Below are 56,188 nucleotides of genomic sequence, written 5' to 3'. Positions count from 1 at the left end.
CATGAGCTTGTCGGAATCACCCCACTTGACGGTCGGCAGGGGTTTGTCCGACTTGACCTTGAGTACGGCGAGATCGTTCTTGGCATCGCGGCCGATGAGCTTGGCCGGAAGTTCGGTGCCGTCGTCGAGCGTCACCTTGATCGAAGAGGCACCATCGATGACGTGATTGTTGGTGACGACGGTGCCATCCGCGCCGACGATGAAGCCGGAACCCAGCGCCTCGGCGCGCTGCGGTTGCTGTTGTGGCGGCGTCCTGGGCGTCGGCATGCCCTGGTCACCGAAGAACTGGCGGAAATAGTCATCGAAAGGCGAGCCGCCGTCGAAAGGAGAGGCATCGCTCATCGTTTCAGGCTGTGCCTTCATAACGGTGGTGACCGTCACCACCGCCGGCTTGTCGGCGGCAACGATGGGTGCGAACGAGCCATTGGGCGCGGTGATGCCGGCGACAGGTGTCTGGGTCGTCGGAACGGTGTTGCCCTCGCCTTGGGCGAAAGACATGACGAAGGGGGATATGATCAGCGCAGCGCCCAGCAAGGCCGCGACGCGATGCCTACGAAGGATATCTGACATGGTCGTTTGTCCGGGCGAGAGTTGATCCAGCGCCGTGGCCTCTCCCGTGCGGGGAAAATCGGTCATCGGCGTGTCGAGGTCGCAATTGCCCGTCTCGCCTACATGGCAGCCAACCGGATCGACGGCCTTGCATCTAGGGCGCGGATTCGCCCGATTTAGGGTTTTAGGGCGACCTTACGAAGATTTAATATCCGCACGGCGGCAGCGTCGCAAAGTCGTCGGGCCCCGCCTTGCTGCCTCGCTGGAGCCTCAGCCACCGGCGGTTCGTCCGAGATAGGCCGTGGCAATCTCGCGCATGCGCTTGCCGTCGAAGCTCGGTCCGTGTCCACCATGACCGATGCGGATCGGCAGGTCGAGCAGACGCCGCATCGTGCTGATATAGGCGGCTCGGTCGGAATCCGGCAGGTCGTCGATCAGCATGGCGTCGTAGATGGCATCGCCGCTGAAGAGCAGTCCGTCGGCCTCGTCGAACAGCGCGATCGAATCCGGTGAATGGCCCGGCAGATGCAGCACCCGGAACTGCCGGTCGCCGAGATCGATGACATCGCCCTCGTCCAGGGTTCGCGTCAACGGCGCAGGCGGGATCCTGTAGTCAGCCGACTTCCATCCGGGCGCCGGCAGTTTCGAGACGGCACCCTCGAGGTCATGAAACATGTAGGCGTAGGTCGCGGCCTCATCCATGGTCTCGAACTGCGCCGCGCTCATCCTTGGTCCTGCGCGCAACGGGAATTCATGTAGCGAGCCTACATGGTCGAGATGGATGTGGGTGGCAACGACCAACAGCGGCTTGCCCTCCGTCGTCTCGACCTGCGGCGCCAGCGGACAGATGCCCATACCGGTGTCGACCAGCAGGTCGGCATCGCGACCGCGCAGATGCCAGATATTGGCCCGAACATAGGCATGGACGAAGGGCTCGGTCAGCATCGTCGTCTTGTCGTCGACGACGCTCCTGCTGAACCAGCCTGGCATCAAGTGTGAGTCCGGCATGAGAAGCGAGCCGGGCATCAAGTGTGAGCCCGGCATCAGACGAAGGGCTTCCCGACCTTGTATTTTTCCGGCACCAGCCGCTTGAGATAGGCCATGCCGGCATCCGACAGCTGATTGACATCGGGCTTCATGAAACCGCCCGGCATGTGGCGTGTCTTGCCGGCGACGTTCTTCAGCGGCACCTTCTTCAGAACCGTTTTGGTGCCGTCATATTGCAGCGCCACCGAGCCGCCGCCCTGTTCGGCGACGGAGACGGCGAAGGCGCCGGCATCGAAGGCCTCCTGCGCATCGACCGCGCTGATGGCGCCGATATAGCCGCGCGGCATGTAGCCGAGCGCATCGACGCGGGCCCGCTTGCCCGGCAGGCCTTCCGCCAACGCGCGCTCGAGTGCGGCCGGCAGGTCGCTGCCCGACAATTTGACGTTGCCGTGCGCGTCGCGCTCGAGCTTGTCCGGCGGCACCAGGCTTTCGACCAGGGCCTTGCCGTCGGCGGTGCTGACGCCTTCCGAAACGGCGACGATGCAGCGCTTGTGGCGATCGAGCGTGGCACGGACGTCGTCGATGAAGCCGGCGGCTGAGAATGGGCGCTCGGGCACGTAGACGAGGTGCGGGCCGCTGTCGGCGTCGAGCTGCCAGGCGGCCGCGGCCGCGGTCAGGAAGCCCGCATGCCGGCCCATGACGATGCCGACATAGATGCCGGGCAGCGCACGAAAATCGAGATCGACGGACAGGAAGGCGCCGGCGACGAACTCGGCCGCCGAAATGAAGCCCGGCGTGTGGTCGTTTTCCTCGAGATCGTTGTCGATGGTTTTTGGCGCATGGACGAAGGCAATTGAGCCGCCGGCGGCATCGGTCAGGATCTGCTGCGTACCCGACGTGTCGTTGCCGCCGATATAGATGAAGGCGTCGGCGCCGGCCTTCTTCAGGCCGTTGAGGATGACATCGCAATAGGCGGCGTCGGGCTTGTCGCGGGTCGAGCCGAGGGCGGCGCTCGGCGTGCCGGCAATCAGCCGCAGCCGGTCCTCGGGGATGGCGGAAAGGTCGACATAATTGCCGTCACGGATGCCGCGCACGCCATGGATGGAGCCCAGCACCTTGGCACCGGGATGCCGCTTGCGGATCTCCAGCGTCGCTCCGACAACCGTCTGGTTGATGACGGCGGTTGGGCCGCCGCCCTGCGCGATAACAAACGTTCCAGCCATGCTTGATTTCTCCCGGCGCGATGGTTTTCAAGGCACCTTGGCCTGTCTTGCCGTATCGCGCAACGGGAGTTTCGAGCGGCGCCAACACGCCGCATAAGCGTCAGACGACGACGACCGGATTTTTCTTGGAGACGCGGCTGTAGAGGTCGATGATGTCCTGGTTGATCAGGCGCACGCAGCCCGACGACATCGCCTGGCCGATGCTCCACCATTCGGGCGAGCCATGGATGCGATAGCCGGTGTCCTTGCCGTCCTGGTAGATGTAGAGGGCACGCGCGCCGAGCGGATTGGTGAGGCCGCCGGGCTGTCCGGCTTGCCATTTCACCAGTTCAGGCTTGCGGGCAATCATCTCCGGCGGCGGCGTCCAGGTCGGCCATTCCCTGCCGTACTGGATGTTGGCGCGACCCGACCAGCGGAAACCATCCTTGCCGATGCCGACGCCGTAGCGAATGGCGTCGCCACCCGGCTGGACGAGATAGAGCATGCGCTCCTTGAGATGGACGACGATGGTGCCGGGTGCCTCGCCTGTCGTGTCGACGACGATCTGGCGGCGGAATTCCGGCTTGACCTTCAGATATGGCACTTCCGGCACGTTGAAGCCGCCGTCGGTCAGCCCGGCATACATGACGCCGGGGCTGGTGATGTTCTTGTCGACGCTGATGCTTGGCCGGATCGGCCGCACGGAACCCGTGGTGACGTCGTCGAGCTCGAGCGCCGGCAGACCCAAGCCCGAGGTCGAGCAACCGGCGGCGCTCAGCAGCGCGAGCGCCCCTGCCCCGGACAGGATGGCACGGCGGGAAAGATGATGATCGGTTTCGATTGCGTCGCCATTTCGCGGCGGCGTCAGACCTTCCGGCAACTCACGCATATACCCAGACCCTACGCTGTCGGCGGGAAGCACGGTCCGGCCGGATAGCGGGCATTTTCATCATTCATGGTTGATAAAGCGTGAAGACCTTCCACAGCCTGCATTTGCGCATGGCCTTGACGATGTCCGACCTTCTTGCCCGGGCTTGAACGAAGGCTGCTGCACAAAAAGACCTCGGTCGGGTCATATTCCCGGCGCTGGCGTTTCCTACTCCTCGAACCATCAGCGAGGGGCCTCCATGTGCAAGACCTTAAAAACCGACATCAAGCTTTTTGCCGCTGCCATTGTCGCGGCGGCAACCGTTCTCGGTGCCAATGTCAGCCTGGCCGATATCGTGAGCACGCTGAGCGGCGCGAACTGACACCGATCCGCCGCTGGCGCCGTCAGGTCAATCGCCTCTTTACATTCTCCCGGGCCTAAGGATTTATCCTCTTCTTTAAGCTCAAAGGAGACGAGCATGTCCTTCGAAAACTGGGCCGCCTTTGCTGCCGCGTCGACGATCCTTCTCATCATTCCGGGTCCGACCATCCTTCTCGTCGTGTCCTACGCGCTGGGCCAGGGCTGGCGTACCGCCTTGCCGATGGCCGTCGGCGTGGCGCTGGGCGACTTCACCGCGATGACCTTGTCGATGCTGGGCATCGGCGCGCTGCTGGCGGCTTCGGCGACCGTCTTCACCATCCTGAAGCTGATCGGCGCCGGCTATCTGATCTATCTCGGCGTGAAACTGTTTCGCGCAGGCGGCGCGCTGAAAGCCGAACCGCGCACCGACGCGGTCTCCTCGGCCAAGATGATGGCACACGCCTGGCTGGTTACCGCGCTCAATCCGAAAAGCATCACCTTCTTCGTCGCCTTCCTGCCGCAGTTCCTCGACCGGCACGCCGATTTCTGGACGCAGATGCTGATCTTCGAGACGACCTTCCTGGCGCTCGCCTTCGCCAATGCTTTCGGCTATGCGCTGATCGCCTCACGCGCACGCAACGTGGTGCGCAATCCCAAGGCGATCCGCATCTTCAACCGCACCGGCGGCACGCTGCTGGTTGGCGCCGGCATCGCCACGGTGGCGATGCGTTCCAGCAATTAGGCTCTCTGTCTGACCGTGACCCCGAAACTGTTTTTCGGGGTCATGACCGGCCTTACCATTTGACGCTGAACCCCAGATTGCCTTCGAGGATCCGACGCTCGTCGCCGCCGAGATTGGTGGTGTAGTCGCCGGTGGCGAAGATGCTGACCTTGTCCGTCACCTTGGCGATCACACCGCCACCGAATTCGAACGAGGTCGATCTGCCCTCGGTGGAGATATCGGTGGTGTCGAAATTGACATGGCTCGTGCCGCCGAAATCGTGCCAGATGTTGGCCTTGAGGTACGGCTGCAGCGCCATGCCATTGATCGTTGTTTCGCCTTGCAGCCGTGCGCCGAGCCGGCCGGTCACGCTGCCGTCCGTATCAAAGGAAACCGAAGCAAAGCGGTCAGACGCATCGTCGAGCGACAGTTGCTGCCAGACCAGTTGCGCCTGCGGTTCAAGCGTCCAGCCTTGCCCCAGCGCGATGGGATAGCCGCCTTCCAGCGAAGCGGTGATGCCGGTCCCGCCGACATCGATGCCGATGTCGCGCGACGATGTTGCGTTTCCGCCGAACAAGGTGGCCATGAGGACGCCGTCCAGGTACCAGCCACCCTGACCGATCCGGGTCCAGTAGCCGCCGACGCTGGTGCCGTTGATATCCATGCTGCCGACGGACAGATTGGCCCAGCCCAGCGCCTGGCCGCGCACGTCGCCATTCATGCTGGCATAGGCGACGAACAGGCCGGCGCGATCGGTCTGGCCCGACGCGGTTTCGCGGCCGAACAGATCGAAGCCCGCCTGAAGGCCGAACAGGGTGCCGTCGAAGGACGGCGATACCGTTCCTGAATACGCCATCTTGCTGTCCTGACCGAAGATGCGGCCCCAGACCGGCGACAGCTCGGTGTTCGACAACAGGCTCTGCTCGCCGCGCCGTTCGTGGAAGGTGCCGAGCGTCGTCATCGCCAGATGTTCGGCGACCGGCGGCAAGGCCGAATAGACCGGAACCTCGATGCGATAGAGCAGGATCTCCTCGCCCGCCGCTGGTGTCGGTAGGTCGGGCACCTCCGTTGGCACCACCGGCGGCGGCGGGGGCGGATCTGCCACTGGTGCCGGCGGTGGTGCCGGTGGTGTCGCGGGCGGCGGATCGGTCGGCACGACCGGCGGCGCCGGATCAACCGGATCGGGGTCGCCGGGGGTGGATTCCGGCGGCGGCGGCGGCGCAGGGTCGATGGGCGGCGGCGGCGGCGGTTCGGCCGCCGGCGGCTCAGGTTCCGGCGGCGGAGCAGGTTCCAGCACCGGCGGGGCTGCGGCCGGCGGGGCCGGCGTGTTCAGCGTCGAGCGCAGGTACCAGTTCTCCTCGCTGCCGGCGCTGACGCCGCCCTTGAACAGGTAATATTCGAAGGCACCGGCGGCGACCGGGGCGTCGAGCGCAAATGTCGTGGCGCCCGAGGTGGCGCCGTTGATTGCCTGGACGACCATGATGCCGTCCTGCGTGGTCGCAGCCCCCGCGCCGCCGAGATTGACCACGGAGATGCCGGTCGAACCGGAAGCCGTTCCGCTCGACAGGACCAACTTGTCGGATGCGGAGGAATCGTCACCGAGCTCGGTCTGGATAAGCAGCAGGCCACCCAGGCCGACATAATTGCCCGAAATCGTCAGGCTGTCGGTGGCACCGGTGCTGCCATTGGTCAGGTCGATGCGTCCGGCATTGGTGACCTGCGCCAACTGACCCGCCGTAAACGCCTGGATCGCCGCGTTGAAACCGCCGCCATAGAGCGTGCTTGCGGCATCGACACTGAGCGAACCTGTGCCGGTGCCGCTGTCGCCGAGCACCAGATTGCCGTCGAGCGTCAGCTCGGTGTCATTGGTGGCGTCGATGCTTTCCCAGTTCTGGAGCCGGCTGATCCCATCTAGTTTGACGTTGTCCAGGGTGAGCGCGTCGGTGCCGAGACCACCCGATATGGTATTCGTGGCACCGAGATTGGCGTTGGTGAGGTTGCTGAGTTCGGCGGTGTCGTTGTCGCCGCCGAGATCGACGGAACCATAGATGATGCCGCCACCGTTCCAGACGAAACTGTCGGCGCCAAAGCTCATCAGTATATCGCCACCGACCGTACCGCCGGTGACCGTGACGCTGTCGTTGCCGCCGCTGACGCTGATGTTGCCGCCGATGGTGCCGCCCGACAGGATGATCGTGTCCTTGTCGAAGCCGGTGACGAGGTTGCGGTCGATGGTGCCGCCGGACATGTTGAAGTAATTCTGATCGAGCTTCATGTTGACGCGGCCGATACGGCCACCGGTCATCACGGCACGGTCGCCGTCGTCGAAGAAATCGACGATGCGCCCGCCGGTCATGGTGAAGGTGTCCAGGCCGTCGCCCTGGTTGAGCGAACCGATCTGGCCGCCGCTCATGTTGAAGTCGTCGATGCCGGCGCCCTGCTGGACATTGCCGGCGACGGTACCCGCGCCGATGGTGAAAAAATCGGTGCCGCCGCCCTGATCGACGGTGCCGGTGATGGCGCCTGACTGCATATCGATGCGGTCCGTGCCGACACCAAAGGTGACATTGCCTGATATCTGCCCGGTGCCCCCGGCGGGAAAATTGAGCGTGTTGTCGCCATCGGGATCGGCGAGGCTGCCGCCTGAATCGCCGCTGTCGCAGGTGTAAACGGTGTTTCCGGCGGATGGACCCAGCACGCATGCGGCAAACGCGGCGGAGTTGGGCAGCAACGCAAAAGCCGTAGTTGAGAGGATGCTAATAAGCCACGGGTGTAGCGGATGCGGCTTTCGCCGTAGCGAAGCAACTGCCACCTGCACATCCTCAGAATGACTGTTCGGAAGTGAGTTCTTCATATGCCGCATCGCGTCCCCTCTCGATTCGCGATTTCCAGCCCCCGCCAGTCGCCGTAATGAAGACACAATTCATTCGATTTTACAAAGCCTAATCTGCCCCGCATGGTTGCTAAACTGCAAAGACTACTCAAATGACCTGGCGTAGCGCGCGGTTGGCGTTGCCGTGGCCCATGCTTTAGGATCGGTTTGGGCCGAAGGATCGAGGCCTGTCACGGGTCGATAAAAGGACATCGCATGGCAACCAGGGACGCATTCGGCCTGGCACTTTCGGGCGCCACGGAGGCGGGATTCACCCCCTACAGCCAGGCAGTGCATGAACTGCAGTGCTTCATCGGCGATCCCGTAGCCTCCGTCGACCGCGCCATCGCGGAAGATCCCGGCTTCGTCATGGCGCATGTCTTCAAGGGCTATCTGTTCGGCCTCGCCACCGAGCGGGAGGCGACGGCCGTGGCCAAGGCCTGCCATGAGGCCGCACTGCCGCTTGCCGCGACCACGCGCGAGCGGGCGCATGTCTCGGCCCTCGGGCATCTCGCCAGCGGACGATGGCATCAAGCCAGCCGCATTCTCGAGGACATCACCATCGAGACCCCGCGTGACGGGCTGGCGCTGCAGGTCGGCCACCAGATCGATTTCTTCACCGGCAATGCACGCATGCTGCGCGACCGCATCGCACGCGCCCTGCCGTCCTGGCAAAGCGGCATGCCCGGCTACCACGCCATGCTCGGCATGCAGGCCTTCGGGCTGGAGGAAATGGGTGATTATGTCAGGGCCGAGCAGCTTGGCCGCGCGGCGGTCGACATCGAGCCGCGCGACGGCTGGGCACAGCACGCCGTCGCCCATGTCATGGAAATGCAGAGCCGGCAAAGGGATGGCATCGCCTGGATGCAGGCCAACCCGGAAGCGTGGACAAGGGAGAGCTTCCTGCAGGTCCACAATTGGTGGCACCTGGCGCTGTTCCACTATGATCTCGGCGAGACCGACGCGGTGCTGGCCCTCTATGACGGCCCAATCTATAGCGTGCAATCGACGATGGCGCTCAACATGGTCGATGCCTCGGCAGTCTTGTGGCGGCTCGCCCTCGGCGGCGTCAATGTCGGCGACCGCTGGGCGGCGCTCGCCGCCAATTGGCATAAGGCCGGCGCCGGCAATTATGCCTTCAACGATGCCCACGCGATGATGGCCTTTGTCGGTGCGGGGTTGGATGCGCCGGCCCTCGCCTTGCTTGAGGCTCAGCGCGAGGCCATGCGTGGCAGCGACGACAATGCGGCTTTCACGCGGGATGTCGGCCATCCGCTGACGCTCGCCATCAAGGCATTCGGGGAGGGCAGCTACGCCGAGGCCATGCGCCTGATCCGGCCGATCCGATCGATCTCCCATCGCTTCGGCGGCAGCCACGCCCAGCGCGATGTTATCGACCTGACGCTGATCGAGGCAGCGTTGCGCGCCGGTGACGGTGCGCTGGCCAGGGCGCTCACGGCGGAGCGTTCGATGGCGCGGCCCGACAGTCCGCTGTCAGCGCTGTTTGTGCGACGCGCCGCCGATTTGTCGGAGAATTGACCCGAAGCGGATCTTGTTTTAAAAACTGGCCAAGCCAGATTTTTTCGAGACCCGAAAAAATTAACTGGCGTGGGAGGAAGACATGTATCTGGGCCTCGATCTCGGGACGTCGGGCGTCAAGGCGCTGCTGATCGATGCCGGGCAAACCGTCATCGGTTCCGGCCACGGTTCGCTTGATGTTTCACGGCCGCATCCCGGCTGGTCGGAACAAAATCCCGAGCACTGGATCCGGGCCTGCGAAGACGCAATCGCCGAACTCAGATCCTCCCATCCGGATGAACTCGCGGCAGTCAAGGGCATTGGCCTGTCCGGGCAGATGCATGGCGCCACGCTGCTCGACGCCGCCGACAAGGTGCTGCGTCCCTGCATCCTGTGGAACGACACGCGCAGCCATGCCGAGGCGGCCGTGCTCGACGCCGATCCGCGCTTCCGCGCCCTGACCGGCAACATCGTCTTTCCCGGTTTCACCGCGCCGAAACTTGCCTGGGTGAAAAACAACGAACCCGCTCTCTTCGCCAAGGTCGCAAAAGTGCTGCTGCCCAAGGACTTCCTGCGGCTCTGGCTTTCGGGCGAACACATTTCGGAAATGTCGGATTCTGCCGGTACCTCCTGGCTCGATGTCGGCAAGCGGCGCTGGAGTACGGACCTGCTCGCAGCGACGTCGCTCGACGAGAGGCAGATGCCGTCGCTGGTTGAGGGTACGCACAAGGCAGGCGCACTGCGCAGCGAATTGGCATCGAAATGGGGCGTCCAGGCCGGCATTCCGATCGCCGGCGGCGCCGGCGACAATGCGGCCTCGGCCTGCGGCATGGGCACGGTCGGCGCCGGCCACGCTTTCGTCTCGCTCGGCACATCGGGCGTGCTGTTTGCCGCCAACGCTTCCTACCTGCCCAACCCGGCTAGCGCGGTTCACACCTTCTGCCACGCCCTGCCGAACACCTGGCATCAGATGGGGGTCATCCTGTCGGCGACGGATTCGCTCAACTGGCTGTCCGAAATCACCGGGAAGAGCGCCGGTGAATTGACCCTGGAGCTCGGCGACACATTGAAGGCGCCCAGCGGCGTGTCCTTCCTGCCTTATCTCTCGGGCGAGCGCACACCCTACAATGATGCCGCCATTCGCGGCGCGTTCACCGGGCTGGCGCATGAATCGAGCCGTGCCGTGCTGACCCAGGCCGTGCTGGAGAGTGTGGCCTTTGCCTTCCGCGACAGCCTCGAAGCCCTGGCCACGGCCGGCACGATCTTGACGCGGGTGACGGCGATCGGCGGCGGCTCGCGCTCGCACTACTGGTTGAAGGCGATTGCCACCGCGCTTCAACTGCCTGTCGACATTCCCGCCGACGGCGATTTCGGCGCCGCCTTTGGTGCCGCACGGCTCGGTCTGATTGCTGCGACGGGTGCCGATCCGCTGGCTGTGTGCACGGCGCCCAGGACGGATGCTACCGTTGAACCGGACGCTGCGCTCGCTGGGGCGTATGCGGATGCATATCAGCGCTACCGGTCGCTGTACCCGGCAATTAAGAGCGTGACCGCGTGAGTGAGCGCGAGGCACCCCCCTCTGCCCTGCCGGGCATCTCCCCCGCAGGGGGGGAGATTAGCAGCGTTGGCGGGTATGCCAGTCCTGCAAGGTGGGTGATTGGCGAAGGCGCGGATGCCAACCAATCTCCCCCCTTGCGGGGGAGAAGGCCGGTAGGCCAGAGGGGGGCGCTTCACGCCCGCCTCCCCCAGAAGTCCTCACTGCGCCGGCACCTTGTCGAGAAAGCCGGTGACGCTCTTCAGGCGGCCGTTCTCGATGATTCCGATGTCGGTACCTTCGATCACCGAAGGCGTCCCCTCAGGTCCGAGATTCCACGAGAAGCGGATCTTGTCGGCAAAACCGTCCGGCGTGCCCTTCAGCGAGAACCGGAAGCCGGCAAAGCGCTGCTGCACGCCGTCGATCAGAGCCGCGACGCCTTCATGGCCGTCGCCCTGCATGAGCGGATCACGATAGCTGACGTCTTCCGTGAAGGTCGCCTTGAGCAATTCGGCCCGGCGGCCGGCATCGCTTTCGTTCCAGGCGGTGATGTAGTTTTCAGCGATCTTGGTGAGGTCGGTCATGGTCCGTCTCCTTCGTTTGGTGGCTTTGACCTGACCCTTTTCGACCAGCGCTGGCCTGAAACCAATTACGCCTGAGGTAATGGCGGCAGAACTTTGTGAGAGGACAGAAATCATGAGCAGCGGATTCTTCGGCGACATCAAGAAAATCAAATATGAAGGGCCGGATTCGACCAATCCGCTGGCCTATAGATTCTACAATCCCGACGAGGTCGTCGCCGGCAAACGGCTGGAAGACCATCTGCGCTTCGCCGTCGCCTACTGGCACTCCTTTGCCTGGCCGGGCGGCGATCCGTTCGGCGGCCAGACCTTCGACCGGCCGTGGTTCCCCAAGGCCGGCGGCACCGACACGATGGAGTTGGCAAAACTGAAAGCGGACGTCGCCTTCGAGATGTTCTCGCTGCTTGGCGCGCCCTATTTCTGCTTCCATGACGCCGATGTGCGGCCGGAGGGCAAGGACTTTTCCGAAAGTGCCGCGCGCCTCGACGAGATCGCCGATTACTTTGCGGGCAAGATGAAGCAGACCGGCGTCAAGCTGCTTTGGGGCACCGCCAATCTGTTCTCCAACCGCCGCTTCATGTCGGGTGCGGCCACCAATCCCGATCCGGACGTCTTTGCCTACGCGGCGGCGACGGTAAAAAGCTGCATCGACGTCACCAAGCGGCTGAAGGGCGAAAACTACGTGCTGTGGGGCGGGCGCGAAGGCTATGAGACCCTGCTCAACACCGACCTTGCGCGCGAGCAGGAACAGGCCGGCCGGTTCCTCAGCATGGTCGTCGACTACAAGCACAAGATCGGTTTCAAGGGCACGATCCTGATCGAGCCGAAGCCGCAGGAGCCGACTAAGCATCAGTACGATTACGATGTCGCCACGGTCTACGGCTTCCTCAAGCGCTTCGGGCTGGAGAAGGAGGTCAAGGTCAATATCGAGCAGGGCCACGCCATCCTGGCCGGCCATTCCTTTGAGCACGAACTGGCTCTGGCCAATGCGCTCGGCATTTTCGGTTCGATCGATATGAACCGCAACGACTACCAGTCGGGCTGGGACACCGACCAGTTCCCCAACAACGTGCCGGAAATGGCGCTGGCCTACTATCAGGTCCTGCAGGCCGGCGGCTTCAAGACCGGCGGCACCAATTTCGACGCCAAGCTGCGCCGCCAGTCGCTCGATCCGCAGGACCTGCTGATCGGCCACATCGGCGGCATGGATTCTTGCGCACGCGGCCTGAAAGCCGCGGCCGGCATGGTCGAGGACAAGGCGCTATCGGCGCCGCTGGCCGAACGTTATGCCGGCTGGAACACGGCCGAGGGCAAGGCGATGCTCGCCGGCAAGCGCACGCTGGAGGATATCGCCGAGCGCGTCGTCAAGAAGAAGATCGAGCCGCAGCCGAGGTCCGGTCGCCAGGAACTGCTGGAAAATATCGTCAACCGCTACGTGTAAGGCGCGCGCCGCTCCATCTCTGGACCGACATCCGACACCACTGGCTGAAAGCCGCCGCCATCGCCATCTGCTAGTCAGCCCACTTCGCACGAGGCTGCCGAGGATCGCACAGATCTTCGGCAGCCAGCGTGTGATCAAGATGCCACGCGTGCCGCCGAAGAGGGCCCGTGCGGCAGCCTTTATTTTATGCATGTCGCCATCCCAAAATCGCTGTGCGCTTTTGGGCGACATGCATTGGCGGGAGACTGAAAATGGCAGAGGATCGAATCATCGTGCGCCCGGCGCAGGCGAGCGATATTCCGGCGTTGAAGCAGGTGCTGCATGAAACCTTCGAAGGCACATGGCTGCCGAACATCACCGAAGCAGCGGCGCGGCGCTATGTCGAGACGGATATTGGCGGGCGCTATGTCGACCAGAGCTGGCCTGAATTCGCCGTTGCCGAGATCGATGGCGAGGTCGCCGGCCTGATCCATTGGCGCGCGGATTTTATCGAGGCCCTGCACGTCATGGCGTCCCGTCAAGGCCAAGGTGTCGGCCGCAAGCTGCTTTCCCATGCCGAACAGGCGATCGGCGCCGCCGGATTGGCGCAGGCGCGGCTGGAAACCGACACGTTCAACCTGCCCGCACAAGCACTCTACAAGGCGGTCGGCTATATCGAAAAAAACCGCTATCCAGACGACGAATGGGACAGTGGCTTCACCACGGTGCTGTTCGAAAAGCGGCTGTAGATTTCTCCTTGACCTGACCTGCCAAGGCGCAGGAACAGCTTTGCGCATGGCCCGGTCCCGCGACATGGTTTTGCCCTTCGACGCCCTTCAATGACCTCGCTCTTGCCTTCAAACTGCCGTCACGAATCTCGTATAAGACTGGCTCGTGGCGGGAGAGGAAGAAGGAGGCGAACCGATATGCAGAACGAACGTGAAATCGACGCCCTGCTCTCACCTGGCGAGGCCGGATCGATCATCGATAGACTGATGGCAATGCCGCATCCGAAGGATGGCACGCGCCGCTCGAACGAGTGGGACCGCGCCGTCGCCAGCCGTTTTGAGACCCACCTTGCTAAACAGATGCGCTCGCAGATCGATGGCGGCAGCGGCCGTCAGGACGCGGCCTGATCTTTCCGATTTTGTGCATATCGTCGTCCTTTCGGTCGACCTGCACTCAGCCCCGGCGCAGCCTGACCGGCGCTTCACCGAAAGCCCTTGAAAACGCCCTAGAAAATGCCGCGGCGGACGAAAATCCGGTCCGCCCGGCAATGTCGGCCATCGCCACTCTGGTGTCGACCACCAGCCGGCGGGCAGCACCCAGGCGCAGCCTGAGATAATAGGCGCCTGGCGTCTCGCCGATCGACTTGCGAAAGATGCTTTCCAGCGTCCGTGCCGTCACCCCGGCACGTTTTGCCACCGCTTCTATGGTGAGCGGCTGGTCGACATGCGATTCCATAAGCCGGATGGCTTGCGCCAGCCGCGGATCGTAGCCGTCGAGCCGGCCAAGCGAGACCAGTGGCTGGGCGTCGGTCGCGGCACGCGCCTGGTCATAGATGAAGACGCTGGCGACATCGAGCGCGACGGCCATGCCCAGCCGCGTGCGAATGAGATGCAGCATCAGGTCGAAGGTCGGCGACGCGCCGCCCGACGTGAACACCGGCCCGTCTATGACGTAGCGGTCCGGACGCACGTCGACGCCGGGGAAAGCCGACGAGAAATCCTCCATGTCCTCCCAGTGGGTGGTGGCGCTGCGCCCTTCCAGCAGGCCGGCGCGCGCCACCAGCCAGGTGCCGGCCTCGACACCGCCGCACGCGCGGGCCGTACGCGCAGCCCGGCGCAGTCCGGACAACAGAGCCGAGGTTGCATAATTCTGGGTGCCGAAGCCGGCGACGACGACAAGGACGTCGGTCGGCTCGCCCGCGTCGAAACGGCCACTGACCGCCACCGGCAGGCCGCATGTGGTGACCGGAGCCTCGCCAGTGACGGAGACCAGCTTGAAATCGAACAAGGTCTCGCCGGCGATACGGTTGGCGGCGCGTAGCGGATCGACGGCCGAGGCCACGCACATGATCGACGAGCCCGAAAACACCAGCAGCGTCACCTTGAGCGGCAGACGCTCGGCGCGAAAGATCGTCGGTTTTTCGCTTTTCGTCATGGAAACTTCGTAAAACGCAAAACAGTTTCCGGCAAGTCGGGCATTGTTATGGTCTGTTTCGATGGGAGGAGAGTTCCATGCCGCTAGCGATGAACCGCGAGGTTTTCATTACCTGTGCCGTGACCGGGTCCGGCGGCTCGCAGGACCGCAGCCCGCATGTGCCACGCTCGCCCAGGCAGATCGCCGATTCGGCTATCGATGCGGCCAAGGCGGGTGCGGCGATCGTGCACTGCCATGTGCGCGATCCCGAAACCGGCAAGCCGAGGCGCGATGTGCATCTCTACCGCGAAGTGACCGAGCGCATCCGCGCGGCGGAAGTCGACGTCATCCTGAACCTGACCGCCGGCATGGGCGGCGACATGGTGTTCGGATCGCCGGAAGCGCCGCTGCCGCTCAACGAAAAAGGCACCGACATGGGCGGCGCCACCAACCGCATGGAACATGTGCGCCAGTGCCTGCCGGAAATCTGCACGCTCGACTGCGGCACCATGAATTTCGCCGAAGCCGATTATGTCATGACCAACACGCCCGGCATGCTGCGCGCCATGGGCGGCATGATGACGGCGCTCGGCGTCAAGCCGGAGATCGAGGCCTTCGACACCGGCCATCTGTGGTTCGCCAAGCAGCTGGTCGAGGAAAAGGTGCTCAATCCGGATGCGCTGGTGCAGTTGTGCATGGGCGTGCCGTGGGGCGCGCCTGACGATCTCAACACCTTCATGGCCATGGTCAACAACGTGCCGTCGACCTGGAACTGGTCGGCCTTTGCCATCGGCCGCAACCAGATGGCCTATGCCGCGGCGGCGGTGCTGGCCGGTGGCAATGTCCGGGTAGGTCTCGAAGACAATCTGTGGCTCGACAAGGGCGTGCTGGCGACCAATGCTCAGCTGGTCGAGCGTGCCGCCAGCATCGTCACCAATCTGGGCGCCAGGATTCTTGGGCCGGAAGAGGTGCGGCAAAAGCTCAACCTCACCAAGCGGGCGCCGATCGCGGCATAACTTATTCATCGGAAGGGTCGACATGACTACCGTCAAATTCACCGCGATGAAGGATGGCGATCGGGACGATTACGAGTTCCTGACCGCGCATGAAATCGACTATGCGGCCAGGACCGGGGAGCGGCTGCTCGACGCGCTGGTCCAGCTCGACGCGGGCCTGTCGGGCTACAAGATCACAAGGCTCGGCCATTCGCTGCAGGCGGCGACGCGTGCCTGGTATGATGGTGCCGATACCGACTGGATCGCCTGCGCACTGCTGCACGACATCGGCGACATCTATGCGCCTTACAATCACGATGAATATGCCGCTTCGATCCTGAAACCCTTCGTGCGCGAACAATGCACCTGGGTGGTGGAGAAACATGGCGATTTCCAGCGGCTCTATTATGCCCATCATCTGGGCGGTAACCGCCATGCGCGCGATCGCTTTGCCGGCCACGCCTATTTCGACGATTGCGACCAGTTTTGCGAGCGCTGGGACCAGTCGAGCTTCGACCCCGACTATGACACGCTGCCCATCGAATTCTTCCGGCCCTTCGTGATCGAGGTCTTTGCCCGCAAGGCCTACGATCCCTCGGTGATCCGCGCCGGTGAGCGCGTGCCCCTCATCGATCCCGCAACAGCCACGACAAGAACCGGAGCTTCCGCATGAGCATCATCAACAAGGCAGCCGCCATCGGCGGCGGCGTCATCGGCGCCGGCTGGGTGGCGCGGCTCTTGCTCAACGGCATCGACGTGTCGATCTTCGACCCCGATCCCGAGGCATCGCGCAAGGTTAGTGAAGTGATGAAGGGCGCGCGCCGCGCCTACAGGCAGATGGTTCCCGGCGGTCTGCCCAAGGAGGGCAAGTTGACCTTCGCCAAGACCATTGCCGAGGCAGTGGCCGATGCCGATTTCATCCAGGAAAGCGTGCCGGAGCGGCTTGACCTCAAGCACCGCGTGCTGGCCGAGATCGACACTCATGCGCCGGCCAATGCGATTGTCGGCTCCTCGACCTCCGGCATCAAGCCGACCGACATGCAGGTGGCGATGAAGAAGCACCCGGAGCGGCTGGTCGTCGGGCATCCGTTCAACCCCGTTTACCTCTTGCCGCTGGTCGAGATCGTCGGCGGCGAACAGACCTTCCCAGAGGCGATCGAGGTCGCCAAGGAGATGTATGCCTCGATCGGCATGAAGCCGGTCGTCATCCGCAAGGAGATCGAGGCCTTCGTCGGCGACCGCCTGCTCGAAGCGGCATGGCGCGAGGCGCTATGGCTGATCAAGGACGGCATCTGCACGGTCGAGGAACTCGACGACATCATGCGCTACGGCTTCGGCCTGCGCTGGGCGCAGATGGGCATGTTCCAGGTCTATCGCGTCGCCGGCGGCGAGGCCGGCATGCGCCACTTCATGGCGCAGTTCGGGCCCTGCCTGAAATGGCCATGGACCAAGCTGATGGATGTGCCGGAGTTCAACGACGAACTGGTCGACCTGATCGCCACGCAGTCGGACGACCAGGCGCATGGCCTGTCGATCCGCGAACTGGAAAAGATCCGCGACGATAATCTGGTCGCCATCATGGACGCGCTGTCGAAGCAGAACAAAGGCAAGGGCTGGGGCGCCGGCGCCCTGCACAAGGACTATACTAGGCAGTTGGCCAAACTGGCGGCGAAGAAGCCCACGGCCTCCAAGGCGGCCGAGAAGGCCAAAGCCTTGAAACCGGTCAAGAGAGCCGAAAAGCCGAAGAAAAAGACCGGCAAGAAGAAAGGCTGAGAGCATGGATTTCGGGCTGTCGGAGGAACAGAGGCTCATCGTCGAGACGACGCGTGCGTTCGTCGAAAATGAGCTTTACCCGCATGAGCGCGAGGTCGAGCGCACCGGTGTGCTGCGCCGCGACCTGATCGAGGAGATCAAGGTCAAGGCAATCGAGGCCGGGCTCTATGCCGCCAACATGCCGGCCGATGTCGGCGGTGCAGGCCTCGATACCGTGACCTGGCTGCTCTACGAAAAGGAACTCGGCCGCGCCAACTATGCGCTGCACTGGACCTGCGTGGCGCGTCCCTCCAACATCCTTCTGGCCGGCACGCCGGAGCAGCGCGAGAAATATCTGTTCCCCTGCATCCGTGGCGAGAAATGGGACTGTCTGGCGATGACCGAGCCGGGCGCAGGCTCCGATTTGCGCGGCATGAAGGCGACCGCCGTGCAGGACGGCGACGACTGGGTGCTGAACGGCACCAAGCATTTTATCTCCCACGCCGATCTCGCCGACTTTGCCATCGTTTTCATGGCCTCAGGCGAAGAGGATTCGCCGCGCGGCAAACGCAAGAAGATCACCGCATTCTTCGTCGACAAAGGGACGAAGGGCTTCACCGTCCGCGATGGCTACCGCAACGTCTCGCATCGCGGCTACACCAACGCCATCCTCGAATTCGACGATTGCCGACTGCCCGCCGCCCAAGTGTTGGGAGAAGTCCACAAGGGGTTCGACGTCGCCAATTCCTGGCTCGGCGCCACCCGGCTGCAGGTCGGCGCCACTTGCCTCGGCCGCGCCGAGCGGGCGCTTGGCCATGCCGTCGAATATGCCGCGCAGCGCCAGCAGTTCGGCCAGCAGATCGGCAAGTTCCAGGGCGTGTCGTTCAAACTCGCCGATATGGCGACCGAATTGAAGGCCGCCGACCTGATGGTGTTCGAAGCCGGCTGGAAGTACGATCAGGGCACGGTCACCGACCAGGACATGGCCATGGCCAAGCTGAAGGCCACCGAAATGCTCGCTTTCGTCGCCGATGAGGCGATCCAGATCCATGGCGGCATGGGACTGATGGACGATCTGCCGCTGGAGCGCATCTGGCGCGACGCGCGCGTCGAACGCATCTGGGAAGGCACGTCCGAGATCCAGCGCCACATTATTTCAAGGGCGCTGCTGCGCCCGTTCGGGGCATAACATATGCATAAACTTGAGCGTCTCCTGCGGCCGAAATCGATCGCCGTGTTCGGCGGTGCGCAGGCTGCGGCCGTCGTCGCGCAATCGATCAAGATGGGCTTTGCCGGCGAGATCTGGCCGGTGCATCCGACCAAGGACGAGGTCGCCGGCCGCAAGGCCTATCGTTCGGTGGCTGACCTGCCTGGCGCGCCCGATGCTGCCTTTGTCGGCGTCAACCGGCATTTGACCATCGAGGTGGTCAAGGCGCTGGCCGAGCGCGGCGCCGGCGGCGCCGTCTGCTTTGCCGCCGGCTTCCTCGAAACCGAAGCCTATGACGATGATGGCGAGCGGCTGCAGGCCGAGCTGGTCGCGGCAGCCGGCTCGATGCCGATCATCGGGCCGAATTGCTATGGCCTGATCAATTATGCCGACGGCGCGCTTCTGTGGCCCGACCAGCATGGCGGGATAAGACTGGCCGAGGGCGGCAAGGGCGCCGCCATCATCACCCAGTCCTCCAACATCGCCATCAACATGACGATGCAGAGGCGCGGCCTGCCGATCGCCTTCCTGATGACCGCCGGCAACCAGGCGCAGACCGGTCTGTCCGAAATGGCGCTCGGCCTGATCGAGGACGAGCGGGTCACGTCGCTCGGCCTGCACATCGAGGCTTTCGATTCGGTAGCCGGCTTCGAGAGGCTGGCGGCACGGGCGCGCGAGCTGAAAAAGCCGATCATCGCCATGAAGGTCGGCCGTTCCGAACAGGCCAGGCAGGCGACCGTCTCGCATACCGCCTCGCTCGCCGGCTCGGACGCGGCCTCGGGTGCGTTCCTGAAGCGGCTCGGCATTGCGCGCGTCGATTCGATCCCCGCCTTCATCGAGGCGCTGAAGCTGCTGCACATCACCGGACCTTTGCCCGGATATAGGCTGTCGTCGATGAGCTGCTCCGGCGGCGAGGCCTCTGTCATGGCCGACAGCGCCGAAGGGCGCTGGGTCAATTTCCCTGTGCTGACCGACAGCCACCGTGCCCATGTCAAATCGACGCTTGGGCCGCTGGTCGCGGTCGCCAACCCGCTCGACTATCACACCTTCATCTGGAACAACGAGCCGGCGATGACCGCCACCTTCACCGCCATGGTGTCGGGCGGCTTCGACCTCAACATGCTGGTGCTCGATTTCCCGCGCCCCGACCGCTGCTCGGTCACCGATTGGTGGGCGACGCTGCGCGCCTTCGAATCGGCACTGAAGACCAATAAAGCGCACGGCGCGATCGTCTCCTCGCTGCCGGAGAACCTGCCGGAGGAATACACCGCCGAGTTGATGGCACGCGGCATGGTGCCGTTGTTCGGCATTTCCGAAGCCATGGACGCCGCCCAGGCGGCAGCCTTCATCGGCTGGGCGTGGCACGAGCCGCAGGCGCAGCCGATCGACACGTCCGCATCCGGTGCGCCTGGCGGCGACCACGTCACGCCCGATGAGGCCGAGGCGAAGTCACGGCTGATCAAGGCCGGCCTGCCGGTGCCGAAGGGCGAACGCGCCGCCAATGCGGTCGAGGCGGTGATCTCTTCCATGGCGCTTGGCTTCCCGGTGGCGCTGAAGGCGCTCGGCGTCAGCCACAAATCCGAAGTTGGCGCCGTCAGGCTCAATCTCAGGGATGCCGAATCCGTCAGCACCGCAGCGCATGACCTCTTGCCACTCGGCACCGGGCTCTATGTCGAGCGCATGGTGCGCGACGGCGTCGCCGAACTCATCGTCGGCTTCACCCGCGACCCTATGTTCGGCGCGGTGATGACGCTCGGCACCGGCGGCGTGCTGGTCGAGCTATTGCGCGACAGCGTTACGCTCATGCTGCCGGCGACCCGCGACGATATCGAGGCGGCGCTGCGCGGCCTGAAACTGTTCCCGCTGCTCGAAGGCTATCGCGGCCGGCCGAAAGCCGATGTCGCGGCTGCCATCGATGCCATTTCGGGCATTGCCGCCTTCGTGCAGCAGAATGCCGGTGAGATCGAGGAACTCGACATCAACCCGCTGATCGTCTGTGCAGAGGGCAAGGGCGCCTGGATCGCCGACGCGCTGCTGGTGCTGGGAGAGAACAAGAATGTCTGACGTCATTTCGACCCGCCGCGAGGGCACCATCCTCGAAGTCACCCTCGACCGGCCCAAGGCCAACGCCATCGACCTGAAGACCTCTCGGCTGATGGGCGAGACCTTCAAGGCATTCCGAGACGATCCGGAATTGCGCGTCGCCATCGTCAAGACCGCAGGCGACAAGTTCTTCTGCGCCGGCTGGGATTTGAAGGCCGCTGCAGGCGGCGATGCGGTCGACGGCGACTATGGCGTCGGCGGTTTTGCCGGGCTACAGGAATTGCGCGACCTCAACAAGCCGGTCATCGCTTGCGTCAACGGCATGGCGGTCGGAGGCGGCTTCGAGCTGGCGCTGTCCTGCGACCTCATCTACGCCTCCGATCATTCCTCCTTCGCGCTGCCCGAGATCCGCGCCGGTACGCTGGCCGACGCGGCGACGATCAAACTGCCGAAGCGCATCCCCTACCATGTCGCCATGGACCTTCTGCTCACCGGCCGCTGGATGGATGTCGCCGAGGCGCATCGCTGGGGCCTGGTCAACGAGGTGCTGCCCAAGGAAAGGCTGGAAGATCGCGTCTGGGAGATCGCCCGGCTGCTGGCTGGCGGCCCGCCGCTGGTGTTTGCCGCGATCAAGGAGACGGCGCGCGTGGCCGAGGCGCTGACCTTCCAGGATGCGATGAACAGGGTGACGCGGCGCCAGTTGGCGACGGTCGATGCACTCTATGGCTCCGAAGACGGCATGGAAGGTTTTCGCGCTTTTGCGGAGAAGCGTGAGCCGGTTTGGAAGGGGAAGTAGCAGGAACGATGGCGTTCCGTCACACCCCCCTCTGCCCTGCCGGGCATCTCCCCCGCAAGGGGGGAGATCGGACGTCGTTTCTGCTTTCGCCAATAGTCGACGCTGCAAGAAGAGCACCGCGATCGAAACTGCCAATCTCCCCTCTTGCGGGGGAGATGGCCGGCAGGCCAGAGGGGGGTGCCCAGGTTCGACTCCGGCAGCCTCACTCGTGACCGACTACAAAACCCTCATCGACGCCGAGACGTGGGCCTTCATCGAGCGGACCAACTCCTATTATCCGCCCGACACGATCGACTACACGATCGCGCAGCAGCGTGAGATTTACGACCGCATGTGCCGCGAATTCTTTGCCGGCTATCCCGACGGCGTTGCGGTGGAAATCTCGGCCATTGCGACGCCCACGCACGATATCCCGATCCGCATCTACCGAAGCCCACTCCAAGCCACCGTGACGGTGCTGTATTTCCATGGCGGCGGCTTCATCCTCGGCGGGCTGGACAGCCATGACGATGTTTGCGCCGAACTCTGCGCCCGCACCGGCTACGAAGTGGTCTCGGTCGATTACCGGCTGGCGCCGGAGCATTTGCACCCAGCCGCCTTCGACGACGTGATGAGCGCCTTCGAATGGGCCACCTCCACCCGCAACCACCCAATTTTTCTGTGCGGCGACAGCGCCGGCGGCAATCTTGCCGCTGCCGTCAGCCATGCGACACGCGGCCACGCGAAAAAGCCGATCGGCCAGGTGCTGATCTATCCCGGCCTCGGCGGAGACCGCTCGAAAGGCTCCTATGTCAAACACGCCGAAGCGCCAATGCTGACCGTGCGAGATCTCGAATTCTACAAACACATCCGCACCGGCGGCGTGGATCACAGTGGCGACGCGACGCTAGCCCCGCTTGCCGACACCGACTTCTCCAACCTGCCGCCGACAATGCTGATCACCGCCGAGTGCGACCCGCTGTCCTCGGATGGCGAGAGCTATCGCGACCTGGTCGTGGCGGCGGGCGGACGCGCGACCTGGTTCGAGGAAGCGGGGCTGGTGCATGGTTATCTCCGAGGCCGGCACACGGTCGGCCGCGCCCGCACCAGCTTCACCCGGATCGTCGATGCGGTGACCGCGCTTGGACAGGGCGATTGGCGCTGGTGATCGCGGCTAGACTCCGGGGGCCGACCGGCGCCGGCTCACCCTACCGAAGCGGCCGCCGCCCGACCGGCGCCGCGGCCGGAAAAGATGCAGCCGCCGAGGAAGGTGCCCTCAAGCGCCGCGTAGCCATGCACGCCGCCGCCGCCGAAACCGGCGGCTTCGCCGACAGCGTAGAGCCCCGCAACCGGCTGGCCGTCGGCACCCAGAACGCGGCTGTCGAGGTCGGTCTGCAGGCCACCCAGCGTCTTGCGGGTCAGGATGTTGAGCCGCACCGCGATCAGCGGGCCGTTTGCCGGGTCGAGCATCTTGTGCGGCTTTGCCGTGCGGATCAGCCGGTCGCCGAGATAGGCACGGGCGCCGCGCAAAGCGGTGATCTGCATGTCCTTGGAGAACGGATTGTCGAGCTGCCGGTCGCGGGCGCGGATTTCGCGCTCGACCTGGGCCACCTCAAGAAGCGGCTCACCGCCGGCAAGCGCGTTCATGCGCGCGACCAGCGCCGGCAAATCAGCCTCGACGATGAAATCCTCGCCCTTCTCCATGAACGCCTTGACCGGACCCGGAATGCCAGATGTGGCGCGGCCGAGCACCTGGCGCCAGCTCTTGCCGGTCAAATCAGGGTTCTGCTCGGAGCCCGACAGCGCGAACTCCTTCTGGATGATCTTTTTGGTCAGGATGAACCAGGAATAGTCAAAGCCTGTGCTCATGATGTGGGAGAGCGTGCCCAGCGTGTCGAAACCGGGATAGAGCGGCACCGGCAAGCGCTTGCCGCGCGCATCGAGCCACAGCGATGACGGGCCGGGCAGGATGCGTATCGCATGGTCGGTCCAGATCGGCGCCCAGTTCCTGATGCCCTCGACATAGTGCCACATGCGGTCGCGGTTGACGATCGAGCCGCCGGCCCGTTCGGTGATCGCCAGCATGCGGCCGTCGACATGGTCGGGCACACCGGTGATCATGCGCTTGGGCGCCGTGCCAAGCCGCTTGGGCCAATTCTCCCGCACCAGTTGATGGTTGGCGCCGATGCCGCCGGAGGCGACGATCACCGCTTGGGCGTGAAGCTCGAAATCACCTGATATTTCGCGCGAACTCTTGTGGCCGCGCTCGACAGCGCTGGGCTGCAGGATGTCGCCACGCACACCGGTCACAACAGCACCCGTCCGCGTCAGTTCATTGACCCGATAACGGAACTTGAAGCTTATCAATCCGCGTTTTTGCGCCTCGCGCACGCGCTGCACGAACGGTTCGAGAACGCCGGGGCCGGTGCCCCAGGTGATGTGGAAGCGCGGCACCGAATTGCCGTGGCCGATGGCATTGCCGCCGCCGCGCTCGGCCCAGCCGACCACCGGAAAGAATTTCAGGCCGCGCTGCATCAGCCAGGAGCGTTTTTCGCCGGCGGCGAAGCCGACATAGGCTTCCGCCCATCTGCGCGGCCAGAAATCCTCGGGCCGATCGAAAGCCGCGGTGCCCAGCCAGTCTTCCAGCGCCAGGTCATGCGAATCGCGGATGCGCATGCGCCGCTGCTCGGGCGAATCGACGAGGAAAAGGCCGCCGAACGACCAGAACGCCTGGCCGCCGAGCGACTGCTCCGGCTCCTGGTCGACGATGATGATTTTCTTGCCGGCCTCGGCAAGCTCGGCGGCGGCAACCAGCCCTGCAAGGCCAGCGCCGACAATGATCACGTCCGCATCGTCAGCCATCTTTCCTCCCAGAATTAGCCGGCTAATTCAACGCAAGGGGTCAGACGGCCTCCCAGCCTTCTTTGCCGCCGGCGCGGAAGATGGCATCGATGACTTTCTGATTGAGCACAGATTCCTCCAGCGTGAAGACGCGCTCCTTGCCGCCCTGTGCCGCACGCGCGAAGGTCTCGACCTCCAGCCGGTACTGCTGCGTGCCGGGAAAGCGGAACACCTGCGCCTCGGAGTGGTTCTGGTTGTGCAGTTCGACGCGGTGGTGGTCGTAGAGCCCGGCATTGAAAGGCGAGAACAACTCGATGAAACCCTTCTCACCGTGGAACACCATGACCTGGCGCGCCGCCATCTGCGTCGACAGGTAGAAGGACAGTTCGAAGTCACCGAAATCGGCGCGGATCGAGGAGTAGATGTCGGTGCCGAATTTCTGGTCGCGCTCGATCGTCGCCTGCACGCGCAGCGGCTCCTTGCCGGTCGAAAAGCGCGTCGACACGGTCGGGTAGACGCCGATGTCGGGCAGCGCGCCGCCGCCGAGGTCGAGCTGGTTGCGCATGTTGCTGGGGTCGACATTGTAGTAGGAGAAGGCACCCTGCACATGGCGCAGCCGGCCGATGGCGCCGCTGGCGATCAGGTCGCGTACCTTGATCCATTGCGGGTGGTAGATGACCATGAAGGCCTCGCAGACCAGCACCTTTTTCTGGTCGCGCAGCTTGATCAGCGGAAGAATGTCGTTGGCGTCGAGCGCCAGCGGCTTTTCGACCAGCACGTGCTTGCCGGCTTCGATGGCCTTTGCCGTCCATTCGACATGCTGCGAAGTCGGCAGCGGGATGTAGACGCCGTCTACTTCTTTCGAGGCGAGCAGTTCCTCATAGGAGCCGAAGGCATGCCGCGCGCCGAAGCGGTCGGCGAGCGCCTTGGCCTTCGACAGGTCGCGGCTGGCGATCGCCGACAGCACGCCATTCTCCGCCTCGACCATGGCCGGCAACAAATGCTCGCGGCCGATCTTGGCCGTCGACAACACACCCCATCGGAACATCAGGCTTCTCCTCTCGATTACAGGCGACGAGGTTTGCCCGAAATCGCCGGAAAAGCCAATGACAAGGTCAGCCCCTTTTGCCGGTCAGCGTCATGTCGAAGTCGACGATGTTGGAATAGATCGGCGTGCCGACATCCATGCCGTAGCGTGACCTCAACACCTTGCCGGTGACATGGAATTTTATGGTGCCAGCCTTGAGACCGCCAAGCTCGGCCGTGAATTTTTCCGGGAACGTCTTGCCGCGCGCCGTCAGCCGGCCGCTGACGAGGGCCGTGGTGTCGCTGGTTCGGGTCACGCTGGTCGAGCGGAACTGGATTTCCGGGTTCTTGGCGGCATCGAACACCGCGTCGGAGCGCAGGAAGGCATCGATACGGCCTTGGCCGGTGCTGACGCTTTCGGGAAAGATGGTGAAATTGACCTGCGAGCGCGCGACATCGCTGTTGTCGATGCGGATCGAGCCCTTGAAGCGGGCGAAGGCGCCATCAAGGCCGCCGCCGCCGACCTTGCCGATGGAAAAGCGGATGCTGGAGTTGGCCGGGCTGATCGAATAGCTGCCGGCGGCGTCACCAAGCGCGACGGCCGCTGAAACAGGCATGGCAAGGCAAGCGGCGACCGCCGCAAATCCGAGGATGCGCGTGTACATGGAGGTGTTCCTTTTTGGAGGCGGCGCTGTGTGCGTCCTCGCCCCGTCAACGAATGAGCCGTCCGATCTATTCCGCATCTGACGAAGGCGTGATCATGCGCGTAAGCACGCCATCCCTGAGCTGGAAATGATGACGCAGCGCCGCCAGGACATGGAGAGCGACCAGCGCCATGCCGGCATAGGCGAGATACCAATGCGTTGCCGCCCAGAAGCTTTCGGCGCCATCCGATTCAGCCAGCGGCAGGTTCGGCATGACGAACAGGTTGAACGGCAGGCTGGGGATCTCCAGCATCGACACCGACACCAGCGCCCAGCCGGACAAGGGCAAGGCAAGCTGGAACGCGTAGAGCGCAAAATGGACCAGCGGGGCGGCCCGACGCTCCAGGGTTCCGACCGAGCGCGGCAGCGGCGGCGTTGCATTGCCGAGGCGCCAGGCGACGCGCAGCACCACCAGACCGAGCAGCAGGAAGCCGAAGGATTTGTGCAGTTGGATCAGTTCGAAGGCGGTGCGCTGACTGGTCAGCCGAACCATGACGAAGCCGAGCCCGAACTGACCGATGAAGATCAGCGCAATCAGCCAGTGGAGAATGATCGCGCCCCAGCCATAGCGGGTCGTGCTATTGGTGATCGATGTTTGCATCGTTGGTGAACGACCGCGATGCCGGTTTTCTTCCACCAGGGGGAGGGGCGAGCCCGCTCTATCCACTCACCTTGAAGAAATCGACAAACGCCCTAAGCGCTGGCCGCATCTGACGGCGGCTCGGATAATAGACAAAGAAGCCGTCGAAGGGCGGGCACCAGTCCTCCAGCACGCGGATCAGCCTGCCGTCGGCGAGCGGTGCGCGGACATAATCCTCAAAGACGAAGGCAAGCCCGGCGCCGTCGACCGCCGCCTGGGCGATCAGATGGTCCTCGTCGAGGATCAGCGGTCCCTCCACCGCCATCTCGATCCTCTCGCGGCCTTTCTCGAATTCCCAGCGGTAGAGGATGCCGCTGGAGAAGCGGAAGCGGATGCAGCGGTGGCCGGCTAGGTCGCGCGGGTGGAGCGGCTTGGGGCTCACCTCGAAATAGACCGGGGCGCCGACCACCGCGCCGCGAAGGTCCGGCCCGATGCGCACCGCGATCATGTCGCGCTGCAGGCTCTCGCCTAGCCTGACTCCAGCATCGAAGCCGCCTTCCACCACGTCGGTGAAGCGGTCCTCGATGACGATCTCCAGCACGATGTCGGGATAGGCCGACGCAAAGGCGCCCAGCCGTGGCGTCAGCGCCAAATGGGCCGCCGTGCGCGGCACGGTCAGCCGCAGATTGCCGGCCGGCCGGTCGCGCGCTTCGATTGCCGTCTCCAGCGCCAGGTCGATCTCGGAAAGCGCCGGCCGCAATCGCTCGAGCAGTTGCGCGCCCTCCTCGGTCGGGGCAACGCTGCGCGTGCTGCGTGCCAACAGGCGCACGCCAAGCCGGGCTTCGAGGCTGGATACCGCGTGGCTAACCGCCGAAGGCGCGATGGCCAATTCCCTGGCAGCGCCGCGAAAGCTGCCGCATTGAGCGACAGTCGCCAGCACCGCCAGTTGTGAAAGATGCGCTCGATTCATTGATCTATCTTTTAGTACAGCCCGTGCGGATGAAAACCGATTATCGAACACAAGGCAAGGCGCTATTTCTCCCACATCGCAACAAGGAGACGCGTTATGCAAACCCGCAAGCTAGGAACTGAATTGAACGTCTACCCCGTCGGCCTCGGCTGCATGGGCATGAGCTTCGCCTATGGCGGCCAAGCGGAAGCCGATGCGATCGCCACGCTGCACCGCGCCGTCGACATCGGCGTCAATTTCTTCGACACGGCGGAAGTCTATGGCCCTTACGAGAACGAGATCCTGCTCGGCAAGGCGCTGAAGTCGGTGCGTGACAAGGTGACGATCGCGACAAAATTCGGCTTCAAGATTTTGGAGGAAGGTACAGGCCTCGACCGCATGGCGGGCGTCGACAGCCGCCCCGAGCACGTCAAGGCGGTCGCCGAGGCCTCGCTGAAACGGCTGGGCACCGATGTGATCGACCTCTACTATCAGCACCGTGTCGACCCCAACGTGCCGATCGAGGATACGGTCGGCGCCATGGCCGAACTGGTGCGCGAGGGCAAGGTGCGCGCGCTTGGCCTGTCCGAGGCGAGTGCCGCGACCATCCGCCGGGCCCATGCCGTTCATCCGATATGGGCCGTGCAGAGCGAGTATTCGCTGTGGAGCCGCGACCCGGAAGACGAGGTGTTCGCCGTCTGCCGCGAGCTCGGCATCGGCTTCGTTCCCTATAGCCCGCTCGGCCGTGGGCTGCTGACCGGCACGATCGCCAAGCCCGAGGCCTTGAGCGACGACGACTGGCGCCGGACCTTGCCGCGCTTCCAGGCCGAGGCGATGGAAGCCAATGCCGCCGTCATCGCCACGCTGGAAAAGCTGGCGGCTGAAAAGGGCGCAACCTCGGCGCAGCTGGCGCTGGCCTGGGTGCTGCACCAGGGCGATTTCATCGTACCGATCCCCGGTGCGCGCAAAATCCGCCATCTCGAGCAGAACACGGCGGCGGCGGACATTGCACTTAGCGCTGTCGAGGTGCAGGCGATTGGCGATGCGCTGTCGCCCGACAAGGTGGTCGGTAGGCGCTATGCGCAGAAGGAGTTGGCGCTGGTGAATGGGTGAAAGCTGGTGAGTAAGCGGAAGGGGTGCTTCGGCGCCCCTTTTCATGCGCGATGGTGCAGAAGGTTGCGTGACGTTGGCGCGAGGCACCCCCCTCTGTCCTGCCGGACATCTCCCCCGCAAGGGGGGAGATCGGATGTCACGCCGGCTTTCGCCAATCACCAACGTTGCAAGAAGGGTGCCGCCGATGAAGTTGCCAATCTCCCTCCTTGCGGGGGAGATGGCCGGCAGGCCAGAGGGGGGTGCCTCGCGCCAACATTCCGGCAACTCCCTACCAAGGCACGACAGTGGTCTCCGGCCAATACTCCTGGGCGCGTCTGCCCTTCACCTCATGCGTGCGCTGATTGTCCATCACCCGGTTCGGTGTGATGCGGAACGAAAAAATATCGTCAAGACCAAATGGAGCCACGATCTCGAGCTGCCCATCCGCATCGTATCGCACACCCACCGCATGGGTCTTCGACGCAAAATAGCTGACGGATTCGCTGGCGCTCGAATAGCGCGGGCAGGGTTGGCAGAACTTCTGCGGATACCATAGATGCACCCGCGCCTGGTTGCGCACCTCGACCGGCAACGCTAGCCCCTCGAAATGCCGCGCCGCCCGGCGGATCACCGCGTCCTCGGCCTCGTAGGACAGGTCGCTGTCATCGAAGTAGAAGAGATCAACGTCCTTGATGCCGTAACCCGAAGGCTTGCCGGTCAGGTGGTTCCAGACACTGTTGTAGAGCGCGCCGGACACCACCAGCCAGCCCGGCAGGTCGAGCGTGCGAGCCCGCGCCAGCGCGTCGCGGACCAGCGGGTCGGCAGGCACGATGGCGAGAAACGCCGCGCGCTGTTCTTCGAAAGGAAGTCCGGAATACCGCAGATGGTCCATCGCCCTTTGGAGGGCGATTCGCCATCTGCTCGCAAGTCTTAGCCGCGCAGAACGCCGCCCGTCTGCTTGCCGACATTCTCGACGATACGCTTGGCCAGTGCCTCGAAATCCTCGTCGGTCAGCGTCTTTTCGACCGGCTGGATCGACACTTCGATGGCAATAGACTTCCTGCCCTCGCCGAGCGAAGCGCCTTCGAAGATGTCGAAGACCGAAACGCCCGTGATGAGCTTCTTGTCGGCGGCGAGCGCCGCGCGGACCAGCGTGCCGGCCTCGACCGTTTTGTCGACGACGAAAGCGAAGTCGCGCTTGACCGCCTGGAAGGGGGACAGTTCCAGTTTCGGCTTGGTTTTCGTCGGCTTGGCCTTCGGTTCGGGCACCGCATCGACGAACACCTCGAAGCCGCACAGCGGCCCGGAAACATCGAGCCCCTCCAGCGTCTTCGGGTGGAATTCGCCAAAGGTGCCGAGCACGGTTTTCGGGCCGAGCTTGATGGTGCCGGAACGGCCGGGATGGTACCAGGCTGGACCGCCGGCCTCGATCTGCAGCCGCTCGACCGGCGCACCGCAGGCTTCGAGCGCGGCGATCGCGTCGGCCTTGGCGTCGAACACGCCGACCGCACCCGAATTGCCGGCCCAGTTGCGGCCGGAGCCGTCGAGCTTGGCGGTGCCGCGACGCACACCGGCGGCGACGCGCCGCTGTTGGTCGGCGCCGTCGCCCTCATAGGTGCCCGACACTTCGAACAGCGCCACGTCGCCAATACCCTTGTCGGCATTGCGCTGTGCAGCGGCGATCAGCCCGGGCAGCAGCGACGGCCGCATGTCGGACATGTCGGCGGCGATCGGGTTGGCGAGCTTCAGCGCGGTCTGGCCACCGCCGAACAGCTCGGCATGCTTGGCCGGAATGAACGACCAGGTGACGGCTTCCATCATGCCGCGCACGGCAAGCGCGCGCTTGGCGGTGCGGGTACGGACCTGCAGCGTGGTGAGTATCCTGGCGTTGACCGCGTCATGCGCACCGAGCGGCTGCGGCGCGATGTTGTCGACGCCGTGGATGCGCATGACTTCCTCGACCAGATCTGCCTTGCCATCGACGTCGGGGCGCCAGGACGGCACGGCGACGTCGAAGACGCCCGATATCTTTTCTTGAGACGAGAAATCTCGTGTGCCGGGCGGCGGAGCAACATAGTTGGCATGGGGTCGATAGGTTGGCTCTGCACTGAAACCCAGGCGCTCAAGGATAGATAGGCTCTCATCCTCGTCGACCTCGATGCCGGTCAGCCGCTTCACTTCCGCCAGCGGGAAGGAAACGATCTTCGGCTGATAGTCGGCATAACCGACGACTTCCATTTCGGTCGGCGTGCCGCCGCAGAAATCGAGCACCAGTTTCGTTGCCAACTCGACGCCGGGAACCATGAATTCGGGGTCCACGCCGCGCTCGAAGCGGTAGCGCGCGTCGGTGATGATGCCGAGCGTGCGGCCGGTGCGCGCCGTGGTGATCGGATCCCAAAGGGCGGATTCGATCAGCACGTCGGTCGTGTTCTCGTCGCAGCCCGAATGCTCGCCGCCCATGATGCCGGCGATGGACTCGACGCCATTGTCATCAGCGATGACACACATTTCCGGCGTCAGCGTGTATTCGCGGCCGTCGAGCGCCTGCACCTTTTCACCATCGCGCGCGCGGCGCACGACGAGATTGCCGGCAACCTTGCTGGCGTCGAACACATGCAGCGGGCGGCCGCGGTCGAAGGTGACGTAATTGGTGATGTCGACCAGCGCGCTGATGGGTCTCAGGCCAATGGCGATCAGCCGCTGCTGCAGCCATTTCGGCGACGGCCCATTCTTGACGCCCTTGACCAGGTTGAGCGCGAAGCCAGGGCAAAGCTCCGGCGCTTCGATCGTTACCTTGACCGGACACATGCCGTTGCCGACATGCGGCATGATGGCGCCGCCGACGAGGCGGCCAAGCCCGCTCGCCGCCAGATCCCTGGCGACGCCATAGACGCTGGTGGCGTCCGGCCGGTTCGGCGTCAAATTGATCTCGATGACCGGATCGTCGATATGCGCATAAGCGGCGAAGCTGGTGCCGACCGGCGCATCCTCGGGCAGGTCGATGATGCCGTTGTGTTCGTCTGACAGTTCCAGCTCGCGCTCGGAACACATCATGCCGTGGCTCTCGACCCCCCTGATCTTGCCGACCGCCAGCGTCACGTCGATGCCGGGCACATAGGTGCCGGGCGCAGCAAAGGCGCCGATCAGGCCAGCGCGGGCGTTTGGCGCGCCGCAGACGACCTGCACGGGTGACTTGCCGTCGCCCGTATCGACGGTCAGCACGCGCAGCCGGTCGGCATCGGGATGCTGGACCGCCGTCAGCACCCTGGCGATGACGAAGGGCTTCAGGCTCGACTTGTCGTCGACATGCTCGACTTCGAGGCCGATCGAGGTCAGTCGCTCGACGATCTCGTCGAGCGTGGCGTCGGTCTCTAGGTGGTCCTTGAGCCAGGAGAGGGTGAATTTCATGGGACTGTTCCGTCTGGTCTTTTGACGCTTGTTTTCAGATGTCTCGGCAGGTCGTCGGATATATGCAGGAAGGCAAGCTGTTCGCCGACATAGGCATGCTGCGTCGGCTCAAAATCGGCCGGCATGTCCATGGCGCCGAGCATGAAGTAGATGTCGTCTTCCAGCCGCTCGTCGACATAGGCGATGGGCGAGCCGCAAGTGCCGCAGAACGAGCGCGTCACCGGGCCGTTCTCATACATCTTCAGCGCCTTGCCGGTGAACGCGACCTGATCGACCAGGAAGCCGACAAAGGCCGACACCGGCGCGCCGCTGGCCCGCCGGCAATCGCCGCAATGGCAATAGCTGACGTGATGCGGTTCGACGGAAGCTTCGAACCGCACGGCGCCGCAGCGGCAGCCGCCGGCGTAGGGCGCTGTCATGCGCTCAGGCCTCCGAACAACGTCGGCATGTCGAGCGGCCTGAAGCCGTAATGCGACAGCCAGCGGACGTCCGCGTCGAAGAAGGCGCGCAGGTCCGGCATGCCATATTTCAGCATGGCGATGCGGTCGATGCCCATGCCCCAGGCAAAGCCCTGATATTCGTCCGGATCAAGCCCGCCATGGCGCAGCACGTTGGGATGGACCATGCCGCAGCCGAGGATCTCCATCCAGTCGGAGCCTTCGCCGAAGCGCACTTCGCCGGGCCTGGAGCGGTCGCACTGGATGTCGACCTCGAGGCTCGGCTCGGTGAACGGGAAGAAGGACGGCCGGAAGCGCATCTTGACCTGCGGCACCTCGAAGAAGGCCTTGCAGAACTCCTCCAGCACCCACTTCATGTTGGCGACGTTGGCCGTCTTGTCGATCACCAGCCCCTCGACCTGATGGAACATCGGCGAGTGAGTGGCGTCCGAATCCTGGCGGTAGGTCTTGCCCGGAATGACGATGCGGATCGGCGGCTTCTTCGTCTCCATGGTGCGGATCTGCACCGGCGAAGTGTGGGTGCGCAGAAGCTTGCGCTCGCCCTTCTCGTCCGGCTGGAAGAAGAAGGTGTCGTGCATCTCGCGCGCCGGATGGCCTTCGGGGAAATTCAGCGCAGTGAAATTGTAGTAATCGGTCTCGATATCGGGACCTTCCGCGATGGAAAACCCGAGGTCGCCGAAGATCGCCGCGATCTCATCGATGACCTGGCTGATCGGGTGGATACGGCCGCGCTCGGCCGGCGACTGCCGCACCGGCAGCGTCACATCGACCCTTTCGGCGGCGAGGCGGGCGGTGATCGCCACATCTTTCAACTCGGCCTTGCGCACCGTCAGCGCATCTGTGACGCGGTTCTTGAGTCCGTTGATTGCGGGGCCTTTGACCTGACGCTCCTCAGCGGTCATGGCGCCAAGGGTCTTCAGCATCTCGGACACGGCGCCCTTCTTGCCGAAAGCAGCGATGCGCACGGCCTCGATGGCCGGCTCATCGGCGGCCGAGGCGATTTCGGCCAGAAGTGAGTTTTCAAGCGTATCCAGGCCAGTGGTTGCGTCGTTCACGGTCAAACTCGCTACGTTGGAAATCAGCTCAAAGTGAAAGTCACTTTTAAGTTGAAAGTTCAGGCAAAAGAAAAACCCGCGCCAGCCGTGCCAGCGCGGGTTCCCCAAATCAGAATTGCGAATGCTTGGGAAGCGCTGGTCTTAGGCGACAGCGCTTTCAAAAGCGTTCGGCGTGGTGTTCTTCAGATATTCGAGCGCCACCTTGGCCTTGGCGACCAGGGCTGCGAAAGCCTGCGGCTCATGGATGGCCATGTCCGACAGGATCTTGCGGTCGATCTCGATGCCCGACTTGTTGAGGCCGTCGATGAAGCGGCCATAGGTCAGGCCATGCTCGTGCGTCGCGGCGTTGATGCGCTGGATCCACAGCGCGCGGAACGAGCGCTTGCGGTTCTTGCGGTCGCGATACGCGTACTGCATCGACTTTTCCACCGCCTGCTTGGCGATGCGGATGGTGTTCTTGCGGCGGCCGTAGAAGCCTTTGGCGGCTTTCAGGACCTTCTTGTGCTTGGCGTGCGAAGTGACGCCTCTTTTTACGCGTGCCATGTCATGATCTCCTTAAAAGCAATTCCAGAAAAAGTGCCTTGCGGTTTTCCGTTCGGAATTGCGTAAAACAAATGCGTGTCCGGACCGAATGATCTTATTTTGGCGAATGATGTTTTCCAAAAAGTCTGCAACTTTTTTGGCATCATTCCCTAGAGACCGTTCGGCAGAAAATTCTTGATGACCTTCTTGCCATCCGGTTCAGCCAGAACCATCGTGCCGCGGGCATTTCGAATGAACTTGTTGGAACGCTTGATCATGCCGTGACGCTTGCCGGCCGCAGCCGACAGGACTTTACCCGTACCTGTGATCTTGAACCGCTTCTTGGCGGCCGATTTGGTCTTCATCTTGGGCATTTTGCTACTCCGTATTGTTGGCGCACTATCGCGCTTCTTGTTCGCTTCGGGCCGACCAAAGCCCGAAAAGCAAATGAAACCGCCACGGCATGCCCTGCCGGGCGGTTTTCTTGAACGGCGGTGCTATACGTCAAAGACGGCCCGCGTGCAACACCTGTGGAGATGCGGCGCTGTGTCCTTGGTCAGGGCAGCGTGAACCAGACCGGCAACATGCCTGACAGCTGGGCTCCGTCTATCAGCTCGAAGGCCGGCAGGGCGACGAGGAAGACCAGGCCGTCGAGCAGCGTGGTCAGCAACAGGCGGGGCTTGAAGCTGCCCGTATCGCCCTCCTGGTAGAGCGACAGCTTCGGGAAGAAGCGCGGCACCTTCTCCAGATAGGCCTGGTACGGCGCGCCGAGCGCTTCCTTGAGGAACTTCTCTTCGCGCAGGATGACGATGTGGAAGGCACCCGCGCACAGCAGCGCAAAGAGGATGATGCCGGAGAACGAGCCGATCTGGGCGCCGACGCCCGCCGCGGCCACGGTCGAGAACACATAAAGTGGGTTGCGGGTGATCGAGTAAGGCCCGCCGGTCACCACCTCGGAAGATTTGCGCCCGCCTATGTAGAGCGTCGCCCAAAGGCGCCCGACGATGCCGAGGAAAATCAGCAGCACGCCGAACATTTCGATCGACTCATGCACCCAGGTTTCAGGCGGAAACGTCGATTGGCCGAACAGCAGTGCCAGAAACAGCACCACCACCAGCACCGCAAGCACCATGCGGCGCATATGCTGGTAGTTGCCCAGCCCGTGTGCCTCGACGGGCGCAGACTTGATTTCATTGACCATGGCGGAATCCGATCGTCGAAAAACTTGCCGGCGATCGCAGCTTCTGGCCAAGAAAACAGGGCCCCGCCGATCGTTGGGACGGCTTGCAGGATAATTCAGGCGGATTTAATGCATGTCGCCTCTTTTGACTGCCTACCGCAGCTCAATACAGCCAGAAGAGGACGGGAATTACACCGCTTTCCTGTCCGGACTCGATGAGTTCGAAAAACGGTATGGAAACCAGAAACATCAAGCCGTCGCGCAGCGTGTGATTGAAGATGCGCGGTGTGAAGGTGACCTCGGCCTGATCGCGATAAAGCCGGGGATTGGGAAAAAAACGCGGCACCCGTGCAACGTAGTCCTTGTACGGCGCCCCGAGCACGGTCGTCAAATGCCGTTCCTCGCGCAGCGTGACGATGTGGAACGCGGCCGCGCACAAAACCGCCGACGCTACCGCGACGATCGCGCTGCCGGTCTGAGTGCCAATGCCGACGGCCGCTACGGTGGAGAAAAAATATAGCGGTTGCGCATCACCGAATATGGGCCGGTTGCAACCACTTCGGCCGACTTGCGGCCGCCGATATAGAGGATCGACCAGAGCCGGCCGCCGATTCCGATCAGTATCAGGGCGATCCCGTGCGCCTCTATGCGTTCGTGGGTCAGTTCATCGTGCGGGGAGCCGCCGAAGATCAGCAAAGCGCAAAAAGCGCCGATTAGCAGCGCCAGCAGGACGCGCCGGCGCCGCTGATAGCGACCCATTTCACTTGTAGAACGTGCCGCAGCGGTCATGGGAGAATCCTTTCGCCGCGAGGACCGGCAACCAGAATCCTTGTCGAAGCAACTTGCGGAGAAATCATGGCGGAGGCAAAACAAAACAAAAGCCGCCGAAGCGGCCTTTGCTTTTGACGGGGATCGCTCTAGCGCGGCGACAGCACCATCATCATCTGGCGGCCTTCGAGCTTCGGTTCCGCTTCGACCTTGGCAATCGTCGCCACTTCCTCGCGGACCTTGTTCAGAAGCTGCATGCCGAGTTCCATATGCGCCATCTCGCGGCCACGGAAGCGCAGCGTCAGCTTGACCTTGTCGCCTTCCTCGAAGAAGCGGCGAACCGCCTTCATCTTGGTCTCGTAGTCATGGCTGTCGATGTTCGGGCGCATCTTGATCTCCTTGATCTCGATGACCTTCTGGTTCTTGCGCGCCTCGGCCGCCTTCTTCTGGTTGGCGTATTTCAACTTGCCGAGATCGAGGATCTTGACGACGGGGGGCACCGCATTGGGCGATATCTCGACGAGATCGAGCCCAGCCTCTTCGGCGAGCAGCAACGCATCGTTGATGGAAATATCGCCGCGGTTCTGGCCATCGGCGTCGATAAGCTGGACCCGGGGAACCCGGATGTCACGGTTGGAGCGCGGGCCATCCTTGGTCGGCGCCGCTGCTTTGAAAGGTCTGCGAATGGTCGTGGTCTCCTTGGCCGTTTCGTTCAGGTTCGTCAGTGTTGATGCGTGGACGCGCAATGTGGTGAGCGCGCGGGCGGAGTCAATAGCACAGCATTGACAGAAAATCACCCTGATCGCTGCTCTGCACCAAACAAACAACATCGTGAGCACTTTTCGCCACGCCACCGGCTGTGTCACAAGACCCGCGTTGAGGAAAAGCCATGACTGCTACGCCCCCAATCTTTCTGGATGTAGATGGATCGCGCATCGCGGTGCGCCATACTGCTGGCTCTGCGCCAGGCATCGTCTGGCTCGGCGGCTACAAGTCGGACATGCTGGGCACGAAGGCGCAGACGCTGACGGACTGGGCGGCGAAAGAAGGCCGCGCCTTCCTGCGCCACGATTATTCTGGCCATGGCGAATCCGGCGGCGCCTTTGCCGACGGCACGATTTCGACATGGCTTGCGCAGAGCCTTGCCGTGTTCCGGCATTTCACCCGGGGCAGCCAGATCCTGGTCGGCTCCTCGATGGGCGCCTGGATCGCGCTGCGCATGGTGCAGGAATTGCGCAAGGCAGGCGATAGCAACGTCGCCGGCATGGTGCTGCTGGCGCCAGCCCCGGATTTCACCGCCGACCTGGTCGAACCGGTGCTGACCAAGGCGCAGAAGCGCGATCTCGCCAAAAAAGGTTTCTTCGAAGAGCCGTCGGACTATTCCACGGAACCCTACATCTACACCCGCGCCCTGATCGAGGACGGGCGCTACAACCGGGTTATGACAGGCCCGATCGACACCCATTGCCCGGTGCACATCCTGCAGGGCCTGGCCGATGCGGACGTGCCTGCAAGCCACGCACTGAAGCTGGTCAGCTTGCTGCCCGCCGACGACGTGACACTGTCATTGATCCCCGACGGCGACCATCGCTTGTCGCGACCCCAAGATCTCGACATGCTGGTGCGGGCCGTCGATGCGATGGCGCAGAGGGGAAACTGATGCGCCTTTCCATCCCGATATCCGCCTTCGTCGCGGCGATCGTCGGCTTCGGCGGCACGCTGGCCATCGTCATCGCAGCCGCCACCGCAGTCGGTGCGACGCAGATCGAGACGGCAAGCTGGGTGACGACGATCTGCCTGGCCATGGCGATCGAGAGCCTGTGGCTGTCATGGCGCACGAAAATGCCTGTCATCACCGCCTGGTCGACGCCGGGCCTGGCGCTGATCGCGGCATCGAGCGGCTTTTCGATGAGCGAGGCCGTCGCCGCCTTCATCGTCACCGGCGTCCTTCTGATCGCCACAGGGCTGTTTCGGCCCCTGACCAAGCTGATCTCGAGGATACCGCCCTCCGTCGCCTCGGGCATGCTGGCCGGCATCGTCGTCACCTTCGCGCTCAATGCGGTGAAGACCATTCCGATCGACCCGTGGCTGATCCTGCCGCTGATCGCCGTCTTCTTCGTTATCAGGCTGTTCAACCCGGCGCTGTCGGTGCTGGCGGTTCTGATCGGCGGTGGCCTCGCCGCTTTCCTCACCGGCCGTGTCGGTGGCCTGCCGACACCGGAACTGTCGACGCTGACGCTGATTGCGCCTGACTTCACCACCAAGGCGGTGATCGGCCTGGCACTGCCGCTCTATCTCGTCACCATGGCGTCGCAAAACCTGTCCGGCCTCGCCGTGCTGCGCGCCGCCGGCTATCACCCGGAGCCCGGCCCGCTGATCGGTGTCACGGGCCTGTTTTCGCTGCTCTCGGCGCCGTTCGGCGGCTCGACGACCAATCTGGCGGCGATCTCGGCGGCGATCTGCACCGGACCGGACGTCCACCCCGATCCCGCCGAGCGCTGGAAGACCGGGCCGTTCTATGCGCTCGCCTATCTCATCTTTGCTATTTTCGGCGCTTCGCTGGTGGCGATCTTCGCGGTGCTGCCGCAGAGCCTGATCGTGCTGGTGGCAGGCCTGGCGCTGATGGCGTCGCTCGCCAACGCGCTGTCTATCGCGCTGAAGGAAGAGGCGGATCGCATGGCCGCCACCGTCACCTTTGTCGTCACCGCGTCGGGCCTGACGCTGTTCGGCGTTGGCGCCGCATTCTGGGGCCTGATTGCCGGGTTGGTCGTGCTTTCCCTCGATATGATCAAAAAGCGATAATCATTTCAGATGCTTGTCCGGATTTGGCGGACATTGTCTTGAATCGCCGTTTTTCTCTTCCCATTTCGATTCCACGCAGCCGGGTTTGGCTGTCTCCAACCGAAGGAATGGGAGAAAATGAACACATCCGCATTGATCCGTCCGGCCTGGACGCCGGCAACCATCGCGTTGATGGTTGTGGGTTTCATGGTGTTCTGGCCACTCGGCTTCGCCATGCTCGCCTACATCATTTGGGGCGACCGCCTCGATGGCTTCAAGCGTGACGTCAACCGCGCGACCGACGGCATCTTCGCCGGATGCCGCCGCGGTTCCGACAAGGCCGCGCGCTGGGGCAATGGCTCCGCCCGCACCGGCAACGTCGCTTTCGACGACTGGCGCGAAAAGGAACTGGAGCGCCTGAACGAAGAGCGTCGCAAGCTCGACGAGATGCTGACCCAGTTCGACGAGTATGCCCGCGAATTGCGCCGCGCCAAGGACCAGGACGAGTTCGACCGGTTCATGGCCAACCGCAACAAGTCGACGGCTCCGACGAAGGCCGATCCGGGCGCCGGAACGACGACCACCAAGCGTGGCAAGGGTTCGAACCTGCTTGACGACTGACGCCCGACGCATGACCCCGAAAACCGGAACCGGTTTTCGGAAAGGATCATGCGCCAACTTAGAGTGCTACAGCGTCCTTTGCGCGTCCCAGAGGTCGCGCGGCGCTGTAGGACAGGCCAAGGTATGACGACGGCGTCGCGCGAGCGGCGCCGTTTCTTTTTTGTTCTAGTCGTTTTTCTCGAATCGCGTATCGTCCCGCCATGACTCTCGGCTTCTTTCGCAATCTGACAAAGCCCAAGCCCACGCCTGTCGTGGAACGCGAATATTGCGTCGCCGGCCGCACGCTGCCGCTCAAGATCGTCGAGAGCGCCAGGGCGCGCCGAATGACGCTGCGCATCGATTCAGGCGGCCAGGGTCTGCGCATCACCGTGCCGCCAGGCCTGCGCCGCGGCGAGGTGGACAGGTTCCTCGAGCGGCACCAGGACTGGCTGGAGCAGCGACTGGCCAAGGTGCCGACGCGGCCGCAGGTGCGGCCAGGTATCAGGATCCCGGTGCGCGGCGTGGCGCACCGCATCGTCCATGAACCATCAAAGCGCGGGACCGTGACGGTGTCGAGCGATGAGCGCGGCCCGCTGCTGATCGTGCACGGCGATCGCATACACCTACCGCGCCGCATCGCCGACTTCCTCAAGCGCGAGGCCAAGAAGGACATCGAGAAGCTGGTGCTCAAGCACACCCAGGCGTTGGGCAAACGCGCCAAGGCCGTCCGCTTCAAGGACACGTCGAGCCGCTGGGGCTCCTGCACCTCCGAAGGCAATCTGTCCTTCTCCTGGCGCATCATGATGGCGCCGTCGCCGGTCATCAACTACCTTGTGGCGCATGAAGTGGCGCATCTCAAGGAGATGAACCATGGTCCGAAATTCTGGAAATTGTGCGAAAAGCTCTGCCCCGACACCGATCGCTGCAAGGACTGGCTGAAGCGCAATGGCGGTGCGCTGCAGGCGATCATGTTCGAGTAGGCGGCAGCCGAGCGGCACGTCGAGCGCAGTAGGCTACTCGCGCGACCGTTGGAGATTGGCGAAGCTATCTCCAACGTCGTCATCCTAGGGCGGAGCAAGGAGCGAAGCGACGCGGCGCAGACCCTGGGATCCATGCCGTGACGCACGAGCGCCGCAACGGTGCAGGTCTCGGATATCCGCCAGAACAAAACGACCTTTTCAGCAACGCGTTCATTCTCCACCGCCGCATCCTTCGGTGGATGTCACGGCATGGATCCTAGGGTCTGCGCTCCGCTTCGCGTCGCTCCGCCCTAGGATGACGAAATTCAGTCGTCATTCGCCGCATTAAGCTCTTCCGGCCGCAACCCCTCATCGCCATGATGCGGCCACGGCAGGAAATTGCCGTCGAATTCATCGCCGCCGAAATAATCGAGCGCCCGGTGCGCTTCGGCGCCATTGAAGGCAGCCTTGCCGAGCAGGTGCGCGATGACCTCGCGCGCCTGCGCTATCTTCTGCCTGAGTTCGGCAATTGTCCTGTCGGTCATGATCGTGCTCTCCCCGCCTTGCTCCTGTCCATCCATAGGTAGCGCCTTTGGCCGTGCCGGCAAACAGCACGCTTTTTCTCGACTCTTTTCGCTTTTCATGCCAATTCCCGCGCCATGGCACTCGACATCAAGATCTGCGGCTTGAAGACCGACGGGGCAATGGCCGCGGCGCTGGCCGGCGGCGCCAGCCATGTCGGGTTTATCTTCTTCGCCAAAAGCCCGCGCTATGTCGAACCTGCCGAGGCTGGCCGTCTGCGCGAGACTGCGCGCGGCAAGGCGATGGCGGTTGCCGTCGCCGTCGATACCAGCGACGCCTTCCTTGATGAAATCGTTGCTAAAATGCAGCCTGACATGCTGCAGCTGCATGGTGCGGAAACGCCCGAGCGCGTCGCCGAGGTCAAAGCCCGCTATGGCCTGCCGGTGATGAAGGCGCTGCCGCTCAGCGAGGCCGCCGATCTCGAACGGATAAAGCCGTTCATCGGCATAGCCGACCGGTTCCTGTTCGACGCCAAGCCGCCGAAAGGCTCAGAGCTGCCGGGCGGCAATGGTGTGGCCTTCGACTGGCACATCCTCGCCGGCCTTGACGGCAGCGTCGATTACATGCTTTCCGGTGGGCTCAACGCCGCCAATATCGGCGATGCCCTTCGGCTTGCCGACCCGCCCGGAATAGACATTTCCTCAGGCGTGGAAAGCGCGCCGGGCATCAAGGATCCGGCGCTGATCGAACAGTTTTTCCGGGCCGTCAGGGCCGCGCGGAACACCTGCGCAGCCTGAGCGTGCTGTAAACGACAAGCCAGGAGATCGGCGATGAACAAGCCGGCGACACCCAATTCCTTCCGCACTGGGCCCGACGAACAGGGCATGTTCGGCATTTTCGGCGGTCGTTTCGTTGCCGAAACGCTGATGCCGCTGATCCTCGATCTGGAGCGGCACTGGAACGAGGTCAAGAACGATGCGGATTTCAGGGCCGAGCTGACTGACCTGTCGACCCACTATGCCGGACGGCCGTCGAAGCTTTATTTCGCCGAGGGGCTGACCAGGCATCTTCGTGAGGTTTCCTCGGCGAAGGGCATCGGGGGCGGCGCAAAGGTCTATTTCAAGCGCGAGGATCTGAACCACACCGGTTCGCACAAGATCAACAATTGCCTCGGCCAGATCCTGCTGGCCAAGCGCATGGGCAAGAAGCGCATCATCGCCGAGACCGGTGCCGGCCAGCATGGCGTGGCCTCAGCCACGGTTGCGGCCCGATTCGGCTTTCCCTGCGTCGTCTATATGGGCGCCACCGACGTCGTCCGGCAAAGCCCCAATGTCTTCCGCATGAAGCTGCTGGGCGCCGAAGTGCGGCCGGTGACCGCTGGTCACGGCACGCTGAAGGACGCCATGAACGAGGCGTTGCGCGACTGGGTGACCAATGTCGAGGACACCTATTACCTGATCGGCACCGCCGCCGGCCCGCATCCCTATCCGGAGCTGGTGCGCGACTTCCAATCGGTGATCGGCATCGAAGCGCGGGCGCAGATCCTCGAGCAGGAAGGCCGGCTGCCCGACACCATCATCGCTGCTGTCGGCGGCGGTTCGAACGCCATCGGCCTGTTCCATCCTTTCCTCGACGACAAGGAGGTTCGCATCATCGGCATCGAGGCCGGGGGACGCGGTCTCGACGGCATCGAGCATTGCGCCTCGATGAATGCCGGCGCGCCGGGCGTGCTGCATGGCAACCGCACCTATCTCCTGCAGAACGCCGACGGCCAGATCATGGACGGGCATTCGATCTCGGCCGGCCTCGACTATCCCGGCGTCGGGCCGGAGCATTCCTGGCTGCGCGATTCAGGCCGCGTTGAATACGTGCCGATCCTCGATGACGAAGCGCTGGAGGCCTTCAAGCTGACGACGCGCGTCGAAGGCATCATCCCGGCGCTGGAATCCGCGCATGCCATTGCGCATGCGGTGAAGATCGTGCCCGCCATGGACAAGGACCAGATCGTCATCGTCAACCTGTCCGGCCGTGGCGACAAGGACGTGCACACGGTGGCTTCGATGCTGGGCATGGAGATCTGATCATGGTGACCCGCATCGACCGCCGCATGGCAAAACTGAAAGCCGAAGGCCGCCCGGCGCTCGTCACCTATTTCATGGGCGGCGACCCGGACTACGACACCTCTTTGTCGATCATGAAGGCACTGCCCAAGGCTGGCGCCGACATCATCGAGCTCGGCATGCCGTTCTCCGATCCGATGGCCGACGGCCCGGCAATCCAGGCGGCGGGTCTCAGGGCGCTGAAAGGCGGCCAGACGCTGGTCAAGACGCTGAAGATGGCAGCCGACTTCCGGACCGGCGACAATGAGACGCCGATCGTGCTGATGGGCTACTACAATCCGATCTACATCTATGGCGTCGACCGCTTCCTCAAGGACGCGATCGCCAGCGGCATCGACGGGCTGATCGTCGTCGACCTGCCTCCGGAGATGGACGAGGAACTGTGCATTCCGGCGCTGAAAGCCGGCATCAATTTCATCCGGCTGGCCACACCCACCACCGACGACAAGCGCCTGCCCAAGGTGCTGCAGAACACGTCGGGCTTCGTCTATTACGTCTCGATGACCGGCATCACCGGCTCGGCGCTGGCCGACACCGGCAAGGTGGCGGCGGCGGTCAAGCGCATCAAGGGCCATACCGACCTGCCGGTCTGCGTCGGCTTCGGCGTCAAGACCGCCGAGCAGGCCCGGGTGATCGGCGCCAATGCCGACGGCGTGGTCGTCGGCACCGCGATCGTCAATGCGGTAGCCAATGTGCTGGGACCGAAGGGCGAAAAGACCGCCGATCCGGCCGAAGCCGTCGCCACGCTGGTCAGCGGCCTTGCGCAAGGCGTGCGTTCGGCCCGCCTTGCTGCTGCCGAATAGTTCTCCTACCTCAGCTTTTGCGCATGTCGTTATCCCAAAACCGGTTTCCACTTTTAGGCGACATGCACTAACTCTTCGTCAGGACAGGAGCCGAAGCGATGAACTGGATCACCAATTACGTTCGCCCGAAGATCAATTCGATGCTCGGCCGGCGCACCGACATGCCCGAGAACCTCTGGATCAAGGATCCGGAGACCGGCGAGATGGTGTTCCACAAGGACCTGGAATCCAACCAGTTCGTCATTCCCTCGTCCGGCCATCATATGAAGATTTCGGCCAAGGAGCGGCTGAGATTCTTCTTCGATGGCGGCAAATACGAGACCCTGGACAACCCCAAGGTGATGCAGGATCCGCTGAAATTCCGCGACGAGAAGCGCTATGTCGACCGGTTGAAGGACGCCAAGGCCAAGACCGGCCTTGAGGACGCGATCATCAATGCGCTGGGCACCGTCGAGGGTCTGCCGGTGGTGGTCACGGTGCAGGACTTCGCCTTCATGGGCGGCTCGCTCGGCATGGCTGCCGGCGACGCCATCGTGCATGGCTTCGAAGTGGCCCTGCAGCGCAAGCGGCCGCTGATCCTGTTCGCCGCTTCCGGCGGCGCCCGCATGCAGGAAGGTATTTTGTCCCTGATGCAATTGCCGCGGACAACGATCGGTGTCGACCGGCTGAAGGAAGCCGGCCTGCCCTATATCGTCGTTTTGACCAACCCGACCACGGGCGGCGTGACCGCCTCCTACGCCATGCTGGGCGACGTGCACATTGCCGAGCCCGGCGCGCTGATCGGCTTTGCCGGACCGCGCGTCATCGAACAGACGATCCGCGAGAAATTGCCCGACGGCTTCCAGCGCTCCGAATATCTGATGGAGCACGGCATGGTCGACATGGTGGTGTCGCGGCTGGAGCTGCGCGAAACCATATCGCGGCTGCTCAAGATGCTGCTCAAGCTGCCGGAGGAGCAAAAGCCGCTGGAGCCGGAAATCCTGCCGCCGGCGGCGGTCGCCGCGGAAGCTCGGCCGCAAGCCTGAAGCGACACGAGGCGCCGCGACCGCGATTGCACGAGGGCTTCGGCGCGCTGTAGCTTTTGATTGCCATGGCCATCCGAAACGATTCTGGTTTTCAGGCTCATGCGCTAGGATTCTACCCATGACGACGCTTGCCGCCGACCGCGAAATCGAAGCCCTGATGGCACTTCATCCGAAAGGCTTCGACCTTTCGCTCGACCGCATTTCGCGGCTGCTGGAGCGGCTTGACAATCCGCAGGATCGGCTGCCCCCGGTCATCCACATCGCCGGCACCAACGGCAAAGGCTCGTGCGCCGCCTTTTCGCGCGCCCTGCTCGAGGCCGCGGACTACCGCGTCCATGTCCATACCTCGCCGCATCTGGTCAACTGGCATGAGCGTTACCGGCTGGCCGCCGATGGCGGCGGCAGGCTGGTCGAAGACAGGGTTTTCGCCGATGCTATTGCCCGTGCCGCCAGGGCCAATGAGGGCGAGAAGATCACCGTCTTCGAGATTCTCACCGCAGTCACCTTCCTCTTGTTTTCCGAACACCAGGCCGACGCCGCCATCATCGAGGTCGGGCTCGGCGGCCGCTTCGACGCGACCAATGTCGTCAAGGAGCCCGCCGTGTCGGTGATCATGCCGGTGTCGCTCGACCACGAGGCCTATCTCGGCGACCGTGTCGAACTGATCGCGGCCGAAAAGGCCGGCATCATCAAGCCCGGCTGTCCGGTGGTCATCGGCGCGCAGGAGAGCGAGACGGCGCTGCAGGTGCTGATCGAAACCGCCGAGCGGCTTGAATGCCCCACCTTCGTCTACGGCCAGGATTTCCTTGCCTTCGAGGAAAACGGCCGCATGGTCTACCAGGACGAAGACGGCTTGATGGACCTGCCGCCGCCCAGGCTGCCCGGACGCCACCAGTTCGCCAATGCGGCGGCGGCGATCGCCGCGGTCAAGGCGGCCGGTTTCGAGATCAGCCATCGCGCCGCCGAAAAGGCGATGATCAATGTCGCCTGGCCCGGCCGCATGCAGAAGCTGATGCAGGGCCGGCTGGCCGAACTGGCACCCAAGGGCGCCGACATCTGGCTCGACGGTGGCCACAATCCGGGCGCCGGCGTGGTGGTTGCCGAAGCGTTGGCCGAGCAGGAAGAGAAGAACCCGCGTCCGCTGTTCCTCATCTCGGGCATGATCAACACCAAGGACCAGAGCGGCTATTTCCGTGCCTTCAAGGGCCTCGCCCGGCATGTCTACACGGTGCCGGTGAGCCTCAGCGAGGCCGGCGTGCCTAACGACGAACTGGCGATCCGCGCAACGGAAGCCGGGCTGACCGCCGAGCCGGTGAGTTCCGTCGCCAGCGCGCTGATGCTGCTGCGCGACACCTGGGACGGCCCGGCGCCACGCATCCTGATCAGCGGTTCGTTGTATCTGACCGGCGCGGTGCTGGCCGAGAACGGCACTCCGCCGACCTGAGGTCGGAGTTGCGAGGAACCCGTCATGATCAAGGTCAAGCAGCTCGCTCACGTCTGCATCTTCGCGCATGACCTGGAGGCAACGCGAAGCTTCTATCGCGACGTGCTGGGCCTGGATACGCAGTTCAATTTCCTGCGCGACGGCAAGATTTTCGGGTTCTACCTCAATTGCGGCGGGCGCAGCCACATCGAGGTGTTCCAGAAGGACGGCACGGCCTACACCGAGCAGAACCAGATCAACCATTTCTGCCTCGAGGTGGAAAACATCGATGCTGCGATCGATCACATCAAATCGAAGGGCATCGACGTCACGGCCAAGAAGCACGCCTGCGACGACACTTTCCAGGCGTGGATCCGCGATCCCAACGGCGTGAAGATCGAGCTGTTCGAATACACCGGCAAAAGCGCACAGTTCGCCGGCGGCGACCGCATCGCCGATTGGTAGAGCATTCCTCCTTTTCCGTGAAACGGTGAAACGCCCTAACGCGTGTCGCGTCTGAACGGATTCAGGTGACCCGCTTTAGGCCATTGTTTTTATGCATGTCGTCTTCCCAAAACAGAGATCACTTTTGGGCGACATGCATTAGAAATCCCAAGGTGAGATCAGCTCGAGGTTGGCCGGGCCGAAGTCGTTCAGGTTACGCGTTGCCAGCCGACCGCCATTCACGCGCGCTATCGCTGCAATCATGCCATCGGGTGCCGACATGCCCCGGCCCTTGCGCGTCGCCGTTCCCATAATCTCGCCATAAGCCAGAGCCGCCTCCTCCGTCAGCCCAAAAATGCGACCGGCAAAGCGATGGCGCCATTGGGAGAGACCTTGCTCCAGGCGATCGGCACGCTCGTCAGGTCGTATCTTTTGGATACCGAAAGCGATTTCGGCAATCGCCACCGTGGGAAGCGCCAGTTCGGTATCGTTGCGAACCAGCCAAGCCATGACAGCCGCGTCAGGCGCCTTTCCAAGGCTCTCAGAAATCACATTGGTGTCGACGAAAATCAAAGCTCCGGCCCTGTATGGACCTTGCGGTTTTCCCGGATGATTTTTTCCAGATCGATGTCGACGCCAACGCTTGCCGTCAGGCGGGAGTAGAAGGCGGATGCCGGTTCTCGCCCGGCCTCGCGAATCTCATAGGATTCAAGCGCGCGTTCGACGATATCAGCTATTGAGCGGTTTTCGCGACGAGCGAGTCGATGCGCAAGATCACGTGCTTTTGCGCTGCGGACGGAAAGCTGGGGTTCGGCCATTTCAAACTCCCTTTTGAAAAGATATAGCCTTTCCTGCCCCTGCCATCAAGATGGCAGATGATGGCACGCCATCACTTCAGCTCGATCTCGATGAAGGCGTATTCACCCTCATTGGCGCTGATCACGTCGTGCTCGACGCCTTCCTTGCGGAAATAGGGTGCGCCCTTCTTCATCTCGGCGAAGTTCTCGCCATCCTTGGTCACCAGCTTCACCTTGCCGTCCATCAGCGGCACCACGACATAGTCATGGCCATGGCGATGCCAGCCGGTATTGTCGCCCGGCTGGAAGCGGTATTCGGTGACGATGACGCGCTCATTGTCGATGAAGACGGTGGCCTTGGCGGATCCGGTCATATCATTTCTCCCTGCTTGCGCTGCCAACAGAAGACATGGATCGCCCGGATGTGAGGGCCAGAGCCTGTTACCAATGACGCCAACAAAAAGCCCGGCGCGAGGCCGGGCTTGATATCAGGAATTTCAGACAGGTCAGGCGAGGTTGCCATTGATCCAGTGCGACAGCGCGGTCTTCGGCGCCGCACCCACCTTCATGTCGGCCATTTCGCCGCCCTTGAAGATCATCAGCGTCGGGATCGAGCGCACGCCGAACTGGGCGGCAAGCTCGGGATTCTCGTCGATGTTCAGCTTGGCGATCTTGACCTTGGCGCCGAGTTCGGTGGCGATGTCTTCGAGCGCCGGAGCGATCTGCTTGCAGGGGCCGCACCATTCCGCCCAGAAATCGACGACGACCGGTACGTTGGCGTCAAGCACGTCAGCCTGGAAGTTGCTCTTGTCGACCTTCACGGTTGCCATATGGAAAAATCCTTTTGAAAGTTTTTGTACCACCAAATGTGGTGGCGATCGCGCCCTTCTTCAAGCAGGTGTTGTGTCACGCTCGCGTGAGTCGAGCAAGAGCGTCGTCCATGGCGCTGGCCGGCAGTTCGATCAGCCGTGGCGCCTCGGTGAACAGCAAGGCCGCCTTGACCGTGCGGCCGGGATAGAGCGGTTGCAGCAAGGCGCGATAGAGCGCGAGCTGCAGGACATAGGCCGGCGTAACCTCGGCCAGAGAGCCGGGCGCCGGCCGATTGGTCTTGTAGTCGACGATCGACACACTGTCCGATGTCACCGCCAACCGGTCGATCTTGCCGGAAATCGAGCGCTTCTTGCCCTTGACCTCCAGGCTGCCCATGATCGCGACTTCGGCACGCGACGATGGCGCAAACAACTGACCGAAGCCGACGTCGGCAAGGATTGATGTGACCGACGCCAGGGCTTTTTCGCGCTCTGACGGCGGCCAGTCCGCGCCCGTTCTTGCGAGATAGCGCCGCGCCGCGCCCGTGCGTTCGGGCTCGGCAATGCCGGGCAGCATCTGCAGCAGTTTGTGCAGGGCAAGCCCGCGCAGCACCGCAAAGCCCGGCTCGGCATCGGCGTCCAGCACCGGAGACGTCTTGTCGACCACAGCTTCCTTGCCTTCGTCTATCAGCGCCGAGGCACCGGATGGCGACAGCGGACGCGGCAGATCCTCGAAGGGCGGCAAGGGCCGGAACAAAGTCGCCGGCAAAGGTCCGAAAGCATCCGTCCGCCGCGCCTGCTCGCTGGAAGCCTGGGCGACCGGCGGCAGCTTGGTGACATGGAAACGATGCACCGGCTCGCCGCCGGCGGGATGCGCACGCTGTTCGCTTTCCGGCGCGCCGATCAGCGCGCGGCTGACGATCGAGTGCCAGGTGCCGGCGTTCGGCGCCCGCTTGCCGTGATAGCCGCAGACGATCAGCCGGTCCTCGGCACGGGTCATGCCGACATAGAGCAGCCGGCGGTATTCGTCGTCGGCGAGTTCCCGTGCCCGCGCTGCCGCTGCTTTGGAAAAGCCGTTGGCGACGTCGCTGGCCGAGCGCCAGAGATAGCCCTTGCCGTCCCAATTCGCGCCGGAGCCGTCGAAGGGCATCAGGCGCGGCAAATGCTGGTCGCTGAACGGGGCGGAACCGCCATCGACCAGGAACACGACCGGCGCTTCCAGCCCCTTGGCAGCGTGCACGGTCATGACCCGGACCTCGTCGCGGGTCTGGTCCATCTCCCGCTTGATCTCGGGACCGGCGTTTTCCAGCGTCGACAGGAAGGCTTCCAGCCCCGGCAGGCCGGTTCGCTCCTCGGCAAGGCAGAAGCTCAGGAACTCGTCGAGAATGTCGCCGGCTTCGGGCCCAAGCCGCGCGATCATCTTGCGGCGCACGCCATCGCGCGCCAGCAGGCAAGCGTAAAACTCGAACACCGGTTTGAAGGCGGCCTCGTTCGTCCAGATGTCGACCTGAGCGACGATCTTCGCCATTCTCTCGCTTTCGCCGGCGTGCTGGCGCAGCGATGCGATCAACGACAGGCCAGCCGGCCTCTGCGCGGCGAGCGTGAAAAGCGTCTCTTCCGGCAGATCGAAGATCGGGCTGCGCAGCACCGCGGCGAGCGACAGGTCGTCCTGCGGCTGGATGAGGAGGTGACCGAGCGCAATCAGGTCCTTGACCGCGATGTGCCCGGGCAGGCTCAGCCGGTCGGCGCCGGCGACCGGAATGTCGCGGCGTTTGAGTGCGCGGGTCAGCGCATGGACGAAGCGATCGCGTTTGCGCACCAGCACAAGCACATCGCCCGGCCGCAGCCGCTTGCCGCGACCCTCGATGATCTCACCGGTGCCGATCCAGCCGGCTATGGTGGCGGCGACGTTCTCGGCCACGCGCACCGCCGGCGCGTGCGCATGGTCGATGGCTTGCGTCCAGTCGTCGGGCTCATCGACGACATCGGCGCCGACTGACGGCCACACCTCGACATAGCCCGGTGCGTCGGTGCGGATCGCCTGGTGGCGCAGCGGATCGGGATCATGGCTGATGCCGCGCCGCACGCTCGCGTCGGCAAAGACGCGGTCGACCGCGGTCAGAACATCGTCGGTCGAGCGGAACGACCAGGTCAGCTTGAGGTCGGCAAAGGACGCCTCGGCGTCACGCACTCGTCCGGCGAACAACAGCCGGCTGTCGGCGAAGGAGTCCGGGGCAGCCCCCTGGAACGAATAGATCGACTGCTTCTCGTCGCCGACGGCGAAGACCGTGCGATGGACCCTGTCGCGCGCGCCCAAGCCGGCAAAGAATTCTTCCGCCAGCCGTTTCACCACTTCCCATTGGTCCGGACTGGTGTCCTGCGCTTCATCGAGCAGGATATGGTCGATGCCCTGGTCGAGCTTGTACTGCACCCAGGGGCCGGCGTCTGGTCGCGCCAGCAGGTTGACGGTGCGGGTGATCAGGTCGTTGAAATCGAGAAAGCCGCGGCTGCGCTTCAGCATTTCGTAGCGGGCGATCAGCCAGTCGGCGATGGTCAGCGCCGCTCTTGTACCCTCCAGCATCCGGAACAGGGCCAGCCGGTCGGTGGTTTCGACGATGGCGTTGGCGGCCGAGAGATAGCGCTCCGCCAGATCCGGCAGCCGGTCGACCAGGGCCTTCTTGAAGGCCTTTGCCGGGTCGTAGGCGTCGCCATCGGTCTTGAGGAAGGCTCGCGCGAGCAGTTGCAGGCGCCGAATGGGATCGCCCTCGGCGAAAGCCTGCCGCGCATAGGGCAGGATGTTGTTCAGCACCGATCTGGCGTCGGTGGCCTCGGCTGCGTGGGCGAAGCCGGCAAAATAGTCGGGCAGGAAACCCGGCAACGGCCATACCGAAGCGGCTATGCCCTCGGCCGTCTGGCCTGGATGGACTTCGTCGAACAGGGCCTGGAAGCGCGTGCCGTCACGCCCGACGGCGTCGATGAAATTGCGCAAGCCGTCGCGCTTGCGCACGATCTCACCCAGCAAGGCGTCTAGCCCGGCTTCGCCGCCCCGATCGAGAATGGCGGCAAAAGCCTCAGCCAGATTCTTGTCACCGGCGGATGTGCCCGAAATCATCTCGCGGCGAGCCGCGGCAAACAGCGAGGCCTCCATCTGGCCGTCGAGCATCTCGAAATGGGCCGGGATATTGGCTTCCAGCGGGAACTGGTGCAGCACCGATTCGCAGAAGGCATGGATGGTCTGGATCTTCAGCCCACCGGGTGTTTCCAGCGCCTCGGCGAACAGGCGCCGCGCCCGGCGCATGGTCTCGAGATCGGGCCGGCGGCCCTCCAGCGCCTCGACCTTTGCCGCAAGGTCCGCGTCACCAAGCGTCGTCCACTCCGACAGCGTCGAGAACACCCGGTTCGACATGTTGGCGGCGGCGGCACGCGTATAGGTCAGGCACAGGATCTTCGACGGATCGGTGCCGCGCAGCAGCAGCCGGATGACGCGCTGGGCCAGCACATGGGTCTTGCCGGATCCGGCATTCGCCGACACCCAGGCGGAATTGCCGGGATCGGCGGCGCGGGCCTGGCTGGTCGCGGTGTCGCTGGGGATCGGATAGGCCTTTTTCATGCCTCCCCTCCCTCGTCACCGGCATTGCCGCCTGCCGACCATTCGAGCACGCGGGCAAGATGGTCGTAGTCGCCATCGGTCTCGCCTTCGCGGAACGGCAGCGCGCGCGACAGATAACCCGTCGCAGGATCGGCATAGTGGATCAACAGCTTTTCCAGCCGCGCCCAGGCCTCTTCGGCAAGGTCGGTCGCGGTCCGCGGCTGGCGATTGTGTTCGAGGATGGATTCCTCGAACACCTCGCCATTCGGCTTCAGCCTGATGAAGGCCAGTTGAGAGGGCTCGCGCGCGCCCAAATCCTTGAAGGCGCCGCGCCTGAGCAGCGCGCCCTCCAACGCCAGTTGCGGCGCAAGCAGTGTGTGCGCCTGCGCCTTGGACGGCGAGGACCCCGTCTTGTAATCCAGTATGTCGGCCATGCCGCCGGCCAAAAGGTCAACGCGGTCGGCGTAGCCGGACAGAGTCACGCCGGATTGGCCGACGACGGTCTTTCCGGCGCGCTCCTCGGCATGGCGCCTTGTCACTGCATCGGCGCGCGTGCGCTCCCACTCGATGATGTTTGCGGCGAGTTTCTCGAAACGTGGCCACCACACGGCCTCGACATCCGCCGGAAGGTCGGCTTCGACGAAACAGACGCGGCCGGCGGCGATAAGGCCGGCAAGCGCATCGGGGGCGCGCGGATCGGCGACGCTGCCTGAGAACAGGTGCAGGATGGCGTGAAACAGCGTGCCGCGCTCGGCCGCACCAGGATCGCGAATGACCGGATCGAGCGGCATCAGGCCGAGGATGCGTCTTGCATAGACGGCGTAGGGGTCACGGCGCAGGGTCTCGATCTCGGTGACCGAGAAATGCGTCGGGCGCACCGACAAGGGCGGCTTCGGCTGCGGCCGTGGCGCGAAATCCTGCCTTGGGCCTGTATCCAGCGCGCGCGCCCAGGCGAGCAGTTCGTCGCCACGCCGGCGCAACTCTGCTGCCTGATCGTTGCCGATGAAGGTCAACAGCCGCTGCAGCCAGCGTGATGGCACGGCGGGTGCGTCGCCGGCACGCGCCGAGCGGGACAGCACGACCTTCCCAGCCCCCATGGCCATCTGGAAATCATGCGCGGCAAGGCCGATGCGCCGTTCCGGCGGTTCGAGGTCGATGCCGGTCTTCATCAGCCGCGACATGAAGCGGTCGCTCTCTGGCTTGCGCGGCCACACGCCCTCGTTGAGCCCGCCGATGACCAGCGTATCGACAGTCTGCAAGCGCGCTTCCAGCGCGCCCCAGATGGCGATGTTCCGGTCGGTGCCGTGTGCCGGCTTGACCGTTTCAGGCGCGATCAGCGCCGCCATGATATCGGGCCACTCGGTCGCCGTGAAGGATAGCGAAGCCGAAGCCGCGACCAGCCCGCGCAGCAGTTCGGCAAGCTTCTCGCCCGCGTCACCGGCATAGAGTTCGGCAAGGCCGCCATCGACGGTGCGGCCGAGATTTTCGAGGATGGCGACACTGGCCCTGACAAGCGCGGCAAGGTCGGCATCGTCCCGGCCGCGGAAGGCTGCGAGCGGCGCCAGCGCCTGCTTGAGACGTTCAAGCAAATTCCGGGCGGTTTCGATGGAGCGCACGGTCAGCCGGGAAAACCAGAAGGGCTGCCGGCTGCCGCCGCCCAGGCCGGTGAGGCGGGCCTCAAACAGTTCCGGCAGCGAAACGATGTCGGGGCGGCCGGTGCCGCCGCGCAGCGCCACCAGCTCGACCAGTTCCGCCGCGTGGCGCACATCGGCCCGTTCGAGGCCAAGGCCAAGCAGCGGATGCTTGAGCAGCGACAGCAGGCCGACCGGATCGCCTGGCCTGAATAATGCCTCGAGCACCAGCCTGAGCAGGCTGGCCGCGGGGGTGTTGGCGAGCGGCGTGCCACCGGAATCGTCGGCGGCGACGCCGAAGCGCTGGAGCTCGATCGAGACGCGCCGCGCCAGCGCGCGGTCGCCGGTGACGAGAGCCGCCCTTTGGCCGGGCTGTTCAACCGCGCGCTTGAGCGCGACGGCGATGGCGACGGCTTCATCACGTTCGCTTGCAGCTTCGAGCAAGGTCACCCCGGCGAAGGCGCCGGCCATATCGGAGGCCGGGAAGCCCGCACGTGTCTCGGCCCAGAGTTCGGTGGTCTCGGCCGGCCGCAGCGCTTCGCCGACAAGAGCGGCGCGGAGCGCCAGACGCGGCTCGGCCACGCCGAGCTCGTCGACGTCACCGCGCAGCCCGCCGACCTTGGCGATCAATCTGGCCAGGCCATATTGCGGGTGGCCGAGCACGGCTGGACGCGCGCCTGGCGCGGCGATTGCCTGGAACGACGCTTCGTCCAGCGTACGGTCGAGGCCGGGCAGCACGATGGCGCCGCCGGGCAGGCCGGCGATGGCGGCAAGCAGTTCGGCCGTGGCGGGTATCGAGCCGGTCGAGCCCGCGGCGATAACGGGGCCGGCGGGCGGATTGCGCAGCAGCCGCGCCGCCTCGGCGCGGATCAGCGCACTGCGATGCGCGGCCGGATTGGAGCGGTCGCTTTCCGCGAGGAATTTCGGCCAGGCTTCGGTGACGATGCCGAGGAATTCGAGCGTCACCTGCCACCATCCGGCAAGATTGCCGGTCACCAGATCTGTGAGCTTGGCCCAGTCGGTGCCTTCCGTCTCGATCTCGTCCATCAGCCGGGCGAGATCGCGCGCCAGCCAGATTGCGTCGGCGGTGGAAGCCGGGATGACGATCTCCTCGGCGAAAAGGGCGGCGACATGCGCCGGCAGCCGGCGTTTCCAGGCCCGAACCAGCGGCGTCAGCAGCAACAGGCGTTCGGTTGCCGAAATCGGCGGCGCGAGATCGATGGCCGCCGATGCCTCCGTCTCGAATGCGGCCTCATCCTCGTCGAACTCGCCCAGTGGCCGGATGACCGGCAGGATCGCCGAGCCGCCGCCGCCGCGTGCCGCCAGGCTGTCGACGAAGACACCCCGCAGAGCGCGCGCAGCACGGCGTGTCGGCACATAGATGGTGACATCGGCCAAAGCGAGCGGGTCGCCGTCAAATCGAAACCCCGGGACAAGACGGCCGGCAAGCAGCGCCTCGGCAAGCGTCGGCAGAAACGGCGCTCCGGGCGGGATCGAGAAAACGCGGCTGGAGCCGCTCATTGCGACTCGATGAGCGCACCGGCGACCGCCGCTTCCGCGAGCGGTACGGCATCGGGCGTGCCGACGGTGATCCAGTGGCCATGCATCGGCATGCCGAACAGGCGGCCGGCCGCGATGGCGGAATCGAAATAGGCGTTGAGCGAGTGCGGCCCGGCCGGTGCACCCTCGAACAGGCGCGGATGGACGATCGCCGCCCCGGCATAGATCAGCCCCACCGGGTCGCCTTTCGAACGCCGTAAGCCGCCATCCGGCGCCACCAGGAAATCGGTGCTGCCGCAGTGTCCGGTCGCCTGTTGGAGATCCGCCAGCATCAGCAGAATATCCATTTTCGCCGCGTCCCATGCAAGGGCGAGGCGCTGGAGATTGAGCGGACCGTCATCGATCCAGAAGGTGTCGGCGTTGAGGATGTAGAAGGGCTGATCGCCCAGTTCCCGCAACGCCTTGACGATGCCGCCGGCGGAATCGAGCAGTTGTTCGCTCTCGTCGGAAATGACGATGTTTGGCGCGCGGCGGGCAGTGACATGGGCGACGATCTGTTCGGGAAAGTAGTGAACGTTGACGACCGCCTTGCCGACGCCGGCGGCGGCCAGGCTGTCCAGGCTCCAGTCGAGCAACGTCTTGCCGGCAATCCTGACCAGCGGCTTGGGAATGGTGTCGGTGATCGGCCGCATGCGTTTGCCAAGGCCGGCGGCAAGTACGATGGCGGTGTCCGGTCCTGCTGTCACAGCGCTCGCTCCTCCAGCAAACCGTGGGCGTCGTAGAACTCGCGCAGGCTTGCCAGCGCCGGATGAGACAAGGCCCGGCGCAGATAATCGCGGATGCGCGGCAGGTGCTTCAGATAGTAGGGCTTGCCGTCGCGTTTTTCGAGACGGACGAAGATGCCGAGGATCTTGGAATTTCGCTGCGCCGCCATGATGGCGTAGGATTCCAGGAAGCTTGCTTCGTCGAAAGCACCGGCTGCGTGGCGCGCCGCGACATAGGCATCGAGCGCCGCTCTCTCGAGCTCGGGCGACATCGTAACACGAGCGTCCATGGCAAGCGAAGCGACGTCATAG

Annotated in this window: 56 protein-coding genes (2 of these 56 only partly in view); 25 read left to right on the top strand and 31 right to left on the bottom strand. The window is 63.9% G+C overall.

Annotation, left to right across the window (positions count from 1 at the left end; genetic code table 11):
* The 4 genes from NKJ11_RS23675 to NKJ11_RS23660 all read right to left on the bottom strand — a co-directional run.
* On the bottom strand, nt 1-570 hold the 5' end (the start) of the coding sequence (locus NKJ11_RS23675) for a DegQ family serine endoprotease (protein ID WP_352794361.1). 951 nt of this gene lie to the left of the window's left edge; 570 of the gene's 1,521 nt are visible here — the first part of the coding sequence; the start codon lies at nt 568-570; its stop codon lies off the left edge, out of view.
* A 249-nt stretch (nt 571-819) separates the two neighbouring features.
* Nucleotides 820-1,539 carry an MBL fold metallo-hydrolase gene (locus NKJ11_RS23670; protein WP_352794360.1) on the bottom strand — a complete coding sequence of 240 codons (720 nt, stop codon included), beginning with the start codon at nt 1,537-1,539 and terminating at the stop codon, nt 820-822.
* A 53-nt stretch (nt 1,540-1,592) separates the two neighbouring features.
* Nucleotides 1,593-2,759, bottom strand: coding sequence for a diphosphate--fructose-6-phosphate 1-phosphotransferase (locus NKJ11_RS23665; RefSeq protein WP_352794358.1), 1,167 nt, complete (start codon nt 2,757-2,759; stop codon nt 1,593-1,595).
* 100 nt (nt 2,760-2,859) lie between these two features.
* The gene (locus NKJ11_RS23660) at nt 2,860-3,627 is read right to left on the bottom strand and encodes a L,D-transpeptidase (protein ID WP_352734269.1); all 768 of its coding nucleotides are present in this window, start codon (nt 3,625-3,627) and stop codon (nt 2,860-2,862) included.
* Nucleotides 3,628-3,865: 238 nt separating this feature from the next.
* Here NKJ11_RS23660 and NKJ11_RS23655 point away from each other — a divergent pair, with 238 nt between their 5' ends.
* The gene (locus tag NKJ11_RS23655) at nt 3,866-3,988 is read left to right on the top strand and encodes a hypothetical protein (RefSeq protein WP_013528283.1); all 123 of its coding nucleotides are present in this window, start codon (nt 3,866-3,868) and stop codon (nt 3,986-3,988) included.
* Between the two features lie 96 nt (nt 3,989-4,084).
* A complete protein-coding gene (locus tag NKJ11_RS23650; RefSeq protein WP_023813669.1) occupies nt 4,085-4,708 on the top strand; it encodes a LysE family translocator in 624 nt (207 codons plus the stop codon).
* 52 nt (nt 4,709-4,760) lie between these two features.
* Here the strand turns inward: NKJ11_RS23650 and NKJ11_RS23645 are convergent, their stop codons facing one another.
* A complete protein-coding gene (locus NKJ11_RS23645) occupies nt 4,761-7,550 on the bottom strand; it encodes an autotransporter family protein (RefSeq protein ID WP_352794356.1) in 2,790 nt (929 codons plus the stop codon).
* 225 nt (nt 7,551-7,775) lie between these two features.
* Here NKJ11_RS23645 and NKJ11_RS23640 point away from each other — a divergent pair, with 225 nt between their 5' ends.
* Nucleotides 7,776-9,098, top strand: coding sequence for a tetratricopeptide repeat protein (locus NKJ11_RS23640; RefSeq protein WP_352794354.1), 1,323 nt, complete (start codon nt 7,776-7,778; stop codon nt 9,096-9,098).
* Nucleotides 9,099-9,180: 82 nt separating this feature from the next.
* The gene (xylB, locus tag NKJ11_RS23635) at nt 9,181-10,635 is read left to right on the top strand and encodes a xylulokinase (protein WP_352794352.1); all 1,455 of its coding nucleotides are present in this window, start codon (nt 9,181-9,183) and stop codon (nt 10,633-10,635) included.
* Nucleotides 10,636-10,832: 197 nt separating this feature from the next.
* Here xylB and NKJ11_RS23630 read toward each other — a convergent pair whose 3' ends face one another.
* On the bottom strand, nt 10,833-11,195 hold the full coding sequence (locus NKJ11_RS23630) for a nuclear transport factor 2 family protein (RefSeq protein WP_063169801.1): 363 nt from the start codon (nt 11,193-11,195) through the stop codon (nt 10,833-10,835).
* 112 nt (nt 11,196-11,307) lie between these two features.
* Here NKJ11_RS23630 and xylA point away from each other — a divergent pair, with 112 nt between their 5' ends.
* From xylA to NKJ11_RS23615, 3 genes are all read left to right on the top strand, one after another.
* Nucleotides 11,308-12,633, top strand: coding sequence for a xylose isomerase (gene xylA, locus NKJ11_RS23625; protein WP_023810585.1), 1,326 nt, complete (start codon nt 11,308-11,310; stop codon nt 12,631-12,633).
* 251 nt (nt 12,634-12,884) lie between these two features.
* Nucleotides 12,885-13,361: a GNAT family N-acetyltransferase gene (locus NKJ11_RS23620; protein ID WP_127289632.1), complete on the top strand. Its 477-nt coding sequence runs from the start codon at nt 12,885-12,887 to the stop codon at nt 13,359-13,361.
* A 177-nt stretch (nt 13,362-13,538) separates the two neighbouring features.
* Entirely contained in the window at nt 13,539-13,748 is a 210-nt protein-coding gene (locus tag NKJ11_RS23615) for a hypothetical protein (RefSeq protein ID WP_352629929.1), read from the top strand.
* Nucleotides 13,749-13,794: 46 nt separating this feature from the next.
* Here the strand turns inward: NKJ11_RS23615 and NKJ11_RS23610 are convergent, their stop codons facing one another.
* A complete protein-coding gene (locus tag NKJ11_RS23610) occupies nt 13,795-14,775 on the bottom strand; it encodes a GlxA family transcriptional regulator (protein ID WP_352629931.1) in 981 nt (326 codons plus the stop codon).
* 77 nt (nt 14,776-14,852) lie between these two features.
* Between NKJ11_RS23610 and bcoG the strand changes: the two genes are divergently transcribed.
* From bcoG to NKJ11_RS23575, 7 genes are all read left to right on the top strand, one after another.
* Complete coding sequence (gene bcoG / locus NKJ11_RS23605; protein ID WP_352554620.1) at nt 14,853-15,770, top strand: 3-dehydrocarnitine:acetyl-CoA trimethylamine transferase BcoG; 918 nt, start codon at nt 14,853-14,855, stop codon at nt 15,768-15,770.
* Between the two features lie 22 nt (nt 15,771-15,792).
* On the top strand, nt 15,793-16,422 hold the full coding sequence (locus NKJ11_RS23600) for an HD domain-containing protein (protein WP_352734287.1): 630 nt from the start codon (nt 15,793-15,795) through the stop codon (nt 16,420-16,422).
* Entirely contained in the window at nt 16,419-17,522 is a 1,104-nt protein-coding gene (locus NKJ11_RS23595; protein ID WP_352794351.1) for a carnitine 3-dehydrogenase, read from the top strand. The genes NKJ11_RS23600 and NKJ11_RS23595 overlap by 4 nt, the downstream gene beginning before the upstream one ends.
* Nucleotides 17,523-17,526: 4 nt before the next feature.
* Complete coding sequence (locus NKJ11_RS23590; protein ID WP_128302744.1) at nt 17,527-18,690, top strand: acyl-CoA dehydrogenase family protein; 1,164 nt, start codon at nt 17,527-17,529, stop codon at nt 18,688-18,690.
* A 3-nt stretch (nt 18,691-18,693) separates the two neighbouring features.
* Entirely contained in the window at nt 18,694-20,772 is a 2,079-nt protein-coding gene (locus tag NKJ11_RS23585) for an acetate--CoA ligase family protein (RefSeq protein WP_352794350.1), read from the top strand.
* Nucleotides 20,765-21,547, top strand: a complete 783-nt coding sequence (locus NKJ11_RS23580) for a carnitinyl-CoA dehydratase (RefSeq protein ID WP_352611634.1) — start codon at nt 20,765-20,767, stop codon at nt 21,545-21,547. Before NKJ11_RS23585 ends, NKJ11_RS23580 begins: the two co-directional genes overlap by 8 nt.
* Nucleotides 21,548-21,755: 208 nt before the next feature.
* Nucleotides 21,756-22,694 (top strand): alpha/beta hydrolase, encoded by a 939-nt coding sequence (locus NKJ11_RS23575; protein ID WP_352794349.1) that lies wholly within the window; start codon nt 21,756-21,758, stop codon nt 22,692-22,694.
* Between the two features lie 35 nt (nt 22,695-22,729).
* On the opposite strand, the gene NKJ11_RS23570 is transcribed toward NKJ11_RS23575, so the two are convergent.
* The 5 genes from NKJ11_RS23570 to NKJ11_RS23550 form a co-directional block, all read right to left on the bottom strand.
* Nucleotides 22,730-24,388 carry an FAD-binding dehydrogenase gene (locus tag NKJ11_RS23570; protein WP_352794348.1) on the bottom strand — a complete coding sequence of 553 codons (1,659 nt, stop codon included), beginning with the start codon at nt 24,386-24,388 and terminating at the stop codon, nt 22,730-22,732.
* Between the two features lie 40 nt (nt 24,389-24,428).
* Nucleotides 24,429-25,415 (bottom strand): Gfo/Idh/MocA family protein, encoded by a 987-nt coding sequence (locus tag NKJ11_RS23565; protein ID WP_352440495.1) that lies wholly within the window; start codon nt 25,413-25,415, stop codon nt 24,429-24,431.
* 67 nt (nt 25,416-25,482) lie between these two features.
* Complete coding sequence (locus tag NKJ11_RS23560) at nt 25,483-26,058, bottom strand: YceI family protein (protein ID WP_352440496.1); 576 nt, start codon at nt 26,056-26,058, stop codon at nt 25,483-25,485.
* A gap of 67 nt (nt 26,059-26,125) precedes the next feature.
* Complete coding sequence (locus tag NKJ11_RS23555) at nt 26,126-26,698, bottom strand: cytochrome b (protein ID WP_352440497.1); 573 nt, start codon at nt 26,696-26,698, stop codon at nt 26,126-26,128.
* A 58-nt stretch (nt 26,699-26,756) separates the two neighbouring features.
* Nucleotides 26,757-27,647, bottom strand: coding sequence for a LysR family transcriptional regulator (locus NKJ11_RS23550; protein WP_352440498.1), 891 nt, complete (start codon nt 27,645-27,647; stop codon nt 26,757-26,759).
* Nucleotides 27,648-27,743: 96 nt separating this feature from the next.
* Between NKJ11_RS23550 and NKJ11_RS23545 the strand changes: the two genes are divergently transcribed.
* Complete coding sequence (locus tag NKJ11_RS23545) at nt 27,744-28,739, top strand: aldo/keto reductase (RefSeq protein WP_352794346.1); 996 nt, start codon at nt 27,744-27,746, stop codon at nt 28,737-28,739.
* A 268-nt stretch (nt 28,740-29,007) separates the two neighbouring features.
* Here the strand turns inward: NKJ11_RS23545 and NKJ11_RS23540 are convergent, their stop codons facing one another.
* From NKJ11_RS23540 to infC, 10 genes are all read right to left on the bottom strand, one after another.
* A complete protein-coding gene (locus NKJ11_RS23540; protein WP_352611044.1) occupies nt 29,008-29,610 on the bottom strand; it encodes a nucleotidyltransferase family protein in 603 nt (200 codons plus the stop codon).
* A gap of 38 nt (nt 29,611-29,648) precedes the next feature.
* A complete protein-coding gene (gene pheT / locus NKJ11_RS23535) occupies nt 29,649-32,126 on the bottom strand; it encodes a phenylalanine--tRNA ligase subunit beta (protein WP_352794344.1) in 2,478 nt (825 codons plus the stop codon).
* The gene (locus NKJ11_RS23530) at nt 32,123-32,545 is read right to left on the bottom strand and encodes a GFA family protein (RefSeq protein ID WP_352773865.1); all 423 of its coding nucleotides are present in this window, start codon (nt 32,543-32,545) and stop codon (nt 32,123-32,125) included. The genes pheT and NKJ11_RS23530 overlap by 4 nt, the downstream gene beginning before the upstream one ends.
* Nucleotides 32,542-33,639, bottom strand: coding sequence for a phenylalanine--tRNA ligase subunit alpha (gene pheS, locus NKJ11_RS23525; protein ID WP_352554632.1), 1,098 nt, complete (start codon nt 33,637-33,639; stop codon nt 32,542-32,544). The genes NKJ11_RS23530 and pheS overlap by 4 nt, the downstream gene beginning before the upstream one ends.
* A 141-nt stretch (nt 33,640-33,780) precedes the next feature.
* On the bottom strand, nt 33,781-34,182 hold the full coding sequence (gene rplT, locus NKJ11_RS23520) for a 50S ribosomal protein L20 (protein ID WP_023672281.1): 402 nt from the start codon (nt 34,180-34,182) through the stop codon (nt 33,781-33,783).
* A gap of 149 nt (nt 34,183-34,331) precedes the next feature.
* The gene (rpmI, locus tag NKJ11_RS23515) at nt 34,332-34,535 is read right to left on the bottom strand and encodes a 50S ribosomal protein L35 (protein WP_006201248.1); all 204 of its coding nucleotides are present in this window, start codon (nt 34,533-34,535) and stop codon (nt 34,332-34,334) included.
* Nucleotides 34,536-34,717: 182 nt separating this feature from the next.
* Nucleotides 34,718-35,362 (bottom strand): methyltransferase family protein, encoded by a 645-nt coding sequence (locus NKJ11_RS23510; RefSeq protein ID WP_023810606.1) that lies wholly within the window; start codon nt 35,360-35,362, stop codon nt 34,718-34,720.
* 142 nt (nt 35,363-35,504) lie between these two features.
* Complete coding sequence (locus NKJ11_RS23505) at nt 35,505-35,732, bottom strand: hypothetical protein (protein WP_352794342.1); 228 nt, start codon at nt 35,730-35,732, stop codon at nt 35,505-35,507.
* A 107-nt stretch (nt 35,733-35,839) separates the two neighbouring features.
* Nucleotides 35,840-36,130 (bottom strand): hypothetical protein, encoded by a 291-nt coding sequence (locus NKJ11_RS23500; RefSeq protein ID WP_352794340.1) that lies wholly within the window; start codon nt 36,128-36,130, stop codon nt 35,840-35,842.
* A 128-nt stretch (nt 36,131-36,258) separates the two neighbouring features.
* Entirely contained in the window at nt 36,259-36,795 is a 537-nt protein-coding gene (gene infC / locus NKJ11_RS23495) for a translation initiation factor IF-3 (protein ID WP_023810608.1), read from the bottom strand.
* Nucleotides 36,796-36,998: 203 nt separating this feature from the next.
* Between infC and NKJ11_RS23490 the strand changes: the two genes are divergently transcribed.
* From NKJ11_RS23490 to NKJ11_RS23475, 4 genes are all read left to right on the top strand, one after another.
* Nucleotides 36,999-37,769 (top strand): alpha/beta hydrolase, encoded by a 771-nt coding sequence (locus NKJ11_RS23490; protein WP_023810609.1) that lies wholly within the window; start codon nt 36,999-37,001, stop codon nt 37,767-37,769.
* Nucleotides 37,769-38,911: a benzoate/H(+) symporter BenE family transporter gene (locus NKJ11_RS23485; RefSeq protein WP_023810610.1), complete on the top strand. Its 1,143-nt coding sequence runs from the start codon at nt 37,769-37,771 to the stop codon at nt 38,909-38,911. The genes NKJ11_RS23490 and NKJ11_RS23485 overlap by 1 nt, the downstream gene beginning before the upstream one ends.
* A 117-nt stretch (nt 38,912-39,028) precedes the next feature.
* Nucleotides 39,029-39,511: a DUF2852 domain-containing protein gene (locus tag NKJ11_RS23480; protein WP_352440507.1), complete on the top strand. Its 483-nt coding sequence runs from the start codon at nt 39,029-39,031 to the stop codon at nt 39,509-39,511.
* A 200-nt stretch (nt 39,512-39,711) separates the two neighbouring features.
* Nucleotides 39,712-40,470: a M48 family metallopeptidase gene (locus NKJ11_RS23475; protein WP_352611041.1), complete on the top strand. Its 759-nt coding sequence runs from the start codon at nt 39,712-39,714 to the stop codon at nt 40,468-40,470.
* A 305-nt stretch (nt 40,471-40,775) separates the two neighbouring features.
* Here the strand turns inward: NKJ11_RS23475 and NKJ11_RS23470 are convergent, their stop codons facing one another.
* Nucleotides 40,776-40,994, bottom strand: a complete 219-nt coding sequence (locus NKJ11_RS23470) for a hypothetical protein (RefSeq protein ID WP_352611040.1) — start codon at nt 40,992-40,994, stop codon at nt 40,776-40,778.
* A 114-nt stretch (nt 40,995-41,108) separates the two neighbouring features.
* Here NKJ11_RS23470 and NKJ11_RS23465 point away from each other — a divergent pair, with 114 nt between their 5' ends.
* From NKJ11_RS23465 to NKJ11_RS23440, 6 genes are all read left to right on the top strand, one after another.
* Complete coding sequence (locus tag NKJ11_RS23465) at nt 41,109-41,768, top strand: phosphoribosylanthranilate isomerase (RefSeq protein WP_352611039.1); 660 nt, start codon at nt 41,109-41,111, stop codon at nt 41,766-41,768.
* Between the two features lie 33 nt (nt 41,769-41,801).
* Nucleotides 41,802-43,052, top strand: a complete 1,251-nt coding sequence (gene trpB / locus NKJ11_RS23460) for a tryptophan synthase subunit beta (RefSeq protein ID WP_352611038.1) — start codon at nt 41,802-41,804, stop codon at nt 43,050-43,052.
* Nucleotides 43,053-43,054: 2 nt separating this feature from the next.
* Nucleotides 43,055-43,894 (top strand): tryptophan synthase subunit alpha, encoded by an 840-nt coding sequence (gene trpA, locus NKJ11_RS23455; protein ID WP_352611037.1) that lies wholly within the window; start codon nt 43,055-43,057, stop codon nt 43,892-43,894.
* A gap of 98 nt (nt 43,895-43,992) precedes the next feature.
* On the top strand, nt 43,993-44,919 hold the full coding sequence (accD, locus tag NKJ11_RS23450) for an acetyl-CoA carboxylase, carboxyltransferase subunit beta (protein ID WP_023810617.1): 927 nt from the start codon (nt 43,993-43,995) through the stop codon (nt 44,917-44,919).
* 118 nt (nt 44,920-45,037) lie between these two features.
* On the top strand, nt 45,038-46,363 hold the full coding sequence (locus tag NKJ11_RS23445; RefSeq protein ID WP_352440510.1) for a bifunctional folylpolyglutamate synthase/dihydrofolate synthase: 1,326 nt from the start codon (nt 45,038-45,040) through the stop codon (nt 46,361-46,363).
* Between the two features lie 24 nt (nt 46,364-46,387).
* On the top strand, nt 46,388-46,807 hold the full coding sequence (locus tag NKJ11_RS23440) for a VOC family protein (protein WP_023810619.1): 420 nt from the start codon (nt 46,388-46,390) through the stop codon (nt 46,805-46,807).
* Between the two features lie 138 nt (nt 46,808-46,945).
* Here NKJ11_RS23440 and NKJ11_RS23435 read toward each other — a convergent pair whose 3' ends face one another.
* The 8 genes from NKJ11_RS23435 to tsaE all read right to left on the bottom strand — a co-directional run.
* Nucleotides 46,946-47,359 (bottom strand): type II toxin-antitoxin system VapC family toxin, encoded by a 414-nt coding sequence (locus NKJ11_RS23435; protein ID WP_352440512.1) that lies wholly within the window; start codon nt 47,357-47,359, stop codon nt 46,946-46,948.
* A complete protein-coding gene (locus tag NKJ11_RS23430; RefSeq protein WP_352440513.1) occupies nt 47,356-47,604 on the bottom strand; it encodes a plasmid stabilization protein in 249 nt (82 codons plus the stop codon). Before NKJ11_RS23430 ends, NKJ11_RS23435 begins: the two co-directional genes overlap by 4 nt.
* A gap of 71 nt (nt 47,605-47,675) precedes the next feature.
* The gene (locus NKJ11_RS23425) at nt 47,676-47,957 is read right to left on the bottom strand and encodes a cupin domain-containing protein (protein ID WP_023810622.1); all 282 of its coding nucleotides are present in this window, start codon (nt 47,955-47,957) and stop codon (nt 47,676-47,678) included.
* Between the two features lie 132 nt (nt 47,958-48,089).
* Nucleotides 48,090-48,413: a thioredoxin gene (gene trxA, locus NKJ11_RS23420; RefSeq protein WP_023810623.1), complete on the bottom strand. Its 324-nt coding sequence runs from the start codon at nt 48,411-48,413 to the stop codon at nt 48,090-48,092.
* Nucleotides 48,414-48,489: 76 nt separating this feature from the next.
* A complete protein-coding gene (gene addA, locus NKJ11_RS23415) occupies nt 48,490-52,002 on the bottom strand; it encodes a double-strand break repair helicase AddA (protein WP_352794339.1) in 3,513 nt (1,170 codons plus the stop codon).
* Nucleotides 51,999-55,133 carry a double-strand break repair protein AddB gene (addB, locus tag NKJ11_RS23410; RefSeq protein WP_352794337.1) on the bottom strand — a complete coding sequence of 1,045 codons (3,135 nt, stop codon included), beginning with the start codon at nt 55,131-55,133 and terminating at the stop codon, nt 51,999-52,001. Before addB ends, addA begins: the two co-directional genes overlap by 4 nt.
* Nucleotides 55,130-55,858 (bottom strand): nucleotidyltransferase family protein, encoded by a 729-nt coding sequence (locus NKJ11_RS23405; RefSeq protein ID WP_352672827.1) that lies wholly within the window; start codon nt 55,856-55,858, stop codon nt 55,130-55,132. The genes addB and NKJ11_RS23405 overlap by 4 nt, the downstream gene beginning before the upstream one ends.
* Nucleotides 55,855-56,188, bottom strand: the final stretch of a protein-coding gene (gene tsaE, locus NKJ11_RS23400) for a tRNA (adenosine(37)-N6)-threonylcarbamoyltransferase complex ATPase subunit type 1 TsaE (RefSeq protein ID WP_352794335.1). Its footprint extends 1,178 nt past the window's final position; only the last 334 of its 1,512 coding nucleotides appear in the window; the start codon falls outside the window, past its right edge; it ends in the stop codon at nt 55,855-55,857. Before tsaE ends, NKJ11_RS23405 begins: the two co-directional genes overlap by 4 nt.

It is taken from the genome of Mesorhizobium sp. M0243 (assembly GCF_040321775.1).
Taxonomy (GTDB): domain Bacteria; phylum Pseudomonadota; class Alphaproteobacteria; order Rhizobiales; family Rhizobiaceae; genus Mesorhizobium.
The sequence above is the reverse complement of the archived record's forward strand: the minus strand, read 5'-3'. Positions and strand labels throughout refer to the sequence as shown.

Bases quoted from the DNA above. Each gene is read 5' to 3' on its own strand.
- trpB (WP_352611038.1), top strand. From the start codon at position 41,802: ATGAACAAGCCGGCGACACCCAATTCCTTCCGCACTGGGCCCGACGAA.
- NKJ11_RS23655 (WP_013528283.1), top strand. From the start codon at position 3,866: ATGTGCAAGACCTTAAAAACCGACATCAAGCTTTTTGCCGCTGCCATT.
- NKJ11_RS23555 (WP_352440497.1), bottom strand. From the start codon at position 26,698: ATGCAAACATCGATCACCAATAGCACGACCCGCTATGGCTGGGGCGCG.
- NKJ11_RS23425 (WP_023810622.1), bottom strand. From the start codon at position 47,957: ATGACCGGATCCGCCAAGGCCACCGTCTTCATCGACAATGAGCGCGTC.
- trpA (WP_352611037.1), top strand. From the start codon at position 43,055: ATGGTGACCCGCATCGACCGCCGCATGGCAAAACTGAAAGCCGAAGGC.
- addB (WP_352794337.1), bottom strand. From the start codon at position 55,133: ATGAGCGGCTCCAGCCGCGTTTTCTCGATCCCGCCCGGAGCGCCGTTT.
- trxA (WP_023810623.1), bottom strand. From the start codon at position 48,413: ATGGCAACCGTGAAGGTCGACAAGAGCAACTTCCAGGCTGACGTGCTT.
- NKJ11_RS23630 (WP_063169801.1), bottom strand. From the start codon at position 11,195: ATGACCGACCTCACCAAGATCGCTGAAAACTACATCACCGCCTGGAAC.
- NKJ11_RS23620 (WP_127289632.1), top strand. From the start codon at position 12,885: ATGGCAGAGGATCGAATCATCGTGCGCCCGGCGCAGGCGAGCGATATT.
- rpmI (WP_006201248.1), bottom strand. From the start codon at position 34,535: ATGCCCAAGATGAAGACCAAATCGGCCGCCAAGAAGCGGTTCAAGATC.
- NKJ11_RS23565 (WP_352440495.1), bottom strand. From the start codon at position 25,415: ATGTTCCGATGGGGTGTGTTGTCGACGGCCAAGATCGGCCGCGAGCAT.
- NKJ11_RS23510 (WP_023810606.1), bottom strand. From the start codon at position 35,362: ATGGTCAATGAAATCAAGTCTGCGCCCGTCGAGGCACACGGGCTGGGC.
- rplT (WP_023672281.1), bottom strand. From the start codon at position 34,182: ATGGCACGCGTAAAAAGAGGCGTCACTTCGCACGCCAAGCACAAGAAG.
- NKJ11_RS23580 (WP_352611634.1), top strand. From the start codon at position 20,765: ATGTCTGACGTCATTTCGACCCGCCGCGAGGGCACCATCCTCGAAGTC.
- NKJ11_RS23585 (WP_352794350.1), top strand. From the start codon at position 18,694: ATGCATAAACTTGAGCGTCTCCTGCGGCCGAAATCGATCGCCGTGTTC.
- NKJ11_RS23445 (WP_352440510.1), top strand. From the start codon at position 45,038: ATGACGACGCTTGCCGCCGACCGCGAAATCGAAGCCCTGATGGCACTT.
- NKJ11_RS23540 (WP_352611044.1), bottom strand. From the start codon at position 29,610: ATGGACCATCTGCGGTATTCCGGACTTCCTTTCGAAGAACAGCGCGCG.
- NKJ11_RS23470 (WP_352611040.1), bottom strand. From the start codon at position 40,994: ATGACCGACAGGACAATTGCCGAACTCAGGCAGAAGATAGCGCAGGCG.
- NKJ11_RS23570 (WP_352794348.1), bottom strand. From the start codon at position 24,388: ATGGCTGACGATGCGGACGTGATCATTGTCGGCGCTGGCCTTGCAGGG.
- NKJ11_RS23600 (WP_352734287.1), top strand. From the start codon at position 15,793: ATGACTACCGTCAAATTCACCGCGATGAAGGATGGCGATCGGGACGAT.
- NKJ11_RS23440 (WP_023810619.1), top strand. From the start codon at position 46,388: ATGATCAAGGTCAAGCAGCTCGCTCACGTCTGCATCTTCGCGCATGAC.
- xylA (WP_023810585.1), top strand. From the start codon at position 11,308: ATGAGCAGCGGATTCTTCGGCGACATCAAGAAAATCAAATATGAAGGG.
- NKJ11_RS23500 (WP_352794340.1), bottom strand. From the start codon at position 36,130: ATGACCGCTGCGGCACGTTCTACAAGTGAAATGGGTCGCTATCAGCGG.
- NKJ11_RS23560 (WP_352440496.1), bottom strand. From the start codon at position 26,058: ATGTACACGCGCATCCTCGGATTTGCGGCGGTCGCCGCTTGCCTTGCC.
- NKJ11_RS23485 (WP_023810610.1), top strand. From the start codon at position 37,769: ATGCGCCTTTCCATCCCGATATCCGCCTTCGTCGCGGCGATCGTCGGC.
- bcoG (WP_352554620.1), top strand. From the start codon at position 14,853: ATGCCGCTAGCGATGAACCGCGAGGTTTTCATTACCTGTGCCGTGACC.
- NKJ11_RS23650 (WP_023813669.1), top strand. From the start codon at position 4,085: ATGTCCTTCGAAAACTGGGCCGCCTTTGCTGCCGCGTCGACGATCCTT.
- NKJ11_RS23640 (WP_352794354.1), top strand. From the start codon at position 7,776: ATGGCAACCAGGGACGCATTCGGCCTGGCACTTTCGGGCGCCACGGAG.
- NKJ11_RS23550 (WP_352440498.1), bottom strand. From the start codon at position 27,647: ATGAATCGAGCGCATCTTTCACAACTGGCGGTGCTGGCGACTGTCGCT.
- NKJ11_RS23595 (WP_352794351.1), top strand. From the start codon at position 16,419: ATGAGCATCATCAACAAGGCAGCCGCCATCGGCGGCGGCGTCATCGGC.
- NKJ11_RS23430 (WP_352440513.1), bottom strand. From the start codon at position 47,604: ATGGCCGAACCCCAGCTTTCCGTCCGCAGCGCAAAAGCACGTGATCTT.
- NKJ11_RS23545 (WP_352794346.1), top strand. From the start codon at position 27,744: ATGCAAACCCGCAAGCTAGGAACTGAATTGAACGTCTACCCCGTCGGC.
- addA (WP_352794339.1), bottom strand. From the start codon at position 52,002: ATGAAAAAGGCCTATCCGATCCCCAGCGACACCGCGACCAGCCAGGCC.
- NKJ11_RS23645 (WP_352794356.1), bottom strand. From the start codon at position 7,550: ATGCGGCATATGAAGAACTCACTTCCGAACAGTCATTCTGAGGATGTG.
- NKJ11_RS23530 (WP_352773865.1), bottom strand. From the start codon at position 32,545: ATGACAGCGCCCTACGCCGGCGGCTGCCGCTGCGGCGCCGTGCGGTTC.
- xylB (WP_352794352.1), top strand. From the start codon at position 9,181: ATGTATCTGGGCCTCGATCTCGGGACGTCGGGCGTCAAGGCGCTGCTG.
- NKJ11_RS23465 (WP_352611039.1), top strand. From the start codon at position 41,109: ATGGCACTCGACATCAAGATCTGCGGCTTGAAGACCGACGGGGCAATG.
- NKJ11_RS23670 (WP_352794360.1), bottom strand. From the start codon at position 1,539: ATGCCAGGCTGGTTCAGCAGGAGCGTCGTCGACGACAAGACGACGATG.
- NKJ11_RS23615 (WP_352629929.1), top strand. From the start codon at position 13,539: ATGCAGAACGAACGTGAAATCGACGCCCTGCTCTCACCTGGCGAGGCC.
- NKJ11_RS23590 (WP_128302744.1), top strand. From the start codon at position 17,527: ATGGATTTCGGGCTGTCGGAGGAACAGAGGCTCATCGTCGAGACGACG.
- NKJ11_RS23660 (WP_352734269.1), bottom strand. From the start codon at position 3,627: ATGCGTGAGTTGCCGGAAGGTCTGACGCCGCCGCGAAATGGCGACGCA.
- NKJ11_RS23490 (WP_023810609.1), top strand. From the start codon at position 36,999: ATGACTGCTACGCCCCCAATCTTTCTGGATGTAGATGGATCGCGCATC.
- NKJ11_RS23480 (WP_352440507.1), top strand. From the start codon at position 39,029: ATGAACACATCCGCATTGATCCGTCCGGCCTGGACGCCGGCAACCATC.
- pheT (WP_352794344.1), bottom strand. From the start codon at position 32,126: ATGAAATTCACCCTCTCCTGGCTCAAGGACCACCTAGAGACCGACGCC.
- NKJ11_RS23610 (WP_352629931.1), bottom strand. From the start codon at position 14,775: ATGACGAAAAGCGAAAAACCGACGATCTTTCGCGCCGAGCGTCTGCCG.
- NKJ11_RS23475 (WP_352611041.1), top strand. From the start codon at position 39,712: ATGACTCTCGGCTTCTTTCGCAATCTGACAAAGCCCAAGCCCACGCCT.
- accD (WP_023810617.1), top strand. From the start codon at position 43,993: ATGAACTGGATCACCAATTACGTTCGCCCGAAGATCAATTCGATGCTC.
- NKJ11_RS23665 (WP_352794358.1), bottom strand. From the start codon at position 2,759: ATGGCTGGAACGTTTGTTATCGCGCAGGGCGGCGGCCCAACCGCCGTC.